We start from the raw sequence: 43,626 nt of genomic DNA on the forward strand, positions 1-43,626 counted from the left end.
TTCTTTGCTAATAACCCAAGTATTGAATATAATCCAGTTACTTTATCATTTAATTTAAAAATAGATCAGAACAATGTTTATGATCCGTTCATCATTAGTAATGATGAATTAAAAAAATCTTTAAATAAATTATATAGTTCAGAATCTGCTAAATAATTTAAAATAAAGATACTATGTATAGAAAAAGAAACTGGTTTTTGTATTTTGTACCACAAATGTTTGATTTCATTTGTGTAATCAGTTTTTTTCTCATATTTGTTCGGCTTCAGTATATATATTTTTACCCCAAAGAGCATCTTCCTTTGATGCATATACCTTCTTATATAGAAGTTTTTGAAGCACATTACAAAGCATTGATATTATTATTAATTTCGTGGTTTGTTATTGCTCAAAACATAAAATTATATGAAGACTCTAGGAAAACGAAACTAATCAAAAATATAAAAAGAGTTTTTCTTCAATTGATTTATTTTTCAATCATTTTATTTGCAATTTCTGGATTGAAAGAGTATGATCTGATGTCATTTTACTTGGGATTAATTTACATTTCAATACTCTTAGTTTTAATGATTAGTTTTCGATTGTTTATGTTTTTTTATAAACGATCTAGACATAAATCTGGTGAAGATTTGATGAATATTTTGATTGTTGATGAGAATATTAATACTAAAAAATTTGTCGAAATTATTGAATTAAGAAAAGAGCTTGGATTTAAACTTTCGGGTAATTTTTCTTACGGAACTAAATTTTATTTGAAAAATGATAGACTTTTCTATGATAATGAAGATGTAGAAGATTTTATTGTAGAAAATGATATTCATCAAATTTTTATTTCTCAATTTGGTACAATTGATAAAAATGTTTACCGTAAAATATCAATTTTAGCAGAACAAAATCATATTGAGTTAAACTATATTCCATATTCTATTTATAATAATTTTACAAATTTGAAAATAGACTATATTGATACATTACCGATATTAGAAGTAAAGAGATTTCCATTGGATTTATCATATAATCAATTTGTTAAATTTTGTTTTGATAAAGTTTTTGCATTATTTATCTGTATATTTATTTTGAGTTGGTTAATACCGGTTATTTCCATTTTTGTTTTATTGGATTCTAAAGGACCTATATTTTTTATACAGAAAAGAAATGGACTAAATGGGAATGAATTTGATTGTATTAAGTTTAGGACAATGCGTCAATCTAAATTAAATTCTATAAAAGCGACTGTTCGTAATGATGCTAGAATTACGAAGGTAGGTTCTTTTCTTAGAAAAACTTCTTTAGATGAAATGCCACAATTTATAAATGTATTATTAGGTGATATGTCTATTGTTGGCCCTCGCCCTCATATGATTTCTCAAGATAGTTATTATAAAGAAATTATAGAAAAATATAACTTGAGACATTATGTAAAACCAGGTATTACAGGTCTTTCTCAAGTAAAAGGTTATCGAGGAGCTATTGATTCTGATGAGGACATGGAAAAACGTATTAGAACAGATGTATATTACGTGCGCAATTGGTCGTATTTATTAGATATACAAATTATTTATCAAACCATTATGTTAGTGATAAAAGGAGACGAAAACGCAATTTAAAATAAACAAAAATCACTCAAATTTGGATTGAAGTGATTTTTTTATTTTGATTCGTTCTGTGAAAAATACAATACAATAATATGAAAAATACAATACCTCTTTGTCTATGAAATAGAGATTCTGTAAACATAATTGAGGTTGTTAGAATCGCATAAAATAGAAAGACAAAATCATTATATTTTAACGCTTTTATCCAATTGTAACTAACCATCAGCATTAATAATATCAATCCAAAAATACCCAATTCTGCAAAAGATTGTATGTATTGGTTATGAAAATTTAATGTACCATAATAGTCAACTAAATGATTTTCTTGTTGTTTTTGTACAATTTTACCCTGTCCAGCAGAAGCTCCAAAACCTTTCCAAAATATAGGGTATTCATTCAAAAACTCTTTGAATAATCGAGCTTGATACAATCGAAAAGCAGTTCCATTAAAATAATATTCTGGTCCAAAATCTTTTTGTTCCCAAGCATTTTTTAGAGAAACATTAATAATTCCATTTTCAAGTGTTTCATTTTGAGTTGTATTTTGAATTTCTAAATCAAATCGTTCTTTTATTTTAGAACTCAATGGAATCATTAATAAGATAAATGCACCACTAATAATGATGATGTTTTTCTTTTTGAAGATAGATTTTGTATAGAAGAAACTAAGCAAAGTAGCTAACAATGTAATGACAATTACATTTTTAGATGACAATAAAATTAAGAAAGAAAAGAGTAAAATTACACTAACAATATCATACCATTTTTTATTTTTTTTGATAAATAGATTGATGAATGCAAAGGAGATAAACAATGATATATAAATGGCATTTACCTCTAATGTGACTAAATCGTGGTAAAAAAAATGATGTGATTCTCCGGTTATAATAAATCGATAAAATGCTCTACATAGATAAAAAATAGTGGCAATGACCATTAAATAGCTATAATTATTAAAAATTGTTTCCCTTTTTGTACGATTAAATTTTGGTAAAAAAGAAAATAGGAGAGGCAATGCAATAAAGAAAAGTCCTTTCGAGAGATACTTAATTGTTTCTTTAATCTCTATTGTCCATATTAATGATATTACACAAAGTAAATAATATAAAACAGGAATTAACAAGGCAAAAGAAAATTTGAAATAAAGCTGTTTATAATTTAATAGCGTTAGTACAAAGAACAAACCGAATGTAATATTAATAAATGCAAATGGTAAAGGCAATGAAGCTAATAGTAATGAAATACTTATTGTATGTAAAAAGCTTATGTTGGAAGAGTATTTATTTATTATTGATAACATTTGCGATATGCTATATTTTGACATTTATTCAACTTCTTTAAGTAAATTATAATATTTCTGATTAATAATATTCCAACTAAATTCTGTAGAAATTGCTGTTCTATTTTGATTAATTTTTTCCAATTCATTTTTCTTTTCTAAATTGTTATATAATTCTTTTACATGATTTGCATTAGAAAAGTAAAATGCATTTTCTTTTAGAACACCTTTGTTAAATTCGTTATCATTTGCACAAATTAGACAATTAGAAGCCATGGCTTCTAACAGAGATGGATTTGTCCCTCCTACAGAATGTCCATGAAAATATAAACGTGAATAATAACGAATATTGTTTAATTCATCAAAATTATAAATTCCTCCTGTAAAAATAATGTTAGAAAAGGCTTTATACTTTTCTTTCAAGAATTCTCCGTAAGGTGTTTCATGCTTTCCAATAACTAAAAAAGTTTCTTTTTTTGAAGAAGAAGTTACTCCATCAAGAATCATTTCAAGATTATTTTCAGGCTCAAATCGTGCAATTAAAAGACTGTATTTTTCTTTTTCGATGTTATATTTTTTTAGAATAGCTTCATCTGGATTTGTAAAGTTATCTGCACCATAAGCAATATAAGTAGAACTTTTATTGTACTTATTTTTCAGATACGTTTGTATACCTAAAGAATCTGCTATTAAATGATCAGAATGTATAGCGCCTAATTTTTCAGCATATTTTAAGAAATTTTGAACTTTTTTCGAATATTTACTTCGCTTCCATTCTAAACCATCCATATTGGTTACAATTTTCGCTTTTTTAGGCATTAACCACCACCAAATAGTACTACTTGTATAACCTAACTGTAAAATAATATCAAAACTTCGTTTACGAGCGTCTAAAATACAATTCAAATCATATATAAACTGTCCTGCTGTTCCCATTTTATCTTCAGGATCTTTGCAGTGAATTAATTTAACTCCGTTAAAAGTATTTTTTTTATACGGGTGTAAAGAAGAGTTGTAAACATAAACATCTTCTCCTTGATTGGCTAAATAAACAGCAAAAAATTCTGCAAATTGTTCAAATCCACCGTGATAATTTGGAATTCCTCTTGTTCCTAAAATGGCAATTTTCATAAATGATGTATATTCGAATCTAAAATATTCTAAATTCTTTATAATAAACGTATTTGAAAATAGTTTATTGAAAGAAGTAGTACTTTTATTGAAATTTATTTATGAAAATATTTGTTGACGCCTATTTGTTGAATAAAGAATACCAAGGAACAAGGACATATATTGTAGAGCTTTACAAAGAGGTAGCTAAAAAAAGAAAGGATATTCTGATAACTTTTGGAGTTATAGATGTTACACCTGAGATTGAAAATGAGTTTGCAGAATTTGACAATATATTTTTATACAAATTTGAAGAAAAAAATCGATGGAAAAGAATGTTTGGAGAATTACCGAAACTATCTTTATCATATGATTATATGCATTTTCAATACATCATACCATTTAGAAAGTTGAATAAAAACTGTCGATATATCAACACAATTCATGATATTCTTTTTATAGATTATCCAAATCAATTTCCTTTATTGTATAGAATTTCAAGAACAATTTTATTTAAATGGAGTGCAAAAAAAACAGATATTTTATTGACGGTTTCTAATTATTCTAAAAGACAAATTGCTAAACATTTTCATTTATCAGAACAGAAAATTTTTGTTACAACAAATGGCGTAAACGAAAAATTTTTAGAAAATTATGATAAAACTAATATAGAAGATAAAATTTCAAAAAAATATGGATTGAAAAATTTTATCTTGTATGTGAGTAGAGTAGAACCACGTAAAAATCAACTACAACTGTTGCAATTGTTTTCTAATAACCCATCTATTTACGAAAATTTTACAATAGTGTTTGTTGGAAAAAAATCATTAGAATCTAATTCTTTAGATGAATATTATGATAAAATCCCTGAAGAAATAAAAAATAAGGTGGTTTACATTGAACAAATTCCGCAAGAAGATTTGATTGATTTTTACAGAAGCGCCTCTTTCTTTATTTATCCATCTCTTTATGAGGGGTTTGGTATTCCACCAATAGAAGCTGCAGCTGCAAAAATTCCTGTTTTGTGTAATAACATGACCGCTATGAATGATTTTACCTTTTTTAAACCATATTTAATCAATTTTGAAGACAAAAATATTCAACAATGCTTTGATGATTTCATTTTGAATAATCAATCAAATGTAGAAAAAATAAAATCTGAAATAGAAGTCAATTATGCTTGGTCAACTTCTGCAGATGACTTTTTATTTGCATTAAAATAGAAGAAAAGTAAACATCCTAAAATAATAATCATATTATCTTTTTGATTGTATATACCAGTTATTGTAAGTGTTGTAAAAAAATAAATAATAGCTAAAACAGAAATAAACTTTGCTTCGAATGTGTTGTTTTTTTGAGCAACCCAATAAAGTCTGAAAATAAAAAATAAGTAAGCAATTAATGCAAAAACACCTAATTTGTAAAGGATAAATGTGTAGCCATTATGCGTATGAGAAATATATTTCATTCCTTTTTTAGTACCATCTAAAGGAGCATGAAATTTGAGATTAACTAGAGAACCAAATCCATTACCAAAAATGATAGTCTCAGGTTTACTTTCGATTAATTGTATTGATCTTAAGGCTTCGTAAGCACGCCAATGATCCCAAAGCTTTCGATGATCATCTATCCTAACTTTTGATTGATAAATTTCGGACTGACTCATTTTAATTTTAAACAAAAAGCCGTCGAATCCTTTTGCATTTCTGTTAATAGGAGTATTATTTAGATAGTAAAATAAGCCTATAACTGAAAAGAATAATGCAATAATAACTGTAAGATTAAATTTGTTTAATCGAGTTAATCCTAATGCTCCTAGCGATACTAAAATAACTATAATGAACATTAATCGGGAGAAATATAAAAAGATTGAAAAGCTTAGAATACAGAATATAATAATACTTAATAGCTTATTGTTAGTAAATGATTTTTTGAAAAAATAATGATAAAATAGTAAGAAAACAAAGCTAAAACATTCAATAAAATTATCTCTTGTTATTTCTCTCATTGAAGAAACGCTTCTTAAATCAGATGTAATAAAAACTATAGAGAAGTGAATTAAGGCACAAGCTACACCTAAGTAAATGATTACTTTAGCAAAATAAGAAGTATTATCAATTTTTCTTGCATATAAATATCCTAAGATTATTCCCAAAATTGGCTTAAGGAAGAAAATAAAATCTTTAATAATATCAATAAAAGAATAGTCATAGATTAAAGTACCAACAAAGCCCAATAAGACAAAACTTAATAGAAATCCTATAATTTTTATGAATTTCGTATGTAATACAATTTTTTCTGTAATTATATATTGTATTAACAGAATAAGCTCTAAAACAAAGATCATTTTATACGACCCAATATATAGTTGAATTAATATGAGTAATATAAGTAGAATAGAATAATATTTTTGTTTAGAAATCGTCATTATTTAGAAATAATTAATTTGATGTTTTTCACTAAACTGTTTATGGTTAAAGCTATAGAACAAAGTACGTAATTTAAACCATGAGTGTGTTTGGATAAATATGTACGATAGCCTTTAATAAGTAGAGGATTTTTTTTAGGATTAAATCCTACAAAATGGATGTATGCATATTGTGAAAAAAAATAATTTTGATAACCTTTTTCAGTTATTTTTTTACATAAATCTACATCCTCAACATACATAAAATAGTCTTTGTCAAATCCATTAACGTTTTCAAAGATTTCTTTTCTCATAAGCATAAATGAACCTCCATTCCAATCTACTTTATAATATGGATTAGTAAAGTTACCAGTTTGAAAATCACCTGAATAAGCTCCGTTTTTAATTTTGAAACAAGAATTGATATTTGGAAACTTTCCTCCAGGAATTAAATATGATTTATTTTTATCCAACATGTTTATTCCGATAGCACCAGCTTTAGGATTACTTTTTACGAAATTAATTAGTTCAGAAAAATCATCTAAAATAATGGTGTCGTTATTTAGTAGAAGGATAGTATCTGCTTTAGCATGCTTAATCGCCTCATTATTTCCTAATCCAAAACCTAAATTTTTTTCAGATTTTATAGTAATAATTTCAGGAAATCTATTGTTTAGATATGCAATACTATCATCATTAGAATTGTTATCAAAAACAATAATTTCGTAATTAATAGAGGATATTTTATTTTGTATTGATTGGATACACTCTTCAAAATATTTTTTTCCATTGTAATTTACAATGATTATTGACAAATCTTTTTCCATTTTAAATTCCGATTGGGAAAAAACCAAGTTTTTTATTAATAAAAAATACGCAAGTTATCTTCATTAATATGGTAATTATTAATGTTGCTATTGCAGAACCTAATGCGCCGTAATTGTTAATCAAAATAATATTAAGAACAATATTCGCAATAAAGTAAAAAAGATTTATTTTAAGTAGTGTATTTTGATTATTAGAGATGTTTAAAATTTGATCTACACAACCAAAAAATACACTTAACATACTTGAGATTGATATGATGATTAAAATTTGTAAGGTATTATTATTTGCTTCTCCAAAAAAAGTAATGATATATTTACCAAAAAATATTAATAGTAAGAAAAAAGGTAAGGTAACTAGTGTTACTCCCATACTTGATTTTTTAAGATATTTTTTAAGTAATAAGTTCTCCTTTTTTTCAAAATATTCAGACATTTTAGGTAATGCTACTGCCGTGTAAGTGCTAAGAAAAATCAATAAAAGCGAGCCTATTTTGTAGGCTAAATTATATTCTCCAACTTCTTTTGTATCTGACATAATTCCTAATAAAATAACATCTGTCCAACTTAATAAATAAAGCATTAACCAACTAAACATCATAGGTAAAGAGGTTTTGAGAATATTTTGGTATTTGGGAGTGTGTGTGTTATTTTTTTGAGATTTTATATAAATACTTATATATTCTATACAAAACGTAATGAAATAACTTAATAGATAAACAAGACTAATATTGGTAATACTTTTATACTCGTTTTGTAAAAAAAATAATGAAATTAGAAATAGAAAATTTGGTAGAAAAAACATAAAAAAACCAAATTTGAAATAATTTTTTATAGCTATAAAATAATACACAATAATGTCGTGCGCTAAAACTGGAAATAATAAAAGTCCTAATAATCTAAAACTATCTGTTAAACTTATATCATTGAAAATTTCTGCTAAAAAATCTGCTAAAAAAAATAATAATATAGATGGTATTAATATGAAATAGAATACAAGTTTAAAAGAATGATTAACAAAAGAAAAAAGACTATCACTATCAAGTTTTTGTCTGTTAAATTCAATTAATAAAGTATTCTGTATTCCGAGTGTAAAAACAATTAATAAAATATTTACAATGGTTTGAATAATAGAGAAACTTCCAAATATTTCTATACCAAAATTTTTAGCTATAATTCTTATAATTAAGAAGCTTAGCCCCATACCCAGTATTCTAAATATGAAAGTTAAACCACTGGTAGTAAATACTTCATAAAGTTTAGTATCTTTTAAAGTCTTTATTTTATCCAAATTAATCATTTACGATTTTTCTAAAATTCTTTTACTAATTGATTTTTTTAGATATACCAATAAAAAATAGAAAAATGTAAAGAATAGAAAAATAACAGGGATTAAAAATTTATAATTGTTAGATTTTAATTTTTTTAATGAATCATCACTATCCAAGATATTATAAAAACTACTTCCTTCAAACATTCCAACTTTTATAAATGTAGATTCTTTTGCTAAATTATCTTTTATAGCTAACATATCTCCAACCTGCGATTGAGCAGTTATAACTAAGGATTGACTTCCTTTATTTTTTGACATATCATTTAAAATAGTATCAATTTGCGCTATTGTACTTTCGTTGAATTTTAGTTTGTTACGATCATTTGTTAACGTAATTTTCATCAATTCATTAAGTATAGGGTTATTATTTAAATAAGCTGATAAACTTTTTTTAAATTTTTCTATTGGATACTGTGAAGAGGACTTTATTATAATCGAGTGATTCGGATAGTTTTTATAAAAATCTGTTTCGTTAATGATTTTTTTCAAATCAATATCTTCCGAAAAAGTTTTCATTAACTCTAAATTTGCCTCATTTCTCCCTCCAAATTCATAAGGATCTACAACAGGTTCTATTTCAATCTTTGATATGCCATCGTACAATAAACCATTCTTTTTTAAGAAAACAGTATCTTTTGAAGTAAATTTAGAATTTATTAAATCTATTTTATTATATAAATTATCTACATAACCATATTTAGCTTTTACGAATAATTTATATTCATAATTACATGTTGTTTTATCTAAAATATATCCAAAGGTTACACCAATTATAAGTATGATTAGAAAAATATATTTTTTTGATATTAAATAAGTGGAAAACTGACTTAGTTTGATAAATAATTTTTCGAATGATTTAGAAAATTTTGAAATAACATTACCAAAGTCAATTTCATTATTCTCTTGTTGAGTAGAATTATTATTCATGAGTTTTTTATGTATTTTTAAGTTTTAGAATGTCTAATTTAATAAACAATTATTATTTTTCTTTCTTCCTTAACGCTGAAAAACAGGATTTATTCTATTTATTCCCACAAAAAAACCCTTTACAACTTTGTAAAGGGTTTTTCGAATTAATTCGAAAATATATTTTATACAATATAAGATAAATTATCTTTCGTATCTTTTTTCATTTTCGGTTCCAAAGCTAGCGATTTTATATAACCACCATCCCATCAATGCGCATCCGATGAATGTAAATAACCATCCAAAGATAACACCAACTGGAGATAATAAGTTTTCAAAAGTCCATTTGAAAATATCACCAATCGCAAAAAATAAATCAGTTATAACTCCCATATTCTAGTTTATTGCTTAATTTGCATCAAAGTTAATAAAATGTTGGTTAATCTACTTGACAAAAGGAATTTTTTTATACAGATTTTTATCATTGTGTTGTTTACATTGCTTGGAGTTACTAATTTTAACAGTATTGATCTGAGTAATTTAGAAAAATTAGGGGTAATCCTGACAATTTTGACGATTGCTTTTGTAGGGTATATCGACAATACAAATGATTTAATTTCGACTTCTTCCTATCCAACGTTTACTTATATTTTGTGGATAATGCCTTTTATTGCAGGATTATCAGATTATCGAATTGCTGGAAGTTTGTTGCTTGTGACTTATGTAACAGTGCAATTACTCTATTTTGAGTCCGAAAAAAACGATACGTACAATGCATTTGATATAGGCGTTTTTATGAGTTTTGCAATTTTATTAAGTCCACCACTTATTTTCTTAGGAATTGTAGTTTTTACTTATTTCTTGACTTTAAGAGTGGTAGAACCAAAAATTCCTATCCTTGGTTTTCTAGGATTTCTTTTGCCAATATTAATCGTTGCTCAAGTTAGTTTTCTGCTCGATTATTACTTTATGTTCGATTTTTATAAAGAACAATTAATGTTTACAATGGTACATTTCGAATGGAAACAATTGTTTTTAGTTCCAATTGCAATTATTCTAATTTATTCAATTATCAATCATTTCAAGAATGTGAATAAATTGACAGCACAAAAGAAACGTATCTTTTTGTTGATGCATTTTATGTTTGGAACAATGTTGATTACGTATATTCTTTACGGAGGAAATAACGATGCTTATCTTGCTTTTTTAGGTTTTAGCATTATGTTGATGTTAACAAGATATTTTAGCGAAAGCAAACCCAAAATAGAATGGCTAAAAGAGGCATTTCTTTGGGTTTTTATGATTTGCTTGCTAATCTATAATTTTTATGATAGAATCCCTCGATTCTTCTCCTTGATCACGGAGGTAAGTTTTTAATTCGAATTCTTTTCCATTAAAAATACCATAAGTAAAGTAGTTAATCCAATCACCAAGATTGATGTGACGTGCTTTGCCTATAGCAATTTCCATTGGTAAATGTCGATGTCCGTAAATTAGATAATCGTAGTATTTTCGATGCAATTGCTTGCGGCTATACATGATTAACCATTCGTTGTCAACGCCCAAAAAATTAACATCTTCGTCACCCGAAATCATTTTGTTTTTTCGTGAAGCTGTAATTCCTAACCACATTGCCAAATCGGGATGAAGTAGATAAAAAAGAAATTGACAAATTTTGTTCGTAAAGACTTTTTTCATGCATTTGTAGCCTTTATCACCAGGTCCTTTTCCATCGCCATGAACGATAAAAAATTCTTTTCCATTGATGATAAAATCTTGTTTATCTCGAAAAACAATTGCATTGATTTGTTCTTCCAAATAATCTTTCATCCATAAATCATGATTGCCAACAAAGAAATAAATTGGAATTCCACGATCAGAAATTTCGGCTAATTTTCCTAAAACACGCACAAATCCTTTTGGAACAACGTGTTTATATTCAAACCAAAAATCGAACAAATCGCCAATCAAAAATAAAACACCACAATCATCTTTTATTTCGTCAAGCCATTTTACAAACAATTTTTCGCGCACCAAACTATCTTTTTCATTCGGAGCACCAAAATGATGATCCGAAGAAAAATAGGCTTTTTTACCAGCTTCTAACTGAATGTTTATTGGTTGTCCTCCGCTAACCATTCTGCATAAGAATTTTCAGTTTCGTGTAATTTCAAAGCAACCAAATCGATATTCGTTGGTAAAAGTGGTTTAATTTTATCCACAATCCATAAAATCATATTTTCAGCAGATGGTTGATAATCTGTAAAAACAACATTGTGACCTTCTGCTAATAATTTTTCTCCTAATGTTTTGTGAGGCGAATTTTCGTTCAATAAAATTGCGTGATCAAAAAGATTTACAATTTCTTTGTTCACTATTTTTTTCAAATCCCCAAAATCCATCACCATTCCAAGTTTCACATCGTTTGGGTCTTCAGAAGGTGTTCCTTTCACAGTTACAAATAATTTGTACGAATGTCCATGTATATTTTTACACTTTCCGTCATAACCATGCAAAGCATGTGCAGTTTCGAACGTAAAAGCTTTTGTAAGTCGAATGATTTTCATTAAATTTAGTACTAAACTTTAATTTGCAAAGGTAATGGAAATCAAAACAATCGTAAATTCTTTGGTTGATTTATTTTTTCCGATGCGTTGTTTGGATTGTCAAGACGTCATTCAACCTTCGCAATTTCTGTGTGTTTCGTGCTCAACTAAACTTGTTTTCACACATTTTAAATTCGATCAAAATAATCGCGCTTATGATAAATTGAGAAATTTTTGCGAGGTCGAAAATGCATTTTCTTTGTTAGAATTTAAACATCATAACACCACGCAAGCCATTTTACATGAAATGAAATATAGGAATCGTCCAGAAATTGGAATTGATTTAGCGCAATTGATTAAGTTTGATTTGAGTCATTATGACGGAATTATTCCGATTCCATTGCATTCAAAACGATTGAAAACAAGAGGCTACAATCAAGTAGAAAATTTTGCACGAACGTTGGCAGAAATCAACCAGATAAATTATTTTTCGGATGGATTAATCCGAACTAAATACAATTCATCTCAAGTAAATGAAGACAAAAAACACCGATTGGATAACTTGAAAGATGCGTTTGAAATCAATCCAAATCTTAAACCTGGACATTATATTTTGATTGATGATGTCTTAACAACTGGTGCAACAATTGCATCGGCAATAAAAAAGTTTAATCTTTCAGAAAATTTTAAGATAAGTGTAATTACCATTGCTTGTGCTTAATAACAAGCTTTTTCTTAACTTGCGCCCATGAATAAGACGACACGTTTTTCGCTTTTGATGTTAACCATTTTGACGGTTATTTCTTGTGCAAGACAAGGTTCACCAACGGGAGGACCTAAAGATGAAACTCCGCCAGTTTTCCTAAAAGCTGATCCAGATACATTGGCTACGAATGTAGATCTTAATTTGCAAGAGGCTACAATCAACTTTGATGAGTACATTCTTCTGAAAGAATACAGCAAAAATGTGGTTGTTTCGCCATCGTTTCAGATTCCCCCAATTGTGACGCCGCAAGCTTTAGCGAAGAAATATATTTCGATTAAATTTCAAGAACCCTTGTTACCAAATACGACGTATAGTTTCAATTTTGGAGATGCGATTCAAGATTTTAACGAAAATAATAAGTTATCAAACTTTCAATATGTTTTTTCGACAGGTAGTTTTATCGATTCGTTGAAGGTAACAGGTCGTGTAAATTCGTCTTATGATTTCAAATTACCAGAAAAGATATTGGTCGGGCTATATAAAGTAGATAGTACATACAAAGACAGTATCATTCTGCAAAAGAAACCATATTACATTGCGAGAGCCAATGATAAAGGAGAATATCAATTAAATTATTTGGCTTCGGGTAAGTATAAATTAATTGCTTTTGAGGATAAGGTAGAAAATGTGATGTACGATTATGGAAAAGAGCGTTTGGCTTTTCATAACGAACCAATTGAGCTGAATGCGAATCAACAAATCAACTTGAATTTATTCAATCAAAAACCAGATTATCGTAAACCTGAAGCGAGTTTTAAACAAGAAGGTTTAATTGTTTTTAAAACGACAGGAGCAACGGATGATGTTACGATAACGCCGGTTGGGAAAGAATTCAAAACGGCTTATATTCAGAAGTTTCCAAGACAAGATTCGATTAATTTTTGGTTCAATCCAAAAGTGGATACAATTGTAGGAAGAAGTGCAAAATTGAACTTCAAGGTTCAACATAAAGATCAAATTGATGAAGTAAGTGCATTATACTCAAAATCGAATACTGAACGAAAATTAGAATTTAAAGCAATAAATGATCAAAAATTAGCACCAAATAAACCGTTTAAAATTCAGGCAAATGCACCAATAAAATCATTGGATTTATCTAAAATTTATGTGTTTAAGGATACGGTTTCCATTCCATTCAAAGTTTCGATCGATACAGTGAATGCTCAGAATTTGAATTTTGCTTTTGAGAAAAATTTAGATGAAAAATTTGAAGTTAATATCTATCCAAATGCGTTGACAGACGTGTTAGGAGAGAAGAATGATACACTTGCTTATCCTATAAAAATGGGAACGCGTGGAGATTTTGGACATTTAAAATTAACGCTTCAAAATACACCATCAAAACCATTTATTTTACAGTTTTTAAAGACTGATAAAGATTTTACAGTAATTGAAGAAATTTATAATCCAGCAAATAAAAACTATTTTGAGTTCAATTTTATTGAGCCAGGAGAATATTTGTTCCGTTTATTGGTTGATGAAAACGAAAATGGAAAATGGGATACTGGCGATTATTTATCAGGTAAACAGCCCGAACCAATTTATTTGTATCCAGAGCCAATCAAAATTAGAGCGATGTGGGATGCGACCGAAACTTGGGTTTTAGGAGAGGCAAATCAACCAGTTTCTTTACCAAATGATGACAAAGATTCGGACAAAAATAGAATACGTCGAGGAGAATTGAAAGAAGGCGAGGAGCGTCAAAATCCACGAACAGCAAATAAGAAATCAGAGGAATAGTTCTCTGATTTTTTTAATTTAGTCAATTCGCAAATTTCTCGTAATACTTGCGTATGGTTGTATGTCATAAACTGGACAACCTATTCTGTCCAAAATAATACTTCCTACAATTAAATAAACTTGATATTGAGTTTTAGGTGTATTGTTATCAAAAAGATGTTTACAATTTGTAATTAAAATTGCATTGATAAACTCTTCAACAGTAAGTTCTTCCCATTTAATAAAATGATAATCTAAGAAAATATATTTTAAAATATTAGAATAATTTTTAATTTTTAGATTTAAAAAATTGCTTAAATCTTGAAAGTTATTTATTTGTAAGTAATTTGATATTTTATCTGCTAGTTGAATATGATTTCCAAAATAATCCTGAAATAAAGCATAAAGTGAATTAAATTCTTCTTTGTTTTCGGAAGTAATATCAATCATTTGACAAATTAGGTTTGAAATTTCCTCAACTCGACTTATTTGCTGAATATCTTCATCTTTAAAACGAATATTGAAATGATTTTCAAATTCCATGATTAATTCAACAGTATCTAATCCCATATTTTCTAACTTTCTGGTGCCAAATATATAAAAGGTGAAAGAGGAATGTTTCTCAAAATAGAATAAACCAAAAGGAAGATTAAGAAATTTCTAGCAAAACTTTCGGGAAGATGTAATTTGCCTGACATTGGTTTGCCTAAAAAAATATTTTCAATAATAGCATAATACAATTGTACACAAATGTAAAGTGCAAAAGGCAAAATAAGATTGTATCGTAACGATTGTAAAAAATGTCCGTGAACAAGTAAGGAAAAAGCACGTTGACCGCCACAGCCAGGACACCATAAACCTGTTATTTCATGAAACATACATTTGATAGAAAACGGACTTTGGTTGCTGTAATAACTATAAAAATAGACAATTACCAAAATGGGTAAAAGTGTTGATAGTCCATAAACCAAAATCCGTTTTATCATATGATTAATTTCCGTTAGAGCTTTCTAAAATACTTTTATATTGCTCCATATAAGCATCCATACCTCCTGTAATTAATATCACAACATTTATAATAACACCAATTACACCTAAGCCAATTGCAACGTAAGCTAATATTTTAGAATTTTTAGCTGCTTGTTCAGCACCTGTATAATCGCCAATATTGTGTTTTGTATTCACTTGATTTGCAAAAACAATTGCAATAATACCTACAATAGTACCGATGCAACAAGGAGAACAAAGTCCTAAAACAGTACCGATGATGGCCAAGACAAGGTTATTTTCTGGTTTCGGTTTAATTTCTTCAAAGGAAGATTGTTGAGGTTGATTAAAATCTTGAGTAGATTGGTTAGAATAATCCATAATAAAGTTTTTTTGTTTGAAATAAAAGTAAAAAAAATACTGTTAATCAAAAAATTATATTTCCCAAGAAATATTTTCTTTGATAGGTGTATTTATATTTCCACTATATATAGCGTTTTCTATTTTTAAAGATTTACTTACAACGGTATTACTTCCTACTATACAGCCATTTGCAATAGATAAACCTTTCAAAATTTGTACTTTATTACACATCCAAACGTTATCACCAATTAGAATAGCTTTATTTGGATTAATATAAGTTTTATCTTGATTATAAATTTTATGAAAATCGGTATCCATAATAAGTATATCCCAAGATAATAGACAGTTATTGCCAAAAGAAATGTTATTGTAACAAACAATAGAAGATTCCGCAGTAATGTTAAAATTCTGACCAAAAGTTAATATTCCATCTTTACCAACTGAAATTTTTGACCCATGGCCAATATTTGTACGACCATTAAAATTTATTATTCCATTATTTTCCCAAATTCCTTTTGAAGATTTTCTATCAAAAATGGAAACATCACCAAAACCAAGTTTAATCAAACCGAATGACGAGTCTTTTGGTATATTAACTTTTCCAGAAAGAAATTTTAGACGAAAATTAGAACTAATCAATACAGGAAATTTTAGAGCTTGATTAAATTTAAAATAAGTAAAATTGAAAATAATAGTTTTGATAAAACTAATTTTAAAAATATTCTTCATAAAAATTATTGAAATAACATTCGATATAAATCTTCAACTTTAGATATTCTAACGATTCGAATTCCAAAATCTGTATCTTTTATTTTATTGTATTTTGAGACAAAAATTGCATCAAAACCTAATTTTTCAGCTTCGGTAATGCGTTGTTCAACACGATTTACAGCTCTTATTTCTCCACTCAAACCAACTTCTCCCGCAAAACAACAATTATCTGGAACGGCAGAATCTTCGCTTGATGAAAGAATAGCTGCAATAACAGCCAAATCAATTGCAGGATCATCCACTCGAATTCCGCCTGTAATATTCAAGAAAACATCTTTCATATTCAGTCTGAACCCAGCACGTTTTTCTAAAACTGCTAACAACATATTCAATCGTTTGGCATCAAAACCAGTCGCAGTACGTTGTGGAGTTCCATAAACTGCCGTTGAAACCAAAGCTTGAATTTCAATCAACATCGGGCGAACACCTTCCAAAGTTGCTGCAATTGCATTTCCGCTTAGTAATTCATCTTTTTTGGTAATCAAAACTTCGGATGGATTTGTGACTTCACGCAAACCAGCGCCTTGCATTTCATAAATTCCGATTTCTGCAGTCGAGCCAAAACGGTTTTTGTTTGCACGTAAAATTCGGTAAATATGGTTGCGATCGCCTTCAAATTGCAACACAACATCTACCATATGCTCTAAAATTTTTGGTCCAGCAATTACACCTTCTTTCGTAATATGACCAATTAAAATAATCGGTGTGTTGGTTTCTTTTGCGTACTGAATCAGTTCAAAAGTTGTTTCTCGAATTTGCGAAATACTTCCTGGAGACGACTCTACATAAGTGGTTTGAAGCGTTTGAACAGAATCGACCACAATTAGTTGAGGTTGAATTTCTTTGGCATGCGCAAATATTTTCTGCGTATTGGTTTCAGGTAAAATAAAACATTGATCCGATTCAATTCCAATTCGTTCAGCACGAAGTTTTACTTGTGAAACAGATTCTTCTCCAGAAACATATAAGATTTTAATCGTATCTAATTTTAAGGCAACTTGCAACATCAATGTCGATTTTCCGACACCAGGTTCTCCACCAACCAAAATCACCGATCCAGGAACAATTCCGCCTCCTAAAACTCTGTCTAACTCTTGGTTTTTCGTTGAAATTCTTATTTCTCCTAATGGATTTATTTCGCGAATATTCAGCGCAAAAGTTTTCTCTTTTTTATCCGATTTATCTTTCCACGATTTTTTTTCGTCGCCTTTGTCCACAATTTCTTCAACAATGGTATTCCATTCGCCACAACTTTTGCATTGTCCCATCCATTGCGAGGTTTGCGTGCCACAGTTTTGGCAGAAATATGTAGTTTTTGTTTTAGCCATAGTTTCAAATTTAGACAAAAATAATGTTTTATCGCGACAAGATATGGAGTTATAAGTGTGAAAAATTTTAATACAATAATCAAAAAACGTTAACGATAATTTACTTTTTTAACAAATTATCTACTTTAGATAAAGTTGAGTTAAATATTGATTTTCAATTATTTTCTCGATTATTTTTAATCCTATTTTAAAATGCCAATGAAAAGAATTTTACTTCTTAGCTTTTTTTATATTTTTTGTATTTCTGCCTATGCACAATCGACTTTAATTTCGGGGAAAATTATTGTGGATGATGCAGATGAAGTTATTGATTTGGAAGGAACTTCGATTGAAAATTTAACGACTAAAGCTAGAACCAAAGCAAATAATGATGGATTGTTTTCAATCAATGTGAACTTGAATGATGAATTGTTAATCAAACATACGGGAATTGAAGAAAGAATAATTAAGGTTTCTGAAACAATGATTGCTAAAGGTTTTGTTACAATTCACGTGAACATCGAAGTAATTGAATTAGCAGAAACGAATATTCAGAAATTGAATAAGGATGCACTTAAGAATTTAGGAAAAGAGAAATCGTTTCAAGAGAAATTAAATGATGAAATGGGCTTTGTTTCTCCGGAATTTAAAGCAGAATTGAATCTTAAACATGACGAAGAAAGAGTGAATAGAACGATTAAACAAGTTGGTGGAGTAAATTTATTAGGAAAATGAATCTCTTTAAAAGTCCAAAAAAACGTGTTAAAAATCCTGTTCCAATAAAAGTTGTAAAAGAAGATCAAATACTTGCACTTCATAAATTTTTTACGACCTATTATTTTGTGAATGATTTGAAAATTCCTGAAGGAAAAATAAATGATTTTTTAGATTATTGTTATTCGAATTTTGACTTTCCGAAGTTGTTAAGAGATAATAATTTTGATGAAATACTTTTCGTGATTGATGAACAAGCGCCGATTTATTTAGCAAAAATGAAGAAAAATGAGTAGAATAAAATACATTATATTATTGAATTTGTTGAGCGTTTTTACATTTGCACAAACCAATTTGATTACTGGAAAAGTGGTAATTGATGATGGTATTGCTGGACAAGATGCGGTAGACAATATTTTGGTAACAAACGAATCGACGAATGCGAAAGCGTTTACAAATGCGAGCGGAATGTTTTCAATTAAAGCGTCTGTTGGAGAGGAATTGATTTTTACGCACGATTTTTATATCGAACGAAAAATCAAAATTACATCGGATATTTTAGCAAAAGGAATGCTGACGATTCATTTGAATATTGAAACGATTGAACTTGCTGAAGCGCGAATTAATACGTTGGACAGAAATTTTAAGAATAACATCAAGTTAGAACACGGAAAAGTAGATGAATTGTATGATAATTTGAACTTGGGTTTTGATCCAAATTTGCGTTTCCGAAAGATAAATCCTAACATGACTTCTACAATTAATAATAATGGATTGTTGGATCCGTCGAATTGGATAGCAACTATTTCTGGACAAAAGAAGAAAGATAATAAACAAAACGAATATTTCAAAAAGGTAGATAAAATCAAGGATTTAGAGAATTATTTCACCTCAAATTATTTCATCGAAACATTGAATATTCCCGAAAATAAAGTCACTGATTATATGTAAAGTATTGTTATGCGAATTTTGAATTAGATAAATTGGTCGCAGCAAATAATTATGATAAAATTACTCAGATTTTAGAGGAACAAGCGCCGATTTATTTGTCAAAAATCAAAAAGAATGAATAAAATTTTATACGTTATAATTTTTAGTTTGATAAGCACTTTTTCTTTTGCGCAAACAACTTTGATTACTGGAAAAGTGGTAATTGATGATGGTGTTGTTGGGCAAGATGCTGTGGATCATATTTTGATTGTGAACGAAATGACTAATGCTAGAGTTTTGACAAACGAAAATGGAATGTTTTCGATCAAAGCTTCTGTGGGAGATGAATTGATATTTACGCACGATTTTTACAAAGAACGTACAATAAAAATTACATCGGATATTTTAGCAAAAGGAATGCTGACGATTCATTTGAATATTGAAACGATTGAACTTGCCGAGGCTCGAATTAATACGTTAGACAAAAATTTTAAGAATAACATCAAGTTAGAACACGGAAAAGTAGATAAATTGTATGATAATTTGAACTTGGGTTTTGATCCAAATTTGCGCTTCCGAAAGATAAATCCTAACATGACTTTTACAATTAATAATAATGGGTTGTTGGATCCTTCTTTGTGGATAGCATCTATTTCTGGGCAAAAGAAAAAAGATAAAAAACAAAATGAATATTTCAAAAAAGAAGATAGAATCAAAGATTTGGAGAATTATTTTACCTCAAATTATTTCATCGAAACGTTGAATATTCCAGAAAATAAAGTCACCGATTATGTGCGATATTGTTATGCGAATTTTGAATTAGAAAAACTCGTAAAAGAAAATAAATACGATAAAATCACAGAAACTTTAGAGGAACAAGCGCCTAAGTATATGGAAATGATAAAGAAATAAAAATTTTTTATATGCGAAATTATTGTGTAGAATCTCGACGAATTCGTGCGATTTTATAAATAGCAATCAACCCAAAACTAATCATCGATACAACTTGAGCAATATAAAGAATTAACCCAAAATAATCGCCAATTGCTCGTCCTTCGTGCTGATCTCCGCCTTTTGCTAAATAAACGGCCGAAAATGCAATCGACATAATATACGGATAAGCCAAACCTCCCGAAACAGGCAAAATCATTCCCAAAGATCCTGCAATCAATAGAAATAAACCTTCTGGTATACTAAAATTTTTGGTGTCTGGAAAAGCAAAGAAAACAAGGAAAGTCATTAGGAAATAACAAATCCAAAGTGCGAAAGAATAAAAAATGAATAAGCCTCTTTTTTCTAATTTCGAGATTGATTTTATACCTTCCCAAAGTCCAAATAGAAAGGTTTTGATTTTTTCAAAAAACTTTAATTGACTAATTTTTTTCCAGAAAATAGCGATTAATCCAATTCCTAAAACAAGAACTCCAATTGTGATGTAGTATTTTAAGAAAGAAGGTTCAGCTGTTGGTTGATGTACTTTTTCTTTGTTTCCTAATTCTACAAATTTGATGAATGTTTCATAATTGAAAATAAGTGTTAAACCGAAAAATAATCCCAAAAATAAAACGTCAATTACACGCTCTAAAACTACTGTTCCGAAAGATTTCTCAAACGGCACTTTTTCCATTTTATAGAAACTTGTTGCACGAGCCACTTCACCACTTCGAGGAATGGTCAAATTCATAAAATATGCAAATGCAATAGCCCAAAAACCAGATGAGGTTTGTGTGTTGTAGCCCATTGGCTTTAGAAGAAGATTCCAACGAGCGGCGCGTATCCAATATGTGAGAATACTGATTGCCATAGATGCAAAAATCCAAAAATAATTGGTTTGTTTTAAAACTTTTGCAACTCGTTCGAAATCAATTTGCTTCACTGTTACCACGACAAAAAATACGGCTAACAATGAAGCAGTGATTAAGAAGAGCGATTGTTTGATCTTACTCTTCATATAAATTGTTGAAAATTAATTTCTTAATCTAAACGATTGTTCTCGTTAGGGAAAACAATTGTTGGTTCGTATGTTTTGGCTTCCTCAAACTCCATCATCGCATACGTAATGATGATAACTGTGTCACCAACTTGTACTTTACGCGCTGCAGGTCCATTCAGACAGATTTCGCCACTTCCACGTTTACCTTTTATAATATAAGTTTCAAATCGTTCGCCATTCTCTTGTACCACGATTTGTACTTTCTGACCCACAACCATATTGGCAGCATCTATCAAATCTTCGTCGATTGTAATACTTCCGATGTAGTTTAATTTTGCGTCTGTTACCTTAACTCTATGTATCTTAGAGTGAAAAACTTCTACCATCATAATCTTGCAAAGTTACACTGAATTTATAAATTTCAAAACCTGTTTCAATATTTTTCTATTGATTTGAGAAATTTATTATATTTAATTAAAACTGAATATTATCGATTAAACGTACATCACCTGCATAGGCAACGACAAATCCACGAATATTATAGGCCTCAGAAAAATGTTCGATAGACAACAAGGTTTCTTCATCTGTTATTTCAAAATATTCTAATTCGAAGGGTGAATTTTTGAATTCATTTTCGACGAAAGCTTTTACTTCAGCAACATCTTTTCCTTCTTTTTTAAGTGTTACAGCTTGCGATAAAATTGAATAAATTTGTGGTGCATCCGAAGTTTGTTGCGTTGATAAACGTGCATTTCTTGAACTAAATGCTAAACCAGAATCTGCTCTATGAATTGGCATTGGAACAATTTCGACATCTAAATTTTCTTGTTTTACCATTTCTTGAATGATACGAATTTGCTGAAAATCTTTCTCTCCAAAATATGCTCTTGTTGGCTGAACTGCTTTGAATAATTTGCAAACAATTGTGGCAACTCCATCAAAATGTCCAGGACGAGAAGCGCCTTCCATCACTTGGTCTATTGTGCCAAAATCGTAATGTTTTGCACCTTCATTTGCATCATATAAATCCTCAACAGTAGGCATATAGACAAAATCACATCCATTTTTCATTAACAATTCTTTATCATTTTCCTCAGTTCGAGGATATTTTGCTAAATCTTCTGGATTATTAAATTGTGTCGGATTGACAAAAATGCTGACGATTGTGTAGTCGTTTTGAGCTTTAGAAGCTTTGACTAAAGACATGTGACCTTCGTGTAAAGCGCCCATTGTAGGGATAAAGCCAATGGTTTTGTTTTGGTTTTTTAACTCGACGATTGCGGGAGTTAATTTTTCCTTTTCGTTAAATATAACCATAACATTGATTTGTTAAAAAAAAACTAATATCTCGCAAAGCTACTATAAGCAAATAATATATCAACATTTTTTTGTAAATTTGTGCCTTATTATTCATTAGGAAAAGAGAGTAGAAATTATGGAAGGAAAGCGCATATTGTATGTAACAACAGAAATGGTACCTTACTTTCCTGAAAATCCGATGTCTTCACAAGCATTAGATTTGCCAAAAATCATGCAAAGTAGTGGCGCAGATGTAAGAATCTTTATGCCAAGATTTGGAGCAATTAACGAAAGAAGACACCAATTACACGAAGTAATACGACTTTCAGGTATGAACATGATTATTAATGATTTGGATCAACCATTAATCATTAAAGTCGCTTCTGTTCCAGGAGAAAGACTACAAGTGTATTTTATTGATAACGAAGAATATTTCAAACGTAAAGAAGTTTATGGAGAAGATAATGGATTATTTTCTGATAACGACGAGCGTTCTATTTTCTTCGCAAAAGGAGTTTTAGAGACAGTAAAAAAATTAAACTGGAAACCAGATGTTGTTCACGTAATGGGTTGGATGTCTAGTTTAGTACCATTGTATCTAAAAAAATATTATTCTGACGATCCTTTCTTTCAAGATGCGAAAGTTGTTGTTTCTTTATTTGACAACGGATTTGAAGGAGAATTAGATAACGAATTAGTTAAAAAATTAGCTTTTGATAAGGTAGAAGCTGATGTACAAACATATTTAGAAAAACCTACACATTTGGGTATGATTCAAGCTTCTTTACAATATGCAGATGCAGTTGCGAAAGGAGAAGAGATGATTCCAGAAGATGTGAAAAACTATATCAACCAACAAAATATTCCTCTATTAGACTATTGTTCTAAAGAACAAGCAAAAGAAGTTTACAATAACTTCTATCTTGAGGAAGTAATGAACTCTAATTAAAATCTGTTTAGATTAATGAAAAAATTTTTGAATGTCCTTTCTGTGTCTGTTGCAATGATGATTGGAATGGGAGCAATTGTTTCGTGTGAGAATGAAACACTAGGATTAGATAACAATGTGATTAGAGGTGAGGCAGAAGGAAATGTAAAATCCTTAGATGTTATTGCTTTTAATGCAAATTTTGATACGCTTCGTACAGATAAATTTGTACTTCAAAATGGAGCTTTTGGTGTGTACAACGAACCAATTTTTGGTTCTACATCCTCTAAGTTTTATACACAAATTAGACCTTCGTCTATTGGTGATCAGGATTTTGGAACAGAACCTAAAGTAGATTCTGTGAATTTGGTAATTCCAGTTTATTACAACACGACTAAAGATCCAATTTCTAAAGATACGATCAATCTTTCTAAACCTGGAGAGAAACCAAAAGATACAGATACAATCCAAATTACAACAAAGTATGCAGTAGACTCTTTGTATGGGAATAAGGATTTGACAATGACGTTGAAAATTAAAGACATTAATACGGTTTTATATAAAGACACAAAATATTTTTCAACATTAAGTGGCCTTGAATCTCCAATTTCTGTTAATTCAAGAGTAATCGGAAAAGCTACAATCGGAAAAACAGTAACAGGAAAAGTTGTTAAACAAAAAACTGGAACTTCTAATATTTCTGAGGTTGTTCCTGGTTACAAAGTTTCTTTAGATCCAGATTATTTCGATGAAAAAATTATTAAAAATGCTAAAACAGGATTACTTTCTGATTACGCAACATTTATTCGTGAAAATATCAAAGGTTTAGAGTTTTCTGTAGAAGAATCAAATGGATTTATTGTCAATTTTAATCCAAATAAAATTGACTTGAATATGTATTATTCATATAAAAATCCAACTGCAAAAACAGATTCAGACACAAGTTACAAAGAACGTTTGAGTGGAACTTATGCATTTGATATGACAAATCAGTGGAATTCTGGTACTGCAAATAATGCCAATATTATTGCTTCTCAAATCGTAAATAATACAATAGGGTCTACTTATTCTACAATCAAACCTGATGAAGTGAATGGTGATGCAAGATTGTATTTAAGCGGAATGAGTGGGAATTATGCAAAATTAAAATTCAATCAAACTCAATTAGATGAATTAAAATCTGAGATGACAAAAACTAATATTGTGATTCTTGGCGCAAAATTAAAATTCTATATTGATGGTTCTACAGGTTTTCCAAAACCTCCTTATTTAGTGGCTTGGAATAATTACAAAAAAGATGATAAAGTTATAAATGAATTGTATGCAGACGTTTTAGAATTCTATAATGCATATCCTACATCAGTTCACTTTAATCCTATTGTAAAAGGAGATACGGATTATTATACAATTGATATCACGAAACATCTAAAAAGCATGTTAGAGAAAGGAAATGAGTTTAAAGATCAAACGATGTTTATTACAATGGGTAATTTTATAACATCTGTTAGTTATGCAACAACTATTAATAGTACAAATCCTTATCAAAATAATAGAGCTTATAATCCATACAGAATTGTTTTACATGGAAATAATTCGGAAGTAGCGGATAAAAAGCTAGAATTATTAGTATATTACTCTCAAAAATAGAAAATATTATATTATTTAACGCATTTAACTTAAAATACTATAAAATATTATGTGTGGAATTGTAGGATATATTGGACATCGCGAAGCGTACCCAATTATTATTAATGGACTAAAAAGACTAGAGTATCGAGGATATGATAGTGCAGGATTAGTTCTTTCTACTGGTACCGATTTTGAATTGGTAAAAACAAAAGGAAAAGTTTCTGATTTAGAAGATAAATCAGAAAATTTAGATAAAACACCTCATTTAGGAATTGGGCATACACGTTGGGCAACACATGGTGTGCCAAATGATGTAAACTCTCATCCACATATGTCTAATAATGGACGTTTGGTATTGGTTCATAACGGAATTATTGAAAATTATGAATCAATCAAACAATTATTAAAAGATAAAGGTTACGTTTTTCATAGTGATACGGATACAGAAGTTTTAGTAAACTTTATTCAATTATTTCAAGAGGAACAAAACTTAAATTTAACTGACGCAGTTCGTTTAGCTTTGAATGAAGTGATTGGAGCATATGCGATTGCAGTTTTAGACAAAGAAGAAGCAAATACAATTGTTGTAGGACGTTTAGGTTCTCCATTGGCAATTGGTATTGGAGAAAACGAATTTTTTGTAGCTTCTGATGCTTCTCCGTTTATTGAGTTTACAAAAGATGCGGTTTATTTAGAAGATGGTGATATGGCAACAATTACTTTAGACAAAGAAGTAGATGTACGTACAATCCAAAATAACGAAGCAGTTTCTTTAGATGTTCAAGAGTTACAATTAAATATTGAAGCGATTGAAAAAGGTGGTTACGAGCATTTCATGTTAAAAGAAATCAACGAACAACCTCGTTCTATTCGTGATACAATGCGTGGACGTTTATTAGTAGACGAAGGCATTATTAAAATGGCTGGTATTTGGGATCATCAAGAAAAATTCTTGAATGCAAAACGTATCATCATTGTTGCTTGTGGAACTTCTTACCATGCAGGTTTGGTTGCAGAATACATGATCGAAGATTTCGCTCGTATTCCTGTAGAAGTAGAATATGCATCTGAGTTCCGTTACCGCAATCCAATCATCAATAAACACGATGTCGTGATTGCAATTTCTCAATCTGGAGAAACAGCAGATACATTGGCAGCACTTAAATTAGCAAAAGAAAATGGTGCATTTATCTTTGGAATTAACAATGTTGTAGGTTCTTCTATTGCTCGTATTACAGATGCTGGTGCCTATACACATGCGGGACCAGAAATTGGTGTTGCATCAACAAAAGCATTTACAGCTCAGTTAACAATTTTAGCATTGATTGCCTTAAAATTAGGTAAACAAAACGGTGAATTATCAACAGAGAAATTTACATTGTTAACACGAGAATTAGAGCGTATCCCAGAATTAGTTCAACAAATTTTAGACAACTGTGAAGGTGTAATTGATCAAATTGCTGATAAATACAAAGATAACAGAAATGCAATTTATTTAGGACGTGGATACAACTATCCATCAGCTTTAGAAGGTGCATTAAAATTAAAAGAGATTTCATATATCCACGCAGAGGGTTATCCAGCGGCAGAAATGAAGCACGGACCAATTGCATTATTGGACGAAAATATGCCTGTTATTGTTATTGCAATGAAAAAAGGTTATTACGAGAAAGTAGTTTCTAACATTCAAGAAATTAAATCTCGTAGCGCTAAAGTAATTGCAATTGTTAATGATGGTGATGAGCAAGTAACTGCTATGGCAGATGATTACGTAGTAATCCCAGAAACTGCAGAAGAATTCTCTCCAATCCTAACAGCTATTCCATTACAATTATTATCGTACTGGATTGCTGTTAAATTAGGTAAGAATGTAGATCAGCCTCGTAACTTGGCAAAATCTGTTACTGTAGAGTAAAAATTATTACAGAGATAATATATTTAAGGGATGATGTTTTAAAATCATCCCTTTTTCATTTTATAAGTTTAAATTAATTATTAATTTCACCAAAAATAACATCATGTTTACAGGAATCGTAGAAGGAGTAGGAAAGCTTATAAAAGCAGAGAAAGAGCAATCTAATTTACATTTATGGATTGAAGCTGATTTTTGTGATGAATTAAAAATTGATCAAAGTGTTGCTCACAATGGAGTGTGTTTAACAGTTGTTGATTTCAAATATGGTCTTTACAAAGTCACTGCTATAGAGGAAACCTTACAAAAAACAAATTTTAACACTTTAAAAGAAGGTGATTTGATCAATTTAGAACGATGTTTGCAGTTCAATGGTCGTATCGATGGTCATATTGTTCAAGGACATGTTGATCAAACTGGAAAAATTGTTTCGATAGAAAACCAAAATGGTAGCTTTTTTGTTACAGTAGAATATGATGAAGCATCGTCTGGAAATGTTACAGTAGAAAAAGGTTCGATTTGTCTTAACGGAATTAGTTTAACAGTTGTTGACAGTAAAGTAGGGCAGTTTTCGGTTGCAATTATTCCATATACTTGGGAGTTTACAAACCTTAATCAAGTGAAAGTTGGCGATACAATGAATTTAGAATTTGATATCTTAGGAAAATACGTCAAAAGATTATTCCAAAAATAAAATGATTAGAAAAAAAAATAACCTATCGCTACCCGTTCGTATTATCATTTATATGGTAACGATTTTGTTATTTACAGCAGGAGCTATCTTGCTGATTACTGCCAATCATTTCAATGCACAAACTAAACAATATCACGAAGATATTCTCAAACGAAAAGTTAGAGCGGTAGAATCTGCGATAGATTATGAAATGGATAATTATCCTGGAATTGCAACCCAAGATAATATTCATGAGATTTTAGAAGATGGTTTTCTTCGCATCGGTGATATTAATAAAACCGATATTGTAATTTATGATTTACGTGGTAATAAAATTTTAACCACTCAGCCGGTTTCAACGACTTATAATGTTTTGCCTCAAAAAATATTAGACAAACTACAAAAGTCAAATGATTTTATTGTAACGAATAAAGATACAGCTGACGACAATAATGTTTATTCGTCTTATAGTAATATCAAAAATTATTACAACGAAAATATTGCTGTTCTCTGTCTACCTTATCAATCTAACCAAGATTTTTTACAGCAAGACATGTTTACCTTAATTGGTAGTTATGGATTAGCTTTTGGAGTTATTCTTTTGTTTGGAACGTTAGCGGTTTATTTTGTTACAAAACGTACGCTGAATAAACTTTGGTCATTTGCAGATCGTATTCGCGAAACAGAAGTTATTGTAAACAATATGCCGATTCGTTACGATGGTAACGATGAAATAAAGGTTCTGGTAGATTCTTATAATGATATGTTGTACCGATTGCGGGAACAATCAGATTTATTAGCTAAGCAAGAACGTGAAGAAGCATGGCGAGATTTTGCGAAACAAGTTGCGCATGAAGTCAAGAATCCATTAACACCAATGCGATTAATGCTACAGAATTTTATGCGAAAATTTGATGTAAATGATCCAAATCTTGAAGAAAAAACAATGAGAACTGGTAATATTTTATTGCAACAAATTGATACCATTTCTGCGATTGCCGAAGCTTTTTCAGATTTTGCTAAAATGCCTTCTCGTAAAGATGAAAAAATTGATGTAGTTGATGTTATCAAAAATACCCTTTTTGTATTTCCAATGGAGTTCATCGAATTTAATTATTCTCCAAACATCATCATGATGCGTTTTGATAAACAATATTTGAATCGAATTATTACAAATATTACAAAAAATGCGTTTCAATCTATTCCACAATCTCGTATTGCGAAAGTTAAAGTAGATGTGTTTTTAGTAGGAGGTTTCTTACATCTAACCATTCAAGATAATGGGGATGGAATTCCTGTCGAATCGCAAGATTCTATTTTTGTTCCAAAGTTTACAACAAAGAATAGTGGAATGGGAATTGGTTTGCCAATGGTGAAAAAAATTATTGACGATTATGATGGAACCATTCGTTTCGAAACCGAAATTTCTGTCGGTACAACATTCTACATTTTGATTCCTTACAATGAATAGAAAACCTTTTCGATTCAAACAATTCGAAATTTTTCAAGATAAAACCGCAATGAAAGTAGGCACAGATGGTGTTTTACTTGGCGCTTGGGCTGATTTAAAAAGTGGAAATACTATTTTAGACATTGGTACAGGAACTGGATTAATTTCGTTGATGTTAGCGCAACGTTTTCCTCTTTCTATGATTGAGGCAATAGAAATTGATAACGATGCTTTTTTACAAGCAAAAGAAAATTTCGAGAATGCATCTTTTTCAGATCGATTAACCATTTTTAATTCATCGCTTCAAGATTATTCAACCAATAAAAAATATGATTTGATTGTCAGTAATCCACCTTTTTTTACGGTGAATGATACGGTTGATTTTGATGCGCGTAAACAAGCACGCCAGCAAGAAACGTTGACTTTCGAAGAATTAATAAAAAAAACTGCTGAATTACTACATAAAGACGGATTAGCGAGTTTTATAATTCCATACGATCAAATGGGTGATTTTTGTATGATAGCGGCTCAAAACGCTTTAAAACTATCTAGAGTCGTTTGTATCAAAGGGAATTCGACAACGGTAACAAAACGTGTGTTGTTAGAATTTAGTTTTCATGAAAAAGAAGTAGAAGAAAAAGAATTAATCATCGAAGTCGATCGCCATCAGTACACAGAAGATTATATTCAGTTGACAAAGGATTTTTACTTGAAAATGTAATTTTCATCAAAGATGAAAAACGATGAGTAAACTACTGATTTTGATGTCAAATAGAAAATTGTATTTCTATGCATCTATGTAAAGATTTATTCAACATTTAAAAACATAAAAAAACCGAGCAATTTGCTCGGTTTTATATTTATTTCTGATTTTCAAAATGAGTTAAAAACTTAATCTTAACCTCAATCTTATCCTTAAATCGTTGGTCCACCAGCTAATAAATCAGCCGTTGCAAACTCTTCAAATTTCTTGAAGTTCGCTTTAAATTTATCGGCTAATTCTTTTGCATTTGCTTCGTATGCTGCTGTAGAATCAAAAGAAGTAGCTGGACTTAATTTTTCTGAAGCAACACCTTCGATTGCAACTGGAACTTCAAATCCAAAATAAGGATCTTTTTTGAATTCTACGTTGTCTAAATCTCCATTTAAAGCTGCATTGATAACGGCGCGAGTGTCTTTTAAAGACATACGCTCTTTTTTACCATTCCAACCTGTGTTGATTAACCAAACATTTACACCAGTTTTTTCAACTTTATCGCTCAACATTTCAGCATATTTAGTTGGGTGTAACGGCATAAATGGCGCACCAAAACATGTAGAGAATGTAGTTTGAGGTTCTGTAACACCAGCTTCTGTACCAGCAACTTTAGATGTATATCCTGAGATAAATAAGTAAGCTGCTTGATCTGGGTTTAATTTTGCAATTGGAGGGAAAACTCCGTAAGCATCAAACGATAAGAAGAAAATGTTTTTAGGATTTTTTCCTACAGATGGAACGGCAATATTTTCGATATAATCAATTGGATAAGAAACACGTGTGTTTTCTGTGATAGATGTATCCGTAAAATCAACCTCGTTAGTCCCTGGAATTAATTTACAGTTTTCTAATAAAGCTCCATCTTTGATTGCAGCAAAAATTTCTGGCTCACCTTCTGGAGATAAGTTAATTACTTTTGCATAACAACCACCTTCAAAATTGAAAACAGTGTTATCTTCTGTCCATCCATGTTCGTCATCACCAATCAAACGTCTGTTTTTATCTGCTGATAAAGTTGTTTTTCCTGTTCCAGATAAACCAAAGAACATTGCTGTATCTCCGTTTTCACCTGAGTTAGCAGAACAGTGCATTGGTAAAGTATTTCTGAATACTGGCATGATGAAGTTTAAGGCAGAGAAAATACCTTTTTTCATTTCTCCTGTATAACCAGTTCCACCGTTTAAAACAATTTTACGTTTAAAATTTAAGATAGAGAAATTGTGTTGTCTTGTACCATCTTCATTAGCATCTGCAACAAAAGTTGGCGCATTGATAATTGTCCATTCAGCATCACCAAAGTTTTTTAATTCTTCCTCCGTTGGACGAATAAACATGTTATAGATAAATAAATTAGCCGCAGGAGTTTCTGTAATTGCTCTAATTTTTGTTTTGTAAGCATCATCAGCACAAGCAAAAGCATCACGTACATAAATTTCGCGGTTGCTTAAATGCTCAACAACTTTATCGTATAAAGCGTCAAATTTATCAGAATCGAAAGGAATATTGATGTTTCCATCCCACCAAACGTTTTCTGCAGTGATTTCGTCTTTAACAATAAAACGATCTTTAGGAGAACGTCCTGTAAATTCTCCGGTTAACATATTTACTGCTCCAGAAGATGTAATTTCTCCCTGTCCTAATTCTATCATTTTCTCTGTAAGCTCTTCAGGAGATAATTGATAGTTAATTTTGGAATTTTTTATTCCGTAAGATGCCAATTCTATGCTCATTTTTGTGATTTTTAAAGTATTTTTAAAATTTTAAAGGTAAAAACTTTGTACAAAGTTACAATAAAAAGAAGCGTGAAAAATTTGACTTATGTCATTCACTTAAACGTTTTCGTGCATGTTTATTCACCATATATTTCCAAGTTCTTATGCGTGCATATAAAAAAAAGCTTGTATTTAATATAAGTTTTATATTTTTGCACTAGTTTACAACAATTAAAATTAGAAAATTATGTCTGACATTACATCAAGAGTGAAAGCGATTATCGTAGATAAATTAGGAGTTGACGAAAGCGAAGTTACGCTAGAAGCAAGTTTCACTAACGATTTAGGAGCTGATTCATTAGACACAGTAGAATTAATCATGGAATTCGAAAAAGAATTTGATATCCAAATTCCAGACGATCAAGCAGAAAAAATTTCAACTGTAGGTCAAGCTGTAACATACATCGAAGACTTAAACAAGTAATAGTTCCTATTTTATGGAATTAAAAAGAGTAGTAGTAACAGGTTTAGGCGCGCTAACACCAATCGGAAATTCATACCAAGAATACTGGAATGGATTAGTGAATGGTGTAAGTGGCGCTGCGCCTATTACGCTTTTTGACGCAACTCTTTTTAAGACACAATTTGCTTGTGAGATCAAGAACTTCAATATCGAAGATCATTTTGATCGTAAAGAGGCAAGAAAAATTGACCGTTGTGCCCAATTGGGAATTATTGCAGCTAGAGAAGCAATAAAACACAGTGGAATCTTAGAAGATACAAATGTAAACAAAGAGCGTATCGGCGTTATATGGGGATCTGGTATCGGTGGAATTAAAACGTTTGAAGAAGAAGTTTCGAATTACGCAACAGGAAATGGAACACCACGTTTCAATCCTTTCTTTATCCCTAAGATGATTGCAGATATCACGCCTGGTCATATTTCAATGGAATTTGGTCTTATGGGACCTAATTATACAACTGTTTCGGCATGTGCCTCTTCAACAAATGCAATTATTGACGCTTATATGTTATTAAGACTTGGAAAAGCTGAAGCAATTGTAACAGGAGGTTCAGAAGCTGCGATTACAGCATCAAGTATTGGAGGTTTCAATGCATTACATGCGTTATCTACACGAAATGATGATCCACAAACTGCTTCAAGACCATTCGACAAAGACCGTGACGGTTTTGTAATGGGAGAAGGAGCTGGATGTATTGTTTTAGAAGAGTACGAACATGCTATTGCGCGTGGAGCTACCATTTATGCAGAATTAGTAGGAACAGGAATGACAGCAGATGCTCACCATATTACAGCTCCACATCCCGAAGGATTAGGCGCATTAAATGTGATGAGAGAGGCTTTATTAGATGCCAATATCAGCGTAGAAGACGTGGATCATATCAATATGCACGGAACATCTACACCATTAGGTGATATTGCAGAATCTAAAGCAATTCAAAAATTATTTGGAGAACATGCTTATAATATTCAAATCAATTCAACAAAATCTATGACTGGTCACTTATTAGGTGGTGCAGGGATTGTTGAAGCGATTTCGGCTATTGGAGCAATCAATAACAGTATCGTTCCACCAACAATTAATCATTTTACGGATGATGAGAATCTTGATCCTAAAATCGATTATACATTTAACAAAGCAAAAGAGAAAAATGTAGATTATGCATTGAGTAATACTTTTGGTTTCGGTGGTCACAATGCTTGTGTGATATTTAAGAAGTATAAGTAATGTCTTTCTTAAAAAAATTATTTTCTTTTAAAAATCATCGTGATGATTCAAATTCATCTGATCCTTTTTTGAAATTTTTGAAGTCGATTTTGGGTTATACTCCTCGCAATGTTGAGGTTTTTAAAGAAGCATTTACCCACAGATCTGCACAGAAAAAAGATGAAAATGGAAACAGTATAAACTTTGAAAGATTAGAGTTTTTAGGAGATGCATTACTTGGTGCTTCTGCAGCAATGTACTTATACTACAAAGCGCCCGATCAACAAGAAGGTTATTTGACAAAAATGCGCTCTAAAATTGTTTCGCGTAAACAATTGAATGCCGTTTCCAAACAACTTGGCTTGTTAGATTATTTGGATCCAATGAACAATCACAACAATTTAGGTGAAGATGTAAATGGTGATATGTTGGAGGCGTTGGTTGGTGCAATTTATGTTGATGGAGGTATAGCTGCAGTACAAAAATTTATTCAAGTCAAAATTATTGACCCTTATGCGGATTTAGATCGTTTGGAGCACACGATTACAAGTCACAAATCGTTGATTTTGGAATGGAGTCAAAAAACGAGAAATACGATAAGATTCAATACATTTGAGGAGCAAAACGCAGAAGATTTGCAAGTTTTTGTGTCCGTTATTCGTCTCAATGATAAAGTCATCTCGAAAGGGAGAGGAACTTCTAAAAAGAAAGCGGAAGAAAGCGCAGCAAAACGCGCCTATTATTCGCTACAAAAGAAAATAGAAAAAGTTTAGAAACATGGCAGAATTACTCTTATATGATGATTGGATAGATTTTCATCTCATAGGCGTAAATTCTAGTTTTAACACTTCTACACAATTTATTTTCCATCTCAACTCTACTTTTGATACGCGTTTTGAGCGTATTCACGATTTGGATATTCGGTTAGATGAGCACACTTATTTTTTCGAAACCTATCAATGGTTAGATGAAGCAAATAAAATAGATTATCATATCATTAAAAATACTCCAAATCAATACGATTTTAAAAAAAATGAAGTAGATTTATCAAATCTTTTCAAAGGGAGCGTTATTCTTGTGCCAAATTACAAGGATTGCAACTATGTTGTAAAAATCTCTGGTTGGGAAGATGAACTACAATATCTTCAACTACCATTTGTAGAAAAAGATTTTATAAAAACGATCAAAAAAATAGATATCGATTTGATTAGCAATGCAGATCAATTGGTTTTCTAACAAAATATTGTGCATAAAAAAAGGGAAAAATTATGATTTACGATAGACAATATCTTAAAAAGACAAAAATTGTTGCGACTTTAGGTCCGGCAACCGATAGTCCAGAGATTTTATTAGAAATGATGAGAAAAGGAACAGATGTGTTCCGTATCAACTTTTCGCACGCAGACTATGCGGATGTGAAACGTAAGATTGAAACAATTCATCAATTAAATAACGATCATGGCTACAATACAGCAATTTTAGCAGATTTACAAGGTCCTAAATTGCGTATTGGAAAAATGGAACACGAAGATTTTATCATCAATCCAGGAGATATTTTAACTTTCACAAACGAAGATGTTGTAGGAACGAAAGAAAAAGTTTTTATGACGTACAAAAAGTTTGCGCAAGATGTGCAAGTGGGAGAAAATATTTTGATTGATGACGGAAAATTAATCTTCAAAGTAATCGAGACAAACGGAACAGATACTGTAAAAGCAGAAACGATTCAAGGTGGTCCATTACGTTCTAAAAAAGGAGTTAACTTACCAAATACAAATATTTCTTTACCAGCTTTAACAGAAAAAGATAAAGAAGATGCAAAATTCGCAATCGAAAATCGTGTAGATTGGTTTGCATTATCTTTCGTTCGTTCTGGACAAGATGTAAAAGATTTATCAGAATTTATCAAAGAAAATGGAACATTAAAAATTCCAATTATCTCTAAAATTGAAAAACCAGAAGCATTAGAAAATATCGATGATATTTTAGAATTTTCGGATGGATTAATGGTTGCTCGTGGAGATTTAGGTGTTGAGGTTCCGTTTGAAATCGTTCCAAAAGCGCAAAAACAATTAATTGACAAAGCGAAATTAGCGCGTAAGCCAGTTATTGTTGCAACACAAATGATGGAAACAATGATTTCGAGTTTAACACCAACTCGTGCGGAAGTTTCTGACGTTGCAAATGCGGTTTTTGATGGAGCAGATGCGGTAATGTTATCTGGAGAAACTTCTGTAGGGCAATATCCTGTACAAGTTATCGAGAAAATGACGAAGATTCTTCAAACAGTCGAAGATGATGAGCACGTACATGTACCAGAACACAAACCAAAGATCAAAAACGAACGTTTCGTAACCGATATGGTTTGTTACAATGCAGCTAAAATGGCAGAAGATACAGGAGCGAAAGCAATTGCCACGTTGACGTATTCTGGTTATACCGCTTTCCAAATTTCATCACATCGTCCAAATTCATTTATTTTGGTTTTCAATCCAAGTAAACGTATTAACCGTATGTTGAACCTATTATGGGGAGTAAAAGCAATCAATTACGATCCTCGCGATACATCTACGGATCAAACGGTAACTGAAGTAAATATCTTGGCGAAAAATGCGGGTTATGTAGAATATGGTGATTATATCATCAATCTGAATGCAATGCCAGCATTTGAGAAAGGAATTACCAATACATTACGTATTTCGATGATATAATAAAATCAATACTAATACTTTAAAGCGTTCAATTTTGAACGCTTTTTTTGTGTTTAAAAGAAAAATCATAATAGAATGCGATGATATAGTAGTTTTTAATAACTTTACAAGTTCGAATTAGAAGAATTTATGTGTATTTATAACGTGATATTATCTGGAGGAGTAGGAAGTCGTTTATGGCCACTTTCTCGTAAAAGTCATCCAAAACAATATTTACCTTTGTTTAATGAGCAATCATTATTTGAGTTAACGATTCAACGTAATCGTCCAATTGCTGATAAATTAATGGTGATTGGGAATAAAGATAATGACCATTTAAGTCAAGAAGTACTTGATAAAATGAATGTTGAATACACGAAAATTGTAGAAGCTGTTCCACGTAATACTGCAGCGGCAATTGCATTTGCAGCTTTAGCAGTTGAGGATGATGATATTCTAATTGTGACACCATCTGATCATTTGATTGAAGATATGGAAGCCTATCAAGAAGCGATGAATAGAGCAATCGAATTAGCACAAAATGACTATATTGTCACATTTGGTGTGCATCCAACTCGTCCAGAAACAGGTTATGGCTATATTGAGCACAAAGAAGACACTGTGTTATCGTTTCGCGAAAAACCAAATCATATTACGGCGCAAGATTTTATCGAGCAAGGTAATTTTTTGTGGAACAGTGGAATGTTTTGTTTCAAAGCACGTGTCTTATTGAAAGAACTAAAGAAATTTGAGAAAGAAATTTACGAAGCTTCAAAAATTGCTTGGTCTGAAAATATCAACGGAGAGTTGAACGAAGAACTTTCAATGAATATTCCATCAAATAGTATCGATTATGCTGTAATGGAACGAAGCAAGAAGATAAAAGTAGTTCCAGCAAAATTTGTTTGGAATGATTTAGGTTCTTTCGAATCCTTGTATGATTATTTTGTGATGAACGGACATTATGTCGATCGTAATGGAAACATGGTGATTGGAACAGATGTGTATACTTCTTTTGTCGGTTTGCAAAACACTATTTTTGTGAATACCCCAACCGCGAATTTAATTCTACAAAAAGAATATTCACAGGAAGTAAAGAATGTTTATACGCATTTAGAAAAAAGAAATTCTGAATTAATTTAAATACCTAGCACTCGATTTGAGTGCTTTTTTTATGTCAAAAAAGCTTAAAATTAATTCAATATAAATCCTTAAATTTGTTGCTCCAACAATAGTATTATAAAATGACAACGGGAATTACATTCGGTATATTTGACTTGCTTCATGCAGGTCATGTGATGATGCTCGAAGAAGCCAAAAGACAATGCGACTACTTAATTGTAGGGCTTAATACAGATCCTGCAAGTGTAGATCCTTCAAAAAATAGTCCTACGCAATCCATCGTAGAGCGTTATATTCAATTAGAAGGTTGTCGATATGTCGACGAAATCATTCCCTACGAAACCGAACAAGATTTGTTTGATATGCTAAGTGCTTTACCAATAAATGTTAGAGTTATTGGCGAAGAATACCGAAATATCGACTTTACGGGAAAACAATATTGTTTAGATAATAATATTCAAATTTACTACAACAAGCGTACACATCGCTTCTCTAGTTCTGGATTAAGAAAAGTAGTTGCGACTTCTGAAAAGGAGAAATAATGAAAACAGTATTAATAACTGGTGTAGCTGGTTTTATAGGTTACCATTTAGCTGAAAAATTAATCGTAAAAAATATCAAAGTTGTTGGAATTGATAATATTAACGATTATTACACTGTTCAGTTAAAATATGATCGATTAAAAGAATTAGGAATCAATCAAGAATTTGCTTCAAATTTTGGTCAGAAAGTTCTTTCTTCTAAACATGAAGAAAAGATGATTTTCTATCGAATGAATTTAGAAGATAAAGAGTCATTGGCTCAACTTTTTAAAGAATATTCGTTTGATGCGGTTGTTAATATGGCAGCTCAGGCTGGTGTTCGTTATAGTATCGAAAATCCTGATGCCTATGGACAAAGTAATTTGGTCGGTTTTCTAAATATTTTAGAATGTTGCCGAAATTATAACGTCAAAAAATTATTGTACGCAAGTAGTTCAAGTATCTACGGAAACTCTTCAGATGTTCCTTTTTCAACAAATCAAAACGTTGATCATCCTATTAGTTTATACGCAGCTACTAAAAAAGCAAACGAGCTAATGGCGCATGCGTATAGTCATTTATACAATTTCCAAACGATAGGTTTGCGCTTTTTCACGGTTTATGGACCTTGGGGACGACCAGATATGGCCATGTTTTTGTTTACAGATGCAATCTTAAATCATCAACCTCTAAAAGTGTTTAATAACGGTGATTTATCACGAGATTTTACGTACATTGATGATATTATTCAAGGAATTGATAAAATACTTGAAGATCAAACAATAAAAAAAAATTACCAATTATACAATATAGGAAATAGTAGGCCTGTTCAATTAATGGATTTTATCAAAGAAGTTGAGCATTCGACAGGTGAAAAAGCTATTTTAGAAATGTATCCGATGCAAGCAGGAGATGTCAATCAAACATGGGCAGATGTCCAAGAGTTGAAAGATAAATTTGGCTATAACCCAAATTATCCTGTTGACAAAGGAGTGTATAACTTTGTACAATGGTACAGAAAATATTATAAGAAATAATGAATCAACAACATAAAATAGCGGTGATCGGTTTAGGTTACGTAGGTCTACCTTTGGCTCGATTATTTGCAACAAAATACCCTGTTGTTGGGTTTGATATCAATCAGAAACGTATTACTGAATTAAATAATGGAATTGATTCAACTTTAGAAGTTGAAAATAATGTTCTACAAAATGTTTTAGTTAAACAAAACCCTTTTTATTCTCATTCTGATCTTGTCGAAGAATCTCAAAACGGATTGTTTTGCTCTTCGAATACAGAAGATATTCAGGAAGCAACAATTTTTATTGTAACGGTTCCAACTCCTGTAGATAAAAATAATAGACCTGATTTAACGCCGCTTAAAAAGTCTTCAGAAACGGTAGGTAAAGTTTTAAAACCAAATGATATTGTTATTTACGAATCTACGGTTTATCCAGGTGTGACAGAAGAAGAATGTATTCCAGTATTGGAACATTCTTCGGGATTGAAGTTTAACCAAGATTTTTATGCGGGATATTCGCCAGAGCGAATTAATCCAGGAGATAAAAAACATACGGTTGATAAAATTTTAAAAGTAACCTCAGGTTCAACTCCAGAAATTGGAAAAATTATTGACGATTTATATAAATCAGTAATTGTTGCTGGGACGCATTTAGCACCGACAATCAAGGTTGCAGAAGCATCGAAAGTGATCGAAAATTCGCAGCGTGATATCAATATTGCGTTTATCAATGAGTTATCGAAGATTTTTTCGCTAATGGATATTGATACCAATGATGTGTTGGAAGCTGCAGGAACAAAATGGAATTTTTTACCATTCAAACCAGGTCTTGTTGGAGGACATTGTATTGGGGTTGATCCATTTTATTTGGCTCAAAAAGCACAGGAAATTGGTTATTATTCTGAATTAATTTTAGCAGCAAGACGATTAAACGATTCAATGGGAGCGTTTGTAGCTTCTCAGGTTGTTAAATTGTTAATAAATAACGACATCAAAGTAAAGGGCGCAAAAATTCTAAATTTAGGAATTACCTTTAAAGAAAATTGCCCTGATATTCGTAATTCGAAAGCAATTGACGTGATTCATGCATTAGAAGAATATGGAATCGAAGTAACAACGTTAGACCCTTGGGCTAACCCAGATGAGGTAAACCATGAATACGGAATAACTTTTTGTAATACATTGGATCAGGTTTTCCAGTTCACCAATTCACAAGTTCACCAATTCGACGCCATTATTTTGACAGTATCACACAATGAATTTTTAAATCTTCAGTTAACTGATTATTTAAAAGAAAACGGAGTGATTTATGATGTAAAAGGGGCTTTGCCTAAAGAAGAAGTTGATAAACGACTATAATACTATGAAAACTATTTTAATTACAGGTGGAGCTGGATTTATCGGTTCTCATGTTGTAAGAGAATTTGTCTTAAACTATCCTGAAACGAAAATCATCAACCTTGATGCGTTGACGTATGCAGGAAATTTAGAAAATTTGAAAGATATCGAAAGTAAATCAAATTACGAATTCGTAAAAGCTGATATTACGGATGCGAAACATATTTTAGAGGTTTTTGAAAAACATCAACCAGATGGAGTAATCCATTTAGCTGCCGAATCTCATGTCGATCGTTCGATTACAAATCCGTTAGATTTTGTGATGACGAATGTGATTGGTACGGTTAATCTTTTGAATGCTGCAAAAGCGATTTGGAACAATAATTTCGAAGGAAAACGTTTTCATCATGTTTCGACAGATGAGGTTTTTGGCGCTTTAGGTGATGAAGGTTTTTTTACGGAAGAAACTTCTTATGATCCGCATTCGCCCTATTCGGCTTCAAAAGCATCTTCAGATCATTTTGTGAGAGCCTATCATGACACCTATGGTTTACCAATTGTGATGACGAATTGCTCAAACAATTACGGACCAAATCATTTTCCAGAAAAATTAATTCCGTTGTGTATTCATAATATTTTGAACGGAAATCCACTTCCCATTTATGGAGATGGAAAATATACGCGCGATTGGTTGTTTGTAATCGATCATGCCAAAGCGATTGATTTAGTTTTCCATGAAGGAAAAAATGGAAGTTCTTACAATGTAGGAGGTTTCAACGAATGGAAAAACATCGATTTGGTAAAAGAATTGTGTAAACAAATGGACGAAAAATTGGGTAAAGAAGCGGGAACTTCAGAACAATTGATCACCTTTGTGAAAGATCGTCCAGGTCACGATTTACGTTACGCCATCGATGCAACAAAAATCAACGAAGAATTAGGCTGGAAACCAAGTGTGACGTTCGAACAAGGTTTGAGTCTAACAATTGATTGGTTTTTATCCAACAAAGAGTGGTTAGACAATGTAACATCTGGCGATTACAAAAATTATTACGAAAAACAGTATAAATAAGGAGAAGGTTATAAGGTTAAAAGGTTAGAGGGGTAAAAAGTTAAAATGTTATAAGATTAGAGATATTTCTTTATCCATTTAATTATTTTCCTGTTTAACGATATATTTGTTTCACTCATTTAAATAAGAATTATGGAAAGTCATAAAGATTTAAAAGTTTGGCAAGAAAGCATGAATTTAGTTGTAGAGATTTATAAAATAACGAATCATTTTCCTAAGGAAGAGCTTTATGCATTAACCAGTCAAATGAAGCGTAGTGCTTTATCTATTCCAAGTAATATTGCAGAAGGGGCTGGTAGAAATGGAAAGGCAGAGTATTGCAGGTTTTTATATATCGCCTTAGGTTCTGCAAGTGAGCTAGAAACACAAATTGAAATAGCGTACCGGTTAAATTTTATAAGTGATATAAAAAACCTAGATTCAAAAATACGATTTATCAAGAACATGCTTTCTAAATTAATTAAAAGTCTGAGTACCTAACTTTACCATTTATCTTTATAACTTTATACCCATATACCCATTTAATAATAAAATATGAAAGCAACAGAAACGAAATTAAAAGGTTGTTTTATTTTAGAACCAACTGTTTTTGAAGACACGAGAGGTTATTTCTTTGAGTCGTATAACGAAAATAAAATAGAAGAAATTTTGGGATACAAGCCAACTTTTGTTCAAGATAATCAGTCTAATTCATCTCATGGCGTTGTGCGTGGATTGCATATGCAAGCAGGGGAGCATTCGCAAGCAAAATTGGTTCGAGTTGTAGAGGGTGCAGTGATAGATGTTGCAGTTGATGTTCGTCCAGGTTCTGAAACCTATGGTCAATCAGTTGCAGTTGAATTATCTGCAGATAATAAAAGACAATTATTTATTCCGAGAGGATTTTTACATGGATTTTCAGTAATTTCTGATTCAGCTACATTTTTCTATAAATGTGACAATGGATATAATAAAGAGTCAGAAGACGGCGTTAATCCTTTAGACAGCGAACTGAATATAGATTGGCAAATTCCAACAGATAAAATGATAATCTCTGAAAAAGATCAAGAAGCACAATCGTTTGGAGAATTTAAAGTTAAGGGGTTAACAAGTGAACAAGTGAAGAAGTGAAGAGGTGAAGAAGTGAAGGAGTGAAGGAGTTACAAGTTCACACGTTTACAAGTTTACAATTTGACAAGTGAAGGAGTTAACAAGTGAACAAGTGAAGGAGTGAAGAAGTGAAGAGGTGAAGGAGTGAAGGAGTGAAGGAGTGAAGGAGTGAAGAAGTGAACAAGTGAAAGAGTTAACAAGTGAAGGAGTTACAAGTTCACACGTTTACAAGTTTACACGTTCACAAGTTTACATGATCACACGTTTACAAAATCACATAAAATACAATAGATGAAGAGCCATAAGGATTTATTAGTATATCAGAAATCATTAGATCTGGTCACAAATATTTATTCTATTACAGATTGCTTCCCAAAAGAAGAGCAATTTGGTTTGACAAACCAATTAAGAAGAGCATCAGTATCTGTCCCTTCTAATATTGCGGAAGGAGCTGGAAGAAAAAGTAAAAAAGAATTTATTCATTTTTTGTACATCGCTTTAGGCTCATTGAATGAAATTGAAACACAATTAGAAATATCTAAAAGATTAAATTATATAAGTAATTTAGATGATTTTGATACACAATTTTTACACATCAAAAGAATGCTCTTAAAATTAATCGAATCATTGAAAAGGGATATTGAAGAAGGTTAACAAGTGAAGGAGTGAAGGAGTGAAGGAGTGAAGGAGTGAAGGAGTGAAGGAGTTAACAAGTGAAGAAGTTAACAAGTGAAGGAGTTACAAGTTCACACGTTTACAAGTTTACAAGTGAAGAAGTGAAGGAGTTAACAAGTGAAGAAGTGAAGAAGTGAAGGAGTGAAAAAGTGAAGGAGTTAACAAGTGAAGAAGTTAACAAGTGAAGGAGTTACAAGTTCACACGTTCACAAGTTTACAAGTTCACAATTTGACAAGTGAAGAAGTGAAGAAGTTAACAAGTGAAGAAGTGAAGAAGCTAACAAGTTCACACGTTTACAAGTTTACAAGTGAAGAAGTGAAGGAGTTAACAAGTGAAGAAGTGAAGAAGTGAAGGAGTGAAAAAGTGAAGGAGTTAACAAGTGAAGAAGTTAACAAGTGAAGGAGTTACAAGTTCACACGTTCACAAGTTTACAAGTTCACAATTTGACAAGTGAAGAAGTGAAGAAGTTAACAAGTGAAGAAGTGAAGAAGCTAACAAGTTCACACGTTTACAAGTT

48 protein-coding genes (1 of these 48 cut by a window edge) are annotated in these 43,626 nt (G+C 30.8%); 30 read left to right on the top strand and 18 right to left on the bottom strand.

Translation table 11 applies throughout. From position 1 onward, the window contains the following. Together G0Q09_RS04445 and G0Q09_RS04450 are read left to right on the top strand one after the other, a co-directional pair. Positions 1-156: the end of a hypothetical protein gene (locus G0Q09_RS04445; RefSeq protein WP_219034100.1), read on the top strand. 411 nt of this gene lie to the left of the window's left edge; only the last 156 of its 567 coding nucleotides appear in the window; its start codon lies off the left edge, out of view; it ends in the stop codon at positions 154-156. Between the two features lie 59 nt (positions 157-215). Continuing rightward, positions 216-1,607 carry an exopolysaccharide biosynthesis polyprenyl glycosylphosphotransferase gene (locus G0Q09_RS04450; RefSeq protein ID WP_257468061.1) on the top strand — a complete coding sequence of 464 codons (1,392 nt, stop codon included), beginning with the start codon at positions 216-218 and terminating at the stop codon, positions 1,605-1,607. A 16-nt stretch (positions 1,608-1,623) separates the two neighbouring features. On the opposite strand, the gene G0Q09_RS15175 is transcribed toward G0Q09_RS04450, so the two are convergent. Both G0Q09_RS15175 and G0Q09_RS04460 read right to left on the bottom strand, forming a co-directional pair. Continuing rightward, positions 1,624-2,919, bottom strand: a complete 1,296-nt coding sequence (locus G0Q09_RS15175) for an O-antigen ligase family protein (protein ID WP_371875728.1) — start codon at positions 2,917-2,919, stop codon at positions 1,624-1,626. After that, positions 2,920-4,005, bottom strand: coding sequence for a DUF1972 domain-containing protein (locus G0Q09_RS04460; RefSeq protein ID WP_219034103.1), 1,086 nt, complete (start codon positions 4,003-4,005; stop codon positions 2,920-2,922). Positions 4,006-4,106: 101 nt separating this feature from the next. Here G0Q09_RS04460 and G0Q09_RS04465 point away from each other — a divergent pair, with 101 nt between their 5' ends. Next, positions 4,107-5,207: a glycosyltransferase family 4 protein gene (locus G0Q09_RS04465; RefSeq protein ID WP_171622941.1), complete on the top strand. Its 1,101-nt coding sequence runs from the start codon at positions 4,107-4,109 to the stop codon at positions 5,205-5,207. Here the strand turns inward: G0Q09_RS04465 and G0Q09_RS04470 are convergent. The 5 genes from G0Q09_RS04470 to G0Q09_RS04490 all read right to left on the bottom strand — a co-directional run bounded on the left by G0Q09_RS04470 (position 5,159) and on the right by G0Q09_RS04490 (position 9,847). Continuing rightward, complete coding sequence (locus tag G0Q09_RS04470; protein WP_171622942.1) at positions 5,159-6,331, bottom strand: O-antigen ligase family protein; 1,173 nt, start codon at positions 6,329-6,331, stop codon at positions 5,159-5,161. The genes G0Q09_RS04465 and G0Q09_RS04470 overlap by 49 nt on opposite strands. Positions 6,332-6,411: 80 nt before the next feature. Beyond that, positions 6,412-7,218, bottom strand: a complete 807-nt coding sequence (locus G0Q09_RS04475; protein ID WP_219034104.1) for a glycosyltransferase family 2 protein — start codon at positions 7,216-7,218, stop codon at positions 6,412-6,414. Position 7,219: 1 nt separating this feature from the next. Continuing rightward, positions 7,220-8,506: an oligosaccharide flippase family protein gene (locus tag G0Q09_RS04480; RefSeq protein ID WP_219034105.1), complete on the bottom strand. Its 1,287-nt coding sequence runs from the start codon at positions 8,504-8,506 to the stop codon at positions 7,220-7,222. A 9-nt stretch (positions 8,507-8,515) separates the two neighbouring features. Further along, complete coding sequence (locus tag G0Q09_RS04485) at positions 8,516-9,475, bottom strand: hypothetical protein (RefSeq protein WP_219034106.1); 960 nt, start codon at positions 9,473-9,475, stop codon at positions 8,516-8,518. Between the two features lie 183 nt (positions 9,476-9,658). Beyond that, positions 9,659-9,847 (bottom strand): hypothetical protein, encoded by a 189-nt coding sequence (locus G0Q09_RS04490; RefSeq protein ID WP_219034107.1) that lies wholly within the window; start codon positions 9,845-9,847, stop codon positions 9,659-9,661. A gap of 39 nt (positions 9,848-9,886) precedes the next feature. On the opposite strand from G0Q09_RS04490, the gene G0Q09_RS04495 reads away from it, so the two are divergent. After that, the gene (locus G0Q09_RS04495; protein WP_219034108.1) at positions 9,887-10,831 is read left to right on the top strand and encodes a DUF6427 family protein; all 945 of its coding nucleotides are present in this window, start codon (positions 9,887-9,889) and stop codon (positions 10,829-10,831) included. On the opposite strand, the gene G0Q09_RS04500 is transcribed toward G0Q09_RS04495, so the two are convergent. After that, complete coding sequence (locus G0Q09_RS04500; protein WP_219034109.1) at positions 10,766-11,593, bottom strand: UDP-2,3-diacylglucosamine diphosphatase; 828 nt, start codon at positions 11,591-11,593, stop codon at positions 10,766-10,768. The genes G0Q09_RS04495 and G0Q09_RS04500 overlap by 66 nt on opposite strands. Further along, entirely contained in the window at positions 11,569-12,021 is a 453-nt protein-coding gene (gene queD, locus G0Q09_RS04505) for a 6-carboxytetrahydropterin synthase QueD (RefSeq protein ID WP_219034110.1), read from the bottom strand. The genes G0Q09_RS04500 and queD overlap by 25 nt, the downstream gene beginning before the upstream one ends. A gap of 34 nt (positions 12,022-12,055) precedes the next feature. Between queD and G0Q09_RS04510 the strand changes: the two genes are divergently transcribed. Further along, positions 12,056-12,721, top strand: a complete 666-nt coding sequence (locus G0Q09_RS04510; protein ID WP_219034111.1) for a ComF family protein — start codon at positions 12,056-12,058, stop codon at positions 12,719-12,721. A gap of 27 nt (positions 12,722-12,748) precedes the next feature. Further along, positions 12,749-14,506, top strand: coding sequence for an Ig-like domain-containing domain (locus tag G0Q09_RS04515; protein WP_125349132.1), 1,758 nt, complete (start codon positions 12,749-12,751; stop codon positions 14,504-14,506). Positions 14,507-14,524: 18 nt separating this feature from the next. Here the strand turns inward: G0Q09_RS04515 and G0Q09_RS04520 are convergent, their stop codons facing one another. Genes G0Q09_RS04520 through radA form a run of 5 tightly spaced genes read right to left on the bottom strand, consistent with a single transcriptional unit; the run spans position 14,525 to position 17,934 of the window. Then, on the bottom strand, positions 14,525-15,055 hold the full coding sequence (locus tag G0Q09_RS04520) for an acyl carrier protein (protein WP_125349133.1): 531 nt from the start codon (positions 15,053-15,055) through the stop codon (positions 14,525-14,527). A 5-nt stretch (positions 15,056-15,060) separates the two neighbouring features. After that, the gene (locus G0Q09_RS04525) at positions 15,061-15,471 is read right to left on the bottom strand and encodes a DUF2752 domain-containing protein (RefSeq protein ID WP_125349134.1); all 411 of its coding nucleotides are present in this window, start codon (positions 15,469-15,471) and stop codon (positions 15,061-15,063) included. 4 nt (positions 15,472-15,475) lie between these two features. After that, on the bottom strand, positions 15,476-15,853 hold the full coding sequence (locus G0Q09_RS04530; RefSeq protein WP_219034112.1) for a CD225/dispanin family protein: 378 nt from the start codon (positions 15,851-15,853) through the stop codon (positions 15,476-15,478). A gap of 54 nt (positions 15,854-15,907) precedes the next feature. After that, on the bottom strand, positions 15,908-16,564 hold the full coding sequence (locus tag G0Q09_RS04535) for an LbetaH domain-containing protein (RefSeq protein WP_219034113.1): 657 nt from the start codon (positions 16,562-16,564) through the stop codon (positions 15,908-15,910). A gap of 5 nt (positions 16,565-16,569) precedes the next feature. Then, positions 16,570-17,934 (bottom strand): DNA repair protein RadA, encoded by a 1,365-nt coding sequence (radA, locus tag G0Q09_RS04540; RefSeq protein ID WP_114998538.1) that lies wholly within the window; start codon positions 17,932-17,934, stop codon positions 16,570-16,572. 198 nt (positions 17,935-18,132) lie between these two features. Between radA and G0Q09_RS04545 the strand changes: the two genes are divergently transcribed. From G0Q09_RS04545 to G0Q09_RS04560, 4 genes are all read left to right on the top strand, one after another. After that, a complete protein-coding gene (locus G0Q09_RS04545) occupies positions 18,133-18,648 on the top strand; it encodes a hypothetical protein (RefSeq protein WP_219034114.1) in 516 nt (171 codons plus the stop codon). Then, positions 18,645-18,923 carry a hypothetical protein gene (locus G0Q09_RS04550; protein ID WP_219034115.1) on the top strand — a complete coding sequence of 93 codons (279 nt, stop codon included), beginning with the start codon at positions 18,645-18,647 and terminating at the stop codon, positions 18,921-18,923. The genes G0Q09_RS04545 and G0Q09_RS04550 overlap by 4 nt, the downstream gene beginning before the upstream one ends. Then, positions 18,916-19,578, top strand: coding sequence for a hypothetical protein (locus G0Q09_RS04555; RefSeq protein WP_219034116.1), 663 nt, complete (start codon positions 18,916-18,918; stop codon positions 19,576-19,578). Before G0Q09_RS04550 ends, G0Q09_RS04555 begins: the two co-directional genes overlap by 8 nt. A 114-nt stretch (positions 19,579-19,692) precedes the next feature. Further along, a complete protein-coding gene (locus tag G0Q09_RS04560; protein ID WP_219034117.1) occupies positions 19,693-20,469 on the top strand; it encodes a hypothetical protein in 777 nt (258 codons plus the stop codon). A 19-nt stretch (positions 20,470-20,488) separates the two neighbouring features. Here the strand turns inward: G0Q09_RS04560 and G0Q09_RS04565 are convergent, their stop codons facing one another. From G0Q09_RS04565 to panC, 3 genes are all read right to left on the bottom strand, one after another. Next, on the bottom strand, positions 20,489-21,508 hold the full coding sequence (locus G0Q09_RS04565; RefSeq protein WP_219034118.1) for a lysylphosphatidylglycerol synthase transmembrane domain-containing protein: 1,020 nt from the start codon (positions 21,506-21,508) through the stop codon (positions 20,489-20,491). A gap of 23 nt (positions 21,509-21,531) precedes the next feature. Further along, complete coding sequence (gene panD, locus G0Q09_RS04570) at positions 21,532-21,879, bottom strand: aspartate 1-decarboxylase (RefSeq protein ID WP_038336011.1); 348 nt, start codon at positions 21,877-21,879, stop codon at positions 21,532-21,534. Positions 21,880-21,964: 85 nt separating this feature from the next. Further along, the gene (gene panC / locus G0Q09_RS04575) at positions 21,965-22,807 is read right to left on the bottom strand and encodes a pantoate--beta-alanine ligase (protein WP_114998532.1); all 843 of its coding nucleotides are present in this window, start codon (positions 22,805-22,807) and stop codon (positions 21,965-21,967) included. A 118-nt stretch (positions 22,808-22,925) separates the two neighbouring features. Here panC and G0Q09_RS04580 point away from each other — a divergent pair, with 118 nt between their 5' ends. The 6 genes from G0Q09_RS04580 to G0Q09_RS04605 all read left to right on the top strand — a co-directional run bounded on the left by G0Q09_RS04580 (position 22,926) and on the right by G0Q09_RS04605 (position 30,102). Further along, complete coding sequence (locus tag G0Q09_RS04580; RefSeq protein WP_038336009.1) at positions 22,926-23,738, top strand: glycogen/starch synthase; 813 nt, start codon at positions 22,926-22,928, stop codon at positions 23,736-23,738. A gap of 15 nt (positions 23,739-23,753) precedes the next feature. After that, positions 23,754-25,364 carry a DUF4270 family protein gene (locus G0Q09_RS04585; protein WP_219034119.1) on the top strand — a complete coding sequence of 537 codons (1,611 nt, stop codon included), beginning with the start codon at positions 23,754-23,756 and terminating at the stop codon, positions 25,362-25,364. 49 nt (positions 25,365-25,413) lie between these two features. Continuing rightward, positions 25,414-27,261 carry a glutamine--fructose-6-phosphate transaminase (isomerizing) gene (gene glmS / locus G0Q09_RS04590; protein ID WP_219034120.1) on the top strand — a complete coding sequence of 616 codons (1,848 nt, stop codon included), beginning with the start codon at positions 25,414-25,416 and terminating at the stop codon, positions 27,259-27,261. Positions 27,262-27,364: 103 nt separating this feature from the next. Next, the gene (locus tag G0Q09_RS04595; RefSeq protein ID WP_219034121.1) at positions 27,365-27,952 is read left to right on the top strand and encodes a riboflavin synthase; all 588 of its coding nucleotides are present in this window, start codon (positions 27,365-27,367) and stop codon (positions 27,950-27,952) included. 1 nt (position 27,953) lies between these two features. Next, complete coding sequence (locus G0Q09_RS04600; RefSeq protein ID WP_257468059.1) at positions 27,954-29,402, top strand: ATP-binding protein; 1,449 nt, start codon at positions 27,954-27,956, stop codon at positions 29,400-29,402. 49 nt (positions 29,403-29,451) lie between these two features. Beyond that, positions 29,452-30,102 (top strand): tRNA1(Val) (adenine(37)-N6)-methyltransferase, encoded by a 651-nt coding sequence (locus tag G0Q09_RS04605; protein WP_257468060.1) that lies wholly within the window; start codon positions 29,452-29,454, stop codon positions 30,100-30,102. A 194-nt stretch (positions 30,103-30,296) separates the two neighbouring features. Here G0Q09_RS04605 and pckA read toward each other — a convergent pair whose 3' ends face one another. Then, positions 30,297-31,868 (bottom strand): phosphoenolpyruvate carboxykinase (ATP), encoded by a 1,572-nt coding sequence (gene pckA, locus G0Q09_RS04610; RefSeq protein WP_219034123.1) that lies wholly within the window; start codon positions 31,866-31,868, stop codon positions 30,297-30,299. A 229-nt stretch (positions 31,869-32,097) separates the two neighbouring features. Between pckA and G0Q09_RS04615 the strand changes: the two genes are divergently transcribed. From G0Q09_RS04615 to G0Q09_RS04680, 14 genes are all read left to right on the top strand, one after another. After that, positions 32,098-32,334, top strand: a complete 237-nt coding sequence (locus G0Q09_RS04615; RefSeq protein ID WP_038336002.1) for an acyl carrier protein — start codon at positions 32,098-32,100, stop codon at positions 32,332-32,334. A gap of 13 nt (positions 32,335-32,347) precedes the next feature. Further along, positions 32,348-33,601, top strand: a complete 1,254-nt coding sequence (gene fabF, locus G0Q09_RS04620; RefSeq protein WP_219034124.1) for a beta-ketoacyl-ACP synthase II — start codon at positions 32,348-32,350, stop codon at positions 33,599-33,601. Further along, on the top strand, positions 33,601-34,353 hold the full coding sequence (gene rnc, locus G0Q09_RS04625) for a ribonuclease III (protein ID WP_219034125.1): 753 nt from the start codon (positions 33,601-33,603) through the stop codon (positions 34,351-34,353). Before fabF ends, rnc begins: the two co-directional genes overlap by 1 nt. A 4-nt stretch (positions 34,354-34,357) precedes the next feature. After that, positions 34,358-34,816, top strand: coding sequence for an IPExxxVDY family protein (locus tag G0Q09_RS04630; RefSeq protein ID WP_219034126.1), 459 nt, complete (start codon positions 34,358-34,360; stop codon positions 34,814-34,816). Between the two features lie 32 nt (positions 34,817-34,848). Next, positions 34,849-36,291 carry a pyruvate kinase gene (gene pyk / locus G0Q09_RS04635; RefSeq protein ID WP_219034127.1) on the top strand — a complete coding sequence of 481 codons (1,443 nt, stop codon included), beginning with the start codon at positions 34,849-34,851 and terminating at the stop codon, positions 36,289-36,291. A 129-nt stretch (positions 36,292-36,420) separates the two neighbouring features. Beyond that, complete coding sequence (locus G0Q09_RS04640) at positions 36,421-37,413, top strand: mannose-1-phosphate guanylyltransferase (protein ID WP_219034128.1); 993 nt, start codon at positions 36,421-36,423, stop codon at positions 37,411-37,413. 101 nt (positions 37,414-37,514) lie between these two features. Further along, a complete protein-coding gene (locus tag G0Q09_RS04645) occupies positions 37,515-37,934 on the top strand; it encodes an adenylyltransferase/cytidyltransferase family protein (protein WP_114998507.1) in 420 nt (139 codons plus the stop codon). Beyond that, positions 37,934-38,950: an NAD-dependent epimerase/dehydratase family protein gene (locus tag G0Q09_RS04650; RefSeq protein ID WP_219034129.1), complete on the top strand. Its 1,017-nt coding sequence runs from the start codon at positions 37,934-37,936 to the stop codon at positions 38,948-38,950. The genes G0Q09_RS04645 and G0Q09_RS04650 overlap by 1 nt, the downstream gene beginning before the upstream one ends. Continuing rightward, a complete protein-coding gene (locus tag G0Q09_RS04655) occupies positions 38,950-40,293 on the top strand; it encodes a nucleotide sugar dehydrogenase (RefSeq protein WP_219034130.1) in 1,344 nt (447 codons plus the stop codon). Before G0Q09_RS04650 ends, G0Q09_RS04655 begins: the two co-directional genes overlap by 1 nt. Before the next feature lie 4 nt (positions 40,294-40,297). Next, entirely contained in the window at positions 40,298-41,344 is a 1,047-nt protein-coding gene (gene rfbB, locus G0Q09_RS04660; RefSeq protein WP_219034131.1) for a dTDP-glucose 4,6-dehydratase, read from the top strand. Positions 41,345-41,476: 132 nt separating this feature from the next. After that, on the top strand, positions 41,477-41,824 hold the full coding sequence (locus G0Q09_RS04665) for a four helix bundle protein (protein WP_219034132.1): 348 nt from the start codon (positions 41,477-41,479) through the stop codon (positions 41,822-41,824). Positions 41,825-41,878: 54 nt separating this feature from the next. Beyond that, positions 41,879-42,454 (top strand): dTDP-4-dehydrorhamnose 3,5-epimerase, encoded by a 576-nt coding sequence (rfbC, locus tag G0Q09_RS04670; protein WP_219034133.1) that lies wholly within the window; start codon positions 41,879-41,881, stop codon positions 42,452-42,454. Between the two features lie 270 nt (positions 42,455-42,724). Continuing rightward, entirely contained in the window at positions 42,725-43,087 is a 363-nt protein-coding gene (locus G0Q09_RS04675; protein ID WP_038335987.1) for a four helix bundle protein, read from the top strand. A 202-nt stretch (positions 43,088-43,289) separates the two neighbouring features. Next, complete coding sequence (locus G0Q09_RS04680) at positions 43,290-43,460, top strand: hypothetical protein (protein ID WP_219034134.1); 171 nt, start codon at positions 43,290-43,292, stop codon at positions 43,458-43,460. Positions 43,461-43,626: the final 166 nt, after the last annotated feature.

It is taken from the genome of Empedobacter falsenii, from assembly GCF_019308355.1.
Classification (GTDB): Bacteria; Bacteroidota; Bacteroidia; order Flavobacteriales; family Weeksellaceae; genus Empedobacter; species Empedobacter falsenii_B.

Excerpts from the sequence above, each read along its gene's own strand:
- G0Q09_RS04470 (WP_171622942.1), bottom strand. The coding sequence starts at position 6,331 with ATGATCTTTGTTTTAGAGCTTATTCTGTTAATACAATATATAATTACA.
- G0Q09_RS04460 (WP_219034103.1), bottom strand. The coding sequence starts at position 4,005 with ATGAAAATTGCCATTTTAGGAACAAGAGGAATTCCAAATTATCACGGT.
- G0Q09_RS04675 (WP_038335987.1), top strand. The coding sequence starts at position 42,725 with ATGAAGAGCCATAAGGATTTATTAGTATATCAGAAATCATTAGATCTG.
- G0Q09_RS04560 (WP_219034117.1), top strand. The coding sequence starts at position 19,693 with ATGAATAAAATTTTATACGTTATAATTTTTAGTTTGATAAGCACTTTT.
- G0Q09_RS04615 (WP_038336002.1), top strand. The coding sequence starts at position 32,098 with ATGTCTGACATTACATCAAGAGTGAAAGCGATTATCGTAGATAAATTA.
- G0Q09_RS04545 (WP_219034114.1), top strand. The coding sequence starts at position 18,133 with ATGAAAAGAATTTTACTTCTTAGCTTTTTTTATATTTTTTGTATTTCT.
- rfbC (WP_219034133.1), top strand. The coding sequence starts at position 41,879 with ATGAAAGCAACAGAAACGAAATTAAAAGGTTGTTTTATTTTAGAACCA.
- G0Q09_RS04630 (WP_219034126.1), top strand. The coding sequence starts at position 34,358 with ATGGCAGAATTACTCTTATATGATGATTGGATAGATTTTCATCTCATA.
- G0Q09_RS04555 (WP_219034116.1), top strand. The coding sequence starts at position 18,916 with ATGAGTAGAATAAAATACATTATATTATTGAATTTGTTGAGCGTTTTT.
- G0Q09_RS04550 (WP_219034115.1), top strand. The coding sequence starts at position 18,645 with ATGAATCTCTTTAAAAGTCCAAAAAAACGTGTTAAAAATCCTGTTCCA.
- G0Q09_RS04475 (WP_219034104.1), bottom strand. The coding sequence starts at position 7,218 with ATGGAAAAAGATTTGTCAATAATCATTGTAAATTACAATGGAAAAAAA.
- G0Q09_RS04515 (WP_125349132.1), top strand. The coding sequence starts at position 12,749 with ATGAATAAGACGACACGTTTTTCGCTTTTGATGTTAACCATTTTGACG.
- G0Q09_RS04530 (WP_219034112.1), bottom strand. The coding sequence starts at position 15,853 with ATGGATTATTCTAACCAATCTACTCAAGATTTTAATCAACCTCAACAA.
- fabF (WP_219034124.1), top strand. The coding sequence starts at position 32,348 with ATGGAATTAAAAAGAGTAGTAGTAACAGGTTTAGGCGCGCTAACACCA.
- G0Q09_RS04605 (WP_257468060.1), top strand. The coding sequence starts at position 29,452 with ATGAAAGTAGGCACAGATGGTGTTTTACTTGGCGCTTGGGCTGATTTA.
- G0Q09_RS15175 (WP_371875728.1), bottom strand. The coding sequence starts at position 2,919 with ATGTCAAAATATAGCATATCGCAAATGTTATCAATAATAAATAAATAC.
- G0Q09_RS04650 (WP_219034129.1), top strand. The coding sequence starts at position 37,934 with ATGAAAACAGTATTAATAACTGGTGTAGCTGGTTTTATAGGTTACCAT.
- G0Q09_RS04585 (WP_219034119.1), top strand. The coding sequence starts at position 23,754 with ATGAAAAAATTTTTGAATGTCCTTTCTGTGTCTGTTGCAATGATGATT.
- G0Q09_RS04485 (WP_219034106.1), bottom strand. The coding sequence starts at position 9,475 with ATGAATAATAATTCTACTCAACAAGAGAATAATGAAATTGACTTTGGT.
- glmS (WP_219034120.1), top strand. The coding sequence starts at position 25,414 with ATGTGTGGAATTGTAGGATATATTGGACATCGCGAAGCGTACCCAATT.
- G0Q09_RS04520 (WP_125349133.1), bottom strand. The coding sequence starts at position 15,055 with ATGGGATTAGATACTGTTGAATTAATCATGGAATTTGAAAATCATTTC.
- panC (WP_114998532.1), bottom strand. The coding sequence starts at position 22,807 with ATGGTTATATTTAACGAAAAGGAAAAATTAACTCCCGCAATCGTCGAG.
- G0Q09_RS04565 (WP_219034118.1), bottom strand. The coding sequence starts at position 21,508 with ATGAAGAGTAAGATCAAACAATCGCTCTTCTTAATCACTGCTTCATTG.
- G0Q09_RS04600 (WP_257468059.1), top strand. The coding sequence starts at position 27,954 with ATGATTAGAAAAAAAAATAACCTATCGCTACCCGTTCGTATTATCATT.
- rfbB (WP_219034131.1), top strand. The coding sequence starts at position 40,298 with ATGAAAACTATTTTAATTACAGGTGGAGCTGGATTTATCGGTTCTCAT.
- G0Q09_RS04510 (WP_219034111.1), top strand. The coding sequence starts at position 12,056 with ATGGAAATCAAAACAATCGTAAATTCTTTGGTTGATTTATTTTTTCCG.
- G0Q09_RS04655 (WP_219034130.1), top strand. The coding sequence starts at position 38,950 with ATGAATCAACAACATAAAATAGCGGTGATCGGTTTAGGTTACGTAGGT.
- G0Q09_RS04450 (WP_257468061.1), top strand. The coding sequence starts at position 216 with ATGTTTGATTTCATTTGTGTAATCAGTTTTTTTCTCATATTTGTTCGG.
- G0Q09_RS04595 (WP_219034121.1), top strand. The coding sequence starts at position 27,365 with ATGTTTACAGGAATCGTAGAAGGAGTAGGAAAGCTTATAAAAGCAGAG.
- G0Q09_RS04645 (WP_114998507.1), top strand. The coding sequence starts at position 37,515 with ATGACAACGGGAATTACATTCGGTATATTTGACTTGCTTCATGCAGGT.
- panD (WP_038336011.1), bottom strand. The coding sequence starts at position 21,879 with ATGATGGTAGAAGTTTTTCACTCTAAGATACATAGAGTTAAGGTAACA.
- radA (WP_114998538.1), bottom strand. The coding sequence starts at position 17,934 with ATGGCTAAAACAAAAACTACATATTTCTGCCAAAACTGTGGCACGCAA.
- G0Q09_RS04500 (WP_219034109.1), bottom strand. The coding sequence starts at position 11,593 with ATGGTTAGCGGAGGACAACCAATAAACATTCAGTTAGAAGCTGGTAAA.
- G0Q09_RS04640 (WP_219034128.1), top strand. The coding sequence starts at position 36,421 with ATGTGTATTTATAACGTGATATTATCTGGAGGAGTAGGAAGTCGTTTA.
- G0Q09_RS04525 (WP_125349134.1), bottom strand. The coding sequence starts at position 15,471 with ATGATAAAACGGATTTTGGTTTATGGACTATCAACACTTTTACCCATT.
- pckA (WP_219034123.1), bottom strand. The coding sequence starts at position 31,868 with ATGAGCATAGAATTGGCATCTTACGGAATAAAAAATTCCAAAATTAAC.
- queD (WP_219034110.1), bottom strand. The coding sequence starts at position 12,021 with ATGAAAATCATTCGACTTACAAAAGCTTTTACGTTCGAAACTGCACAT.
- G0Q09_RS04490 (WP_219034107.1), bottom strand. The coding sequence starts at position 9,847 with ATGGGAGTTATAACTGATTTATTTTTTGCGATTGGTGATATTTTCAAA.
- pyk (WP_219034127.1), top strand. The coding sequence starts at position 34,849 with ATGATTTACGATAGACAATATCTTAAAAAGACAAAAATTGTTGCGACT.
- G0Q09_RS04665 (WP_219034132.1), top strand. The coding sequence starts at position 41,477 with ATGGAAAGTCATAAAGATTTAAAAGTTTGGCAAGAAAGCATGAATTTA.
- G0Q09_RS04535 (WP_219034113.1), bottom strand. The coding sequence starts at position 16,564 with ATGAAGAATATTTTTAAAATTAGTTTTATCAAAACTATTATTTTCAAT.
- G0Q09_RS04465 (WP_171622941.1), top strand. The coding sequence starts at position 4,107 with ATGAAAATATTTGTTGACGCCTATTTGTTGAATAAAGAATACCAAGGA.
- rnc (WP_219034125.1), top strand. The coding sequence starts at position 33,601 with ATGTCTTTCTTAAAAAAATTATTTTCTTTTAAAAATCATCGTGATGAT.
- G0Q09_RS04580 (WP_038336009.1), top strand. The coding sequence starts at position 22,926 with ATGGAAGGAAAGCGCATATTGTATGTAACAACAGAAATGGTACCTTAC.
- G0Q09_RS04495 (WP_219034108.1), top strand. The coding sequence starts at position 9,887 with ATGTTGGTTAATCTACTTGACAAAAGGAATTTTTTTATACAGATTTTT.